Source organism: Stieleria sedimenti, from assembly GCF_025060895.1.
Taxonomy (GTDB): domain Bacteria; phylum Planctomycetota; class Planctomycetia; order Pirellulales; family Pirellulaceae; genus Stieleria; species Stieleria sedimenti.
In genome coordinates, this window is the sequence record NZ_JANZKV010000079.1 from 1 (window position 1) to 57,671 (window position 57,671).

Consider the following 57,671-nt stretch of genomic DNA (forward strand, 5'->3'; position numbering starts at 1 on the left):
AACGACGCCCTGTCTGCTTCGTCCTCTGGGCATCGAGATGGTCCGGTCGGCCCGCAATGGCTGAAAACAGGCTGCCGAAGTTTGCGACCAGCGACAACCAAAGCGTCGGCGATAAACCAAGACGCTCCAGGATTGGCGGATACCCTTTCGGGGTACTGCCTCGCTTGCCCGCAGCCAAATGACGAGCGCTCCAGTCCAACACTTCCAAGTAGTTCTCTTCGCTCATCGAAAGGAAACCCTTATCGCTACAGCGGGCGTTCGTTTTGCTCGGCTGCGGTCCAACTGGAGCGTTTGCCTCGTGAAGATTCACGGGTGCAAGAAAGGCGTCCGCACGGCGAGCTTGCGGAACGGCGGTTGGTGTTTTGTCATCAACTGACGCCTTCGATTTGTCCTCTGGAACCTGCTGTGAAGCCTGGACGGATTCGACCCGCCGTTGCGCCGACGTGTGGTCACTCAGCTCAACCGTCTCCGCGAGGCACGCTCGGATTAGATTCAGATCGACATAGACAGAACAAGCCAAAACAGCCTCTTCATCGACCAGCGGAACGGCTTTGAAGCGTCCCTCGAAAAAATGCCCCCTCATGTCGTCTTCCATGTGGGCACGCTGAGCGATTCGCTGATTCAACAGACGCATCCACCAGGAGATGTTGCTCAGCCGCTCGCGGATCTCGGCTAGCTTCTTGGGACATTTCCGAATGCGATCCAGTTCCGACGCTGACGGCGCCATCGGATTGCCCTGGTCGTCTCGTCGCTCGGGGCAAATCGTCAGCCAACGCCGGGCCACTTCGGTGTCGTCCCACGTCTCAACGATGTCAGCCCGAGATCGCAGCATTAGGTGGAAGTGGTTGGAAAGAATGGCGAAGGACAGTAAGTCGATCGCGAAGCACGCTGCGAAGCGTTGGAGGTACTCTTCGATCCAGACTTTGCGGTGGTCGTAGTTCTTGCCAGAGATCGAATCCTCGCCGAAGAGCCAGCAACCGCGCGTGGTTCGGCTGATGACGTGAAAGACTTGAACTTCGCTCGGATCCAGCACTTCGGAACGATTGGATCTTGCCATCGCAGAGTCTCCCCAACTCGTTTCTGGAAACTGCCGCGGGATTGAGGATCTTTCTCAACCATTCGCAGCGACGAAAAACGAGTAATCGTAATACTCTGACTAACTAACACCATTCCACCCGAATGGAGCCGTCACGTCAAGTATTTTTTGGGCACATTTTCCGCAGACGGGGTCTGTCCCCAATCAGTTCGTTTGCTTGCATCCATTCTGTGCTGCGACACCGCGAGGGTCTGTCCCCAAAGATCAAACGGGGAAAGATCAAACGGGGACAGACCCCGGGCAGGCACGGTCGGTTGGGGTCTGTCCCCGGTGGTTGTTGCGCCGACGGGTAGGGTCAGGTAGGGTCTGTCCCCGGTGGGGGGCTGGGGTTAGTTTGGGGGGCGTGTTTGGTGGATGTGTCGCAGGTCGTCGACGAGTTGTTGTTGCATTTCGGTTCGTCGGTGCTGGTCGGGCATGCGGAGGATTGCGGCGGGATGCCACGTGGCCATCGTGCAATGGCACCAATCGGTCGCGCGGATCTCGCCGCGGTGCTTGGAGACTTGAAAGTCACGTCCGAACAGTGCTTGCGATGGCGTTGCTCCTAAACAGAGAATCGCAACGGGCTGGATCAGCGTCAGTTCCGCTTCCAACCAAGGCCGACAGGCGAACACTTCGCGTGCGTTGGGCTTTTGGTGCAATCGACGTTTGCCGCGGGATGTCGGCGGTTCGGTGAATTTGAAATGCTTGACCACGTTGGTCAGATAAACGTCACTGCGGCGGATTCCGGCACGTCTCAAGGCCTCATCAAGCAGTTTGCCGGCCGGACCGACGAACGGGCGTCCGTCCACATCTTCTCGATCCCCCGGTTGCTCGCCTACCAAAACGATTCTGGCATCCGGTGGCCCCTCGCCGAACACGGGTTGTGTCGCGTGTTGGTGCAAGTCACACGCCTGACAACCGACCACCGCAGCGCGCAACGATTGCAAGTCGATTCGCTCGGGCATGTAATGCGTGGCCGTTTCCGCAAAGCCCTCGTTTTGATCCACCATCGCAGCGACCCGCTCGGGAGCAGTATGCAACAGATCGGCGATCAGCGACGTTTCCGGTAGTGTCGGCCAATGACGCACCGGCATCTCTCGTTTCATCGTGTCGACTTTCACGCGAGCCGGGTTGAAGATCGATGCATAGTACGTTTTCCAAAGCTCTTCCAACGCGTCCTCGTCGGGGGCGTCGCTGACCGGGACACCGGGGCCGTACTGCAGGGACGTCTGGTCCCAGGTCACCGATTCATCAGGCGTGAGGATCGACCAATGCATGCCGCGGAACCTGCGGCTGAAGAACGGAGCGGCTAAGCGGACGATGCGATGATCAGGGCGGTGCCACGCAACATAAACCTCTCGTCCGTCCGAATCGACCACTTTGCGAAACCGCACGAACGCCTTCATTTTGTGAACGTCTCGCGTGACCGCTTTTCGCATCGTCATCAACGCGTCAACGTCCTCGTCGGTCGGGATCTGCAACAGATGACGTTCGCCGTGCATCAGACGCCACAAGGTTCGGTAGAGCAACGACCAGCGAGTCCCGGCGCGATGACAGGCGACGGTCTTGGCCAATTCCAAAAACGCTTTGGGGACGGTGAAGGCAGCTTGTGTCGCGGGAAGTTCCGCATCCCCATTGGAGTCGAACAAGGAAAGTTGCTCGTCGTCGGCCATCCAAGCCACCTGCTCCGGCGGCACGTCGGAGAGGAGCAACCGCCGCGCTTCGGTTCGCCACTGGTCGAACGTCTGGACCTTCACAAACCGCATGACGTGAACCTAGACCTCGCCGCTCAGGGCAGACTGGCGGGTGTCGAACAACATCAGCTGCTTCGGTTTCGGTTGTGCCCGCCTACGGAGATCGGCCTTGTCCAAATTGGCGAGCTCGGGATTGTGGTCCGCGGTTAACACAAAGTATTTGGCGCGGTTCCAGGCGACGCGCAGTTTCTTCAGGTCTTCGACGCGCACGTGCTTGTGCCGGCGAATGCCCAAGATCCGTTTGACGCTGCGGGCGCCGATGCCGGGGATCCGCAACAGTTCTTCGCGGCTGGCACGATTGACATCCACCGGAAAGAAATGCCGATTGGCGAGAGCCCAGGCCAGTTTCGGATCGATCTCGAGCGAAAGATTCTGATCGGCCTCGGCGACAATTTCACTGGCGTCGAAACCGTAAAACCGCATCAGCCAATCGGCTTGATAAAGACGATGTTCGCGGACCAGCGGGGGTGATTGGCCGGGCAAGCGGGCGTCGGCGTGCGGGATGGGGCTGTAGGCCGAGTAATAGACACGTCGGAGGTTCTGGCCGTCGTAGAGCTGTGACGCCGTCTTCAGGATCTCGACGTCGGGCGTGTCCGTCGCGCCGACGATCATCTGGGTGCTTTGCCCGGCCGGTGCAAAGTTCGGGGGGTGAAGCCCCGCATTCTGATCGTCTTTGGTTTCGTCGATCTTTTGTCGAATCCCCTGCATGGCATCGACGATTTGAGGTTTCTTCTTCTCCGGGGCAAGTTTTTGAAGGTCGCCTTCGGTCGGCAGTTCGATGTTGACGCTCAATCGATCGGCCCAAAGGCCGGCTTCTTGAATCAGTGCCTGCGACGCGTTGGGGATGGTTTTCAGATGGATGTATCCGCCGTAATGTTCATCCGTACGCAACTTCTTCGCGACGGAAATCAGTTGCTCCATCGTATAATCTGACGTCTGAATGATGCCGGAACTGAGGAACAGCCCTTCGATGTAGTTGCGTTTGTAAAACTCGATCGTCAACGAGACGACTTCGTCGACGGAGAATCGAGCCCGCGGGGTGTCGCTGGAGATTCGATTGACGCAGTATTGGCAGTCGTAGATGCAATAGTTCGTCAGCAGGACTTTCAGCAACGAGATGCATCGACCGTCCGGCGTGTAGCTGTGGCAGATGCCCATCCCCTCGGTGCTGCCGATCTTGCTGCCAGCCCGAGTGGCCTTGGAACCGCTGCTGGCGCAGGAGGCATCGTATTTGGCCGCGTCGGCGAGAATCGCAAGTTTGTCACGAACGTCCATTTCCGCCACAGCAGAACCAGAGAGATGAGTTGGAAGAGGGAATGTCAGGGTAAGGATAGGTGTTTGGCAAGCCGGTCAGAAGCGAGTTGGATGCAGCATCACCTGAGCAGCTCGACCAACCGTTCCATGGGCAGGTGTTCTTGTTCGATCCTTCGGTTGGTTCGGCAAACCCGTTCGTAGCACGCCCGCTCGTCGTCGTTGAGGCGGGGCAGTTCTTTCGGCTGCGAACCATTGCCGGCTGTGGCCAAGTCCAGAAATTGATCGAACACGCTTCCGTCCATCAACAGGCTTAGCACGCCGGGCAACGCTTGCCGCAATCGGTCCAAGATGACAAATCCGTCGGCGTCAATGTCTCCCCAGTAAAACACAGGGTTCTCATGCAGCCATCGGATGTCTGCCAACTGAGTCACTCCGTTGCCCAGGCCACCTAACGCCAAGCCGCGTTGCATCTTCGGCAATGACAACAGATTGATTTTGTTTTCGACGATCAAGATTCTCGCGTCGGTCACCGCTAATTGCGACAGCGACTCCGCGGGCAGCGACAGTTCATCAAACGGCAGGCCGAGATCGGATTGCAAGGCGTCATCGAGAATTCGCAGCAAGAAATGCGGACGGGCATAACGCAATCCGTAACGAGGCTCAAACGCGTCGTAACCGTAGCGATGGTCGATGGTGTGCGGTGGCAAGACCACGTCCAGCCAGGTTGCCAGTCGACGCCGATGTGTTTCCAAGAGTTTGGTGGACACCGCCAGCGGCAATTCGCGGGCGAAACAATCCGGACGTGGATGCGCTTGAAAATAGTCCACAATGTCGAGCAACCCGTCCAGAACGTCGACGACCTCCAACAACTGCTTCCAATGACTGCGTTGCATCAGCCAACGCTCGAGTTCTGGCTTGCGGCGACGAAGCGTTTCGGTCGCCCGGCGGAGCACCGTCCACTGCGGCGAACATCCGGCCAAGCGGACCAAGTCCTGCATCGAATCAATCACGATCGCGGTGGGAAAATGATTCAGTCCATGCATCCGGCTGCGACGCGATTCGTATTGGACGGTGTAACCCTCGCCGGTGATCTCTTTGGATGCTTGCCGCAGTCGGTCGACTTGTTCGATTGCGGCGGCATGATCCTTTGGCAGAGCAAGGTTGGCCGGCACACGATGCGGAAAGAACGCGTCCAGCTGACCCGACAACCACGCCTTGACCGCCTTGGGGTAAATCCGTTTCGCTTTTTCGGCGATCGCTTCCGGCGTGATCATCCGTTTGTCTTTTCCTCGCCCTGAACGGCCCGGTATTGTTCGGCGGTCAAACTGATCAGTTCGCTGCGGTTGGAATCGGGATCTTTGATGATGTGTCCGTACATCCCGACATAGCTTTCGGTGATCTTGGCCTTGGCATCCAACGGTGCGACGATTGCCAATTGCAACCCGAAGCGGGCGAACAAATTCAGCGCGTACTTCGCCCGCGTGTCGTCGCTGCGAGAGAACATTTCGTCGACCATGACAAAATGAAAACGATCGCTGTCGGTATCATCGGGCCGCAAGTCATATTGGTAGGCGATCGCCGCGACCAACACCAAGAACGCCAGCTTGCCTTTTTCACCACCGGATTGGCCGGTGCCGCCGTCGTAGTAACTGCCGGGGTCTCCGGTGGCGGCATCGTACTCGCGGGCGGCGAATTTGAACCAGTTTCGCACGTCGATGACCTTTTCGCGCCAGCGCAGGTTCGCATCGTCTCGCAATCGTCCGACGAGTTTTTCGATGCGATTGAACGTGGCTTCGTTGGCGTCGTCGGTTCCGCCCAGAGTGCCTTCCAAGCAGCCGGCCAAATCGCGGCGGAAGTCACGGATTTCCGCGTCGGTGGTTTCACTCGGTTCCAGCCGCATGTAGGTTCCCGGTCGCCAATCGAGTCGCCGCAGGGCTTCGTTGAGGACCTCGATCTTGCTGCGAATCTCTTCGCGTTCGTCTTCGAGTGAACCGTGCAGCAAGCCGATTTCCTGCAACACTTTTTCTTTCAAACGTTGGCGAAAGCGGCGTTCATGTCTGGGCAAATCGTCTTGAATGATGCGTTGTTGCAGCGTCTCGAAATCGGGCAGGGACTGCGGTGTCGGACTCAATTCGGACTCAAAGACTGGGAACTTCGTCAGCAATCGCCCCATCGCCCGGGTCAAATCGTCGCGAATGGGGCTGACACGTTTTTCTCGATCGCTGACCAGCGCGGAAAGCTGATGAGTGACTTCGGTCGGCAACCGCCCCATGTTTTCGACGGTCAGCGTTCGGTCGCCGAGTTGCGCGTTGATTCCGGCGAAGTGTTGTTGAGCGTGATCAAGGCTGCCGTCGTCACGGGCCGCGACCAGTCCCGCCTCGACCGATTGCAGCGTGCGGTTTCCGTTGTCGAGCTGATGCTGCGTTTTAGATCGTTCGTCGAAGTTGCGATCACGGTCTGACTCCAGCCCCTCGATCTCGGCTTTCACATCAGCCAGCTTGGCTTTCAGTTCTTTGACGCGATCGTTGGACGCTTCCAATTTTTCTTTTTCCAGCCGCAACTGCGAGGCATCGAATTCATGGCGGTGATCGTCCATGGCGTCGAAGTCCGTCATCGCGGCCAGTTCGTCGAGAACAGTGAGTAGCGACGTGGCTTGATCGCTGGTTCGGCGGAGCGACGCGATCTGTGACTGCAACGTTGCGATTTGTGTCTGCTGGTCGCGAATGGATTGTTCCAAAGCTTGCCGTTTGGGACGGTTGTCCCAGCCGAGGACGAAGTGTCGGCGATCGTCTTGGCGGCTGCGATCGTCTTTGGCGTGTTGGCGATGGTTCTGCTTGACGTGTCGATGGATGGTCATCGCCCGTCGGTTGGCCATTTGAAATTCCGCGATCGTTTCACAAGCGAGGTGATCGAAGCGATGCAGAACTTCACCGCGGACGTAGGATGCCAGTGGATGGTCATCGCGGTAGTGCAACATTTCCGGCAATGACAATTCATCGGAAACCGGGTTGGTGGGCGATACCGTCAGTGCGACACGGTCGTAGGTCAATCGCAGTCCGCGACCGCGGCCATCGATCAGTCGTTCGGCGTCGACGTAACCGGAAACTTTGGCGTACAGATCATCCGGCACCAAGAGTGTGCGTGCGAACGAATGCAGGACCTGTTCGATCGACGCTTCCCAGCGGGCGTGCTCGGGGTTTACGGTGACGAGCTCGGCCGCGAAGGGAAGATCCGAGGGCGACAATTTGAAGGCGGCACAAATCGCCGCTCGGACTTCGATGAACGCGTCCGGCAAGTTGCCCTTGCGGCGCCGCAGCGATTCCAGCTCCGAGGCATCTTCATCCAGTTGGTTCCGGAGGACACCCAGTTCGTAATCACAGCGACTGAGCTGTTCGGTGGCCGCCTGCCGACGTTCCACCAGCGTTTCTCGGGTTTGCGAAATGTGCCGGTGCGCTTTTTCAAGCTGCTGGGCGCTGTTGATGACGATCTGAATCCCGGCTTGTTTCAGTTTGGCTTCGAAGATCAGGCGTTTTTCTCGTTTCGATTTCGCCTGCTGTTCCTCCGCGGCGATCAAGTCCGGCAGCCGTTGCAACCGGGCTCCGCCGCTGTGGGCGATCTCGTGTTCCAGCCGCGCCGAATCGCTGCGTCTGGCATGCAGCGACGCGTCGAGCAGTTCGATCTCTTGATCCAGATGTTCGATCCGCAGTTTCCATTGTTCACACAGCGGCCGCAGCAGGTCGGCGATTGCAGTGTCGAAAAACAACGGCGCGGACTGATGTTGGTCACGAGCTTGTTGCAGCTGATCGTTGGCGGTTCGATAACGACGGCCGGTCTTGATGATGGGTGCCAGCAACTCAGATTGTTGACGCACTTGAACGAGGGCGCGGTGTGCTTCACTGAGTTCGGCGAAATGCTGCAACAGACTGGAAACCTTGTCGTTCCAAGGTTTTTTTTCCAGCATGTGGTCACGAATGAACTGATCGAGGCGCTGGACATCTTTGACCGCGACGGTCTGATTGAAGATGTCCATCGCCTTGGGGCGAAACTTGACCTGTCGTTGGAACCAGCCGTGGTACTGTTTGTAGCTTTCGGTGACTTGGAATCCACGATCGGTCAGGGCGGACTTGATCTCGCTGCCGGACTTCAATCCGCCCAGATCGCCGGCGATGCTGCGGGCGCAGGTGTCGAATGCGTAATAGATTTTGCGATCACCCGAGGCGGTCAGGTACATGACCTGGCAGAGTGTGAACTGTTTGCCCGAGGTGCCGCTGGCGAAGGTCGCCAGCAGCGCGGTGTAAAACCCGCTGCCGTCGCGAAGGTATTGGATTTGAGGTTTCTCGTCGCGGCCGGCGGTACGGTCGTAGGCGCCTCGAATGTAGGTCCGTTCGTCGCGTTCTTTTTTCGTGGCCCCCGCGGCGACGTTGTAATTGCGAACACCGGGACGAACCAGCAGCGTCAGCATCGCGTCGACGAGTGTCGATTTGCCGGCGCCGTTTTCACCGACCAGCAGCGAGGTGGCACCGTGGGGCTTGAAGGAATGAACTTGGCCATCGAAGGTCCCCCAGTTGAAGACTTCGAAGGTGGATAGCCGAAAGCCACTGGGTCGAGGCGTTTCGGCGGCGTCTTCGCTGATGTCAAAGAGCGACAGGGGGCGTGACCGCGACGTGGATTCAGTCATCCGTTGTCTCCGAGGCGTCTTCGGGTTGCGTGTCCGCAGTCTGTTCGTCGCGACGTTTCAGTTCCGCGGTCAGATCCGTCCGCAGCCGTTCCAGTTCCGCCAGCGGCAACCTCGCTTTGAGGATGCGGCGAATTTCCCAACTGGGCGGTTGTTTCTCGAAACGCCTGACATACTTCAGTTCCTCCAGTTTGCGGAGCTGGCCGCCCAGGTTGCGATTGGCGCGAACCGCATCGTCGTTACCGGGGACAAGCGATTGCCAGATTTCTAACAGCGAAGCCTGGGGGATGACACAGCGGTCGTCGCGATGGATTTCTTCTTCAAAGCGGCGCAGCTCGTCGCGCAGCAGAACGCACAGCAACGAGGCCTCGAAGCTCAAGCGGATGCTGCGGAACAGTTTTGGGATCGGCGGATAATCCGGCGGCAAGACTTCGGGTTCGATCTGCCGCAGGTACGCCATGCCGTCTTCTTCGTTGACGATCAGCATCAATCCGATCCGGGCGAAGTAATCGCTCAGCGGCGTCACACCAGCCAGGATCCGTTCCCAGGTGTCGCCGGCGTCATCGTGATAAACGATGCCCTGCAGCAATCGGACGGCGGCGGAAGCCCAGGGGACCGGAGGCGGCAGCGCATCGGGGTCCAAGGAATCGTGTTTGGATTCGTTCATCATCGCGGTCGTTTCGTTCGAATCGGCACCGTGGCTTTCTCACGTGTGCGGTGAAATGTGACCCGCGGGACGACCACGCACAACGGGTGTTCTGTCCCCGTGACGGGGTCTTTCGTGGTCACGTGGATGGTTTCGGTTGCGTCGCGATCGATGCGATGCCCATCTTCGTGCGCGATCTGGATCCAGCCGACCAGTTCGATGATGCCGACTTGCAACGGGCGAATGTTCAGCAGTTCGGAGAGCCGGATCGAGGGCGCTTTTCCGGTGGCATGGGCGATCGTGTCGCGCATGCGGTCCCATTCCAGTCGCTGCAGATGGGCCAGTTTTTTGGCTTCGCGCCGGGCCGTTTCGAAATCGACGACATGCGTTTCGGGGGCGACGTCAAAGACTTGGGGCGGGGTCCAGAACGGGCGTGTCAGGGGAGAGGTTAATCCGATCGACGTTTCGACGGACAGGGCGAGTGTGTCCGGTGGTTCCTGGCCGGACTGGGCGAGGTCGTGTTTCAACCGCGACGCCAGCGTGCGAATGTCCCGCAATACTTCGGCGGTCCGCTTGCGGTGTCCCGCCGATTGGTCGTCCAGCAATCGGCGCAGGGTTTGAGACAGGCGTCCGGTTTGCCGCAGCACGTTGTCGGCTTCGGCCAACAGCGACGGCACCATGGCGCGAACGTGCTGGAGCGCCGCCCGCTGGTCGGCGATGGCGTCCAGACGGGTGACTTCGGCGATCGTTTCGCGTAGTTTCGCTTGGGCTTGCGGAGCGAACAGGAACGCGACGAAGGCGTCAAAGCTGACCCCTTCGTCCTGCTGTTTGATCAGCTCTTCGGCATCGAGTGCGGTGGCCAAGATCTCTCCGCGACGACGATCGTCTTTCATCGCCTCGCGCTGCACTTGGCGGCCGATCGCTTCGAATCGATCTTCGACGGCACGAAAATCACTTTGCAGCGTCTTGAGCAGATCGACGGCGGTGTAGAACCGTTCGCGGATCTGAGCCGGGTGATAGGTTTCCACTTCGCCGCCGCCCCGAATCGAAGCGATCTCGTCGTCAATCCGCTGACGCCGGGCGAGCAGGTCGTTCAACCGCCGATCGGGGTCCGGCGAGGCGCCGCGAACCAGATCGACCAAGGTGTCGATGACCAGTCGCAACCGGCTCTCGGTGCCCACCAACCGGGTGTCACGATGGAGCATGGAATCGAGAAATCGGATGGCGTCTTCGCTGTAGCGGGTGAGTTGGTAGTGGGGGCCGGTGGAGTCGGCGGGCAAGAAGCGTCGCAGCCAGCCGGCATCGGACCACTCGCGCAGGTACCGATCGGGCGAGCCGAGCAAGACGGGGCGTTCCTCGTCGCGAAGTTCGTCTTGGAAGACCTGCAATCGGCTGGCCAGTTCGTCGTGAGAAAACGAGATCGCGGAATCTTGCGTGTTCGATTTGAACGCTCGCCGCAGAAAGTAAACGACGAACGCCCCGAGATCCGCCTTGAGCAATCGGGCGGTGGGGGAAGACTCCAGAAAGGTGGTGAGGGCGTCGAGATGCATGGCCCGATTTTAATCACAACGGGAGCACAGGGTCAGAGCGGCGATCGACGTCCGGATTCGCTGCCTCAACGGCTGTCGGAATCCGCCTTGAGCCGTTTTTCGAAGGTCAGTCCCAGATCGGTGATCTTGGTTCGCAGGGTGCTGCGGGCGATGCCCAGCAGTTCGCTGGCGTGGGCCTGATTTCCGTCGGCGTGGTTGAGCACCTCGGGAAGCAGGATGCGGTCGATTTCACTGTGCAATTCTTGATAGACGTTTGGTTGGTCGTGGGACAGCAGGTCGTGGATGAAGTTGCGAATGTTTTCGGCATCCAGCTCCGACCGGTGTTTTTCCGAGCCGGCCGGTTGAATGTCGCGGCAGGTATCCGGCAGGGAGGAGACCGTTAGCACTTCGCCGACGTTTCGCACCAAGGCGTGCTTCATCGCGCTTTGCAGTTCACGGACGTTGCCCGGCCAGCGGTAGTGTTTCAGCCGCTGCATCGCGTCGGGTGCGATGGAACGAATCTGTTTTTGCATGTCTCGGTTGAGCAGGTGGATGAAGTGTTCGGCGAGCACGGGGATGTCTTCGGGCCGTTCGCGCAGCGGCGGCAGTTGGATCATGAAGACACTCATTCGGTAGTACAGGTCTTCGCGAAACGTGCCGTCTTTGACCATCTGGAGCAAGTTGCGGTTGGTCGCCGCGATGATTCGGACGTCGACGCGGATCGTTTCGTTATTTCCGACACGTTCAAAGCTGCCGTCTTGCAGCAACCGCAGCACCTTGGCTTGGGTCGCCGGAGTCATGTCGCCGATTTCGTCCAAGAAGATGGTTCCGCCGTTGACCTGTTCGAACTTCCCGATGCGGCGTTTGTCGGCGCCGGTGAAGGAACCGCGTTCGTGTCCGAACAGTTCGCTTTCGAGTAAGTTCTCGGGCAGGGCGGCGCAGTTGATAGCCAGGAACGGTCGTTCGGCTCGGCGGCTGTGTTGGTAAATCGCGCGGGCGACCATTTCTTTGCCGGTTCCGCTTTCACCCAAAATCAGAGCGTTGACGTCTTGCGGGGCGACCTGGCCGATCAACTTGTAGACCTCTTGCATGGCCTGAGACCGACCGACAATTTGGTCGGCGGAGGTATCGCCGTCTGAATCGATACCGAACTGGGCCGGGGTGCGACTCATCAAGCTGACGTCGATGGCGTTTTGGACGGTGGTCAGTAACTTTTCGAACTCAACGGGTTTGAGTAGATATTCGAAGGCGCCCCGCTTCATCGCATCGATCGCGGTCTCGGTCGTCGAATACGCCGTGATGATGATCACGGGGACTCGGGCATCGAGTTCGTGGATGATGCTGAAGGCGTCCAACCCGGACATATCGGGCAACCGCACGTCCAAAATGACCGCATCGGGTTGATGTTCGCGGACGGCCGCGATGCCGCTTTCGGCGGTCGCAGCGGTCACCACTTCCAAGCTATCGGTTTCGAGACTTTTCTTGAGCGAGTAGCGGAGATTAGGTTCGTCATCAATGATGATTAATTTCGGCACCTTCGATTCCAATGCGGGAAAGGGTTAGCGATGTCCGTTGAAGCGGGGTTGCGAGACGGAGGATGGGAGCGGCAGGATCACCTTGACGACCGTGCCGCCTTCGGGGCGATCTTCGGCCAGCAACTGGCCGTCGTGTGCGTCGATGATGCGTTGGGAGATCGCCAAACCGAGCCCCAGACCTGGATCTTTGGTGCTGAAAAATGGTTCGAATATGCGGTCTCGGTCACGCTGGTCGGCGGGCATTCCGCAACCATCGTCGGCGACGCTCAAGCATACCCACTCGGTCAGCCGATTCGGCGGTGCGTGCGGAACATCGTCGCGGCCGATCCGTTCGACCGTAACGGTAATTCGGCCCTCTGTGGGCACCGCATCCAAGGCGTTGAGCAGCAAATTGAGTAATACCTGTCGCAACTGCATGGCGTCGCCGCGGACCTGAGCGGATGAGCAGGGAAGGTGACAGTCGATCTGAATGTCTCGTGTTTCGGCGCGGCTTGCGACCAGGTCCACGGTTTGACGCACGATCGGAGAAAGCTCGACGAGACAGAATTGTGGTTCCGAGGGCCGAGCGAAATCGAGGAACGTTTGCAGCAGACTATCGACCCGCGTGATCTCCTCATCGAGGACGGCGATGTCGGTGGCATTCAAGCCGCCCGAATCCGGGTTGCGTCTGGCGGATTGCACCAGGGTCTTCATGCACATCAACGGGTTGCGCAATTCGTGTGCCAGACCGGCCGCCAGTTTTCCGACCGCCGCCAACTGATCCGCCCGGACGATTTCTTGATGCCGTTGATGCAACTGTTCAACGACCGAACCGACGCGCGAGGAAACGGTCTCGAGCACCCGTTGCAGATCGCGCAGGCTGGGGTCCGCGGAGACTTCGACGGGTCCGACGACGGTTTCGAGCTTGCCCGCCACGTCACGGATCGGGACCGACAGCATGAACATCGTTCGGTTGATGGCTTGGGCGACACCGTAGCCGGCTTCCAGTCCGGCGATGGCACCACAGATACCCAAAAACACCATCACCATGGCCAGCTTCTGGGCCAGACGTTGGTTTTCTTGATTGCTCTGTTCCAGCTCCGACTCGTTGAACTTCAGGTAGTTGTGGGCGGCGACCAAGATTTGCTCGGAAAGCGTTTTCTCTTCCAACCGATCGACCACCTCGGACGAAATCGCCCTGTCCGGGTCATCGATCAACTGATGCAGTTGTTCAAAGTACTTTTCCAATCGTTGCTCAAGATCGGCGACGAATGCTCGCTCCTGGTCGGTCGCGGAAAGTTGACGCGCCTTGGACAGCCACGCGTTGGCCTTGTCCTGCTTTTCCGCCGCCCTGACGAGGTAGTTGCGATCCATCGTCAACAGAAAGCGATCCAGCTCATGTCGCATCTCACGAGCGATCAATTCCAATTCCTCGGCGCAGCGGATGCTGGCAACGTTGATGTCCAGCAGGCGTGAATTCTGTTTCTGGATTTCAATGACGTACCACGCACCCGAAATGCCCAAACACAACAGGATGCATCCGGTGATGGGCAGAAAGCAACCAATCTTGTCGCGCAACTTCATGGAATCGGTCTCGTGAGGTGCATGGAATTCAGCCAGATCATCGGGAATTCGAGCGCAGTCGGTTGGCTGTGTGACGTCGATGGAGTGGCTGAAGAAAAACCCGCAAGGGTTGTTCCTGCTGTACGCGCGACACGTCCGATCGCCTGTTGGCAAACGCTGTGCCCGGGAAGCGCTGGATCGTTTGTTTGCGACGCTTTTTTGGTGCCGAATCGTTTGGGGCAACGCTGTGAAGCATTTTTCCTGTGGTTCTTAAGGTGTTAGCGGCAGGGCGCCAGCCCTCCGGTTCCGCATCTATGCCCAAACACCGGAGGGCTCGCGCCCTACCGCTAAAAAATGCCTCACAACGTTGCGGTTGGGGGTTTCCGAGCCATGGGTCTCCGAGCACCCACCGCGACCCGATTGCGTTTCCTGGCTCGTCTTGTCTGGCGAGCGGTTCAGCGAGCAGTTCAGCGAGCAGTGCAACCGGCCGGTGTATCCAGCCCGTGCAGCCGGCCGGTGGCGAAAACCAGTCAGCGCGACTGAAATTCGACAGTCTGAACAAACATTAGACCGATTCCGCGCTGCGATCGGCTCGGAAATCGACGATCGGTCTGCACGTGGGACGGAATTCCAGTAGGATTGCAAGGGTATTCCAGGGTGCCTTCGGACCGGCCCGAGCGAGTCGGCCCGACCTTTGCTTTGCGAAGGTCCGCTTGGCCGTGCGCACGTCGCACGATTGCGCGAAGGATTCGTTTCAAGATCGATGGAGAACAACTGGACGATGGATGACTCATCCAATTCGATACTCGCACCGACCAATCTTCTCCGTGACTTCACGGCGTCCATTGTGGTGTTTCTGGTGGCACTTCCGTTGTGCCTGGGGATCGCGCTGGCGTCCGGTGCACCGTTGTTTTCCGGTCTGATCGCTGGGATCGTTGGCGGGATCGTGGTCGGATCGCTGAGCGGATCGCACACCAGCGTCAGCGGGCCGGCGGCCGGTTTGACGGCGGTGGTGTCGACGCAGATCGCGAATCTGGGCAGCTTCGATGCGTTCTTGCTCGCGGTCGTCGTCGGCGGCTTGATCCAAATCGGGTTGGGCATCGCCAAGGCGGGGGCACTCTCCGCGTTTTTCCCCTCGAGCGTGATCAAGGGGCTATTGGCTGCGATCGGGGTGATCCTGATCTTGAAACAGATCCCCCACCTGTTCGGTCACGATACTGATCCGGAAGGGGAAATGTCATTCTCGCAGCCGGATGAGCAAAACACGTTCTCAGAACTTTACACGCTGATCACCGGCGATTTGCACTTCGGTGCCGCCGTGGTCGGACTCCTCTCGCTCGGCCTGCTGTTGTTTTGGGATCGGACGAAACCGCTGAAGAACTCAATCATCCCGGGTCCGTTGGTGGTGGTGTTGGTCGGCGTCGCACTCCAAGCTCTGTTTGCCGGGTTCGGCGACGCCTGGGCGATCGGCGTGACGCACTTGGTCCAAATTCCGGTGGCGGAAAGCTTCACGGAGTTCGGCAGTTTTTTGCGGATGCCCGATTTCTCCCAATGGGCCAACCCCGCGGTCTACATCGGCGGGATCACGATCGCCATCGTCGCCTCACTGGAATCGTTGCTGAACTTAGAAGCAACCGACAAGCTCGACACGCAACGCCGTAGTTCTCCGCCCAGTCGCGAGCTTCTGGCGCAAGGGGTCGGCAACGTCGCGGCCGGGTTGATCGGTGGGATTCCGGTGACGTCGGTGATCATCCGCAGTAGCGTGAACGTCAACTCGGGAGCCAAATCGAAGTTGTCGACGATTTTCCACGGCGTCTTGCTGTTGGTTTGCGTCGGTCTGTTCCCGGTCTATCTGAACATGATCCCGCTGAGCGCGTTGGCGGCGATTCTGTTGGTGACGGGATTCAAACTCGCCAGCCCGCAATTGTTCGCGCAGATGTGGAAGGAGGGTCGTTATCAATTCATCCCGTTCATCTCGACGGTCTTGGCCATCGTGTTGACGGACTTGCTGATCGGCATTCTGATCGGATTGATGATCAGTGTGTTATTCATCCTCAACAGCAACCTGCGTCGCCCGATCCGCCGGGTGGTCGAGACCCATCTCGATGGCGACATCATTCACATCGAATTGGCCGATCAAGTCAGCTTTTTAAACCGTGCCGCGTTGGACAAATTGTTTACCAGTTCGGCCCGCGGGACCAAGCTGTTGATCGACGCTTCGGGTTCGGATTACATCGACCCCGATATTCTGAGTCTGATTCGTGATTTCAAAAACGACATCGGACCCGCCCGCGGTGTCAGCGTCAGCCTGCGCGGATTTCGAGAGAAGTATGAACTTCACGATGACATCCAGTTCGCGGACTATTCGACACGAGAGCTTCAAAGTCGCATCACGCCGGATCAGGTGCTAAAGATTTTGCGTGACGGCAACGAGCGTTTCCGCAGTGGACACCGCATCACTCGCGATTTCGGTCGTCAGGTGGGGGCGACGGCGACGGGTCAAAGCCCGCTGGCCGTGGTGCTCAGCTGCATCGACTCGCGCGTTCCCGCCGAACTGGTGTTTGATCTCGGCATCGGCGACATCTTTAGCGTGCGGGTGGCCGGCAACATCATCGGCACCAAGTCTTTGGGGAGCATGGAATATGGCGTCGCGGTCGCCGGCGCGAAACTGGTCGTCGTGCTCGGCCATACCCGCTGCGGCGCGGTCACGTCGTCGGTGGAGCTGTTTGAAGATGGAACGGATGTCGAGCAGGCCAGTGGTTGCGGCCACCTGCACTCCATCGTGTCGGAGATCCAGCAAGTGATCGATCCCGACGAGTGTCGTGGCATCAGCAGCATGACGCCGGAGGCCAAGGACGCCTGTATCGACTCGGTTGCGCGGAAAAACGTGCAACGCACGGTCCGCGAGATCATGGACCGCAGCCAGGCCATCCGCCAAGCGGTCGAAACCGGCGAAGCGATGGTCGTCGGTGCGCTTTATGATGTAAAAACGGGCGAAATTGATTTCATGACGGATCATACGGTCAACTCGCAAGCCTCACATCAAGCAAACGTGTAGCGGCAATATCGACGCCTCATCCCGGGCTGTCGTCTCGCCCTGAAGTGGTTTTGAGCAGTTGCGTCGCAATCGAGATCATGGTGGGGCGCAGGAGGCTGGATGCATACCAACGAAATCTTGACGAGCTTCACGCTGGCCGCTGCGCTGGGCGTGTGCCTGTTCACGGTGGCGTCCTACTTGCGGACCTCCCCGATCGTGCTGTTGCTCCTCGGCGGGATCATGGCCGGTCCCGAAGTGTTGGGGCTGGTCGATCCCAGTGCACTCGGTGACGGACTTCGGACGATCGTGTCACTGGCCGTGGCGATCATCCTATTCGAAGGCGGTTTGACGCTCGACTTGCGCGGGTACCGGACCGTCAGTCAGGAAATCTGCCGCGTCTTGACGATCGGTGTGCTGGTCACCTGGATCGGAACGGCGGTCCTGTTGCGATTGATCTTTGGATTTGACATCGCCTTCTGCGTGCTCGCGGCCAGCCTGGTGATCGTGACCGGGCCCACCGTGATCGGCCCGCTGCTGCATCGGATCCGGGTGCAGTCCAAACTGCATCACATCCTTCACTGGGAGGGCGTTCTGATCGATCCGATCGGCGTGTTCCTGGCGTTGTTGAGTTTCGAATTCTATGTGAGTACCGATGGCACGCAGCAATTGGTCGTCAAAGACTTTGTGTTGCGGTTTGCCGTCGGAGTGGTGTTCGGGGTTGCGTTCGGTTTCCTGATGGACTTTCTGCTGCGACGCCAATGGATCGGCAAAGGGCAAACCAACATCTTCGTCCTCGCGATGGCGATGTTGAACTTTGCCATGGCCGATCTGGCGATCGGTGAAAGCGGATTGCTGAGCGTGACGGTCGCCGGTCTGGTCCTCGGCAGCCGCAAGACGCCACAGTTGCGTGAGATCGTCAGTTACAAGATCGAGCTGAAAGACTTTGCGATCGGGCTGTTGTTCGTTTTGTTGGCGGCCAATTTGGAACTGCGTGCGTTCGTCGCATTCGGCTGGAATCTGATACTCGCCGTCGTCGGGATCATGCTACTCGTCAGGCCGCTCAACATCTTTCTGTCGACGAGTCAAAGCGTGCTGACGTTGAAAGAGAAACTGTTTCTGTGTTGGATCGCCCCCCGCGGGATCGTGGCCGCCTCGATGGCGTCGCTCTTCGCGCTGGAATTGCGTCGGCGGGGGATCGAAAACGCGGTCTTTCTCGAGTCCTTTACGTATTCGGTCATCGCCGGAACCGTCGTGGTGCAAGGGTTCACGGCCGGATCGGTCGGACGTTGGCTGGGTGTTGTCCGTCCGGTGCCGACCGGGTGGATCATCGTCGGGGCGCATGCACTGGGGCGTGAAGTCGCAAAGTTCTTTACCCGACACGGCGTGGATGTCGTGTTGATCGACACCAACGCCCGTGAGGTGCGGGCGGCCGAACGCGACGGATTGGTCGCCATCAACGAAGACGCGATGCAAGTGACACCGGAAAAGTATGCCGCGTTCTATCGATGCGGGAATCTGCTGGCACTGACCGCCAACGCAGATCTCAACCGGATGTTGTGTCGCCGCTGGTCCGAATTACTGGAAGAGGCAACGTTGTTTCGCTGGGAGAAGTCCGGCTATCAAACCGCGAACAACGAACACCTGTTGGTCGGCCAACGGGTTTGGACTGAATTGCCACTGAACCATTGGATGCACCCCAACAGCGAACCACCACCGCTGGATATTCGGCTGCGCGCGACGGATGCGTTGCCGGAACCCGAGAACGTCTTGATGACGGTGCGTGATGGCAGGGTGGTGCCCGGAGACGCTCGCGAGCTGGATGACGACGACGTCGAATGGCTGGTGTACGATCCCCGAGGGGAACAAGAAACGAGTGTCCTGCCACTCACCCGGGAGAACGTCATCTTCTCCGCGCAAACCGATCTCCGCGAACTCTATCGTGAGATGCTGTACCACCTGCGAAATCAGCTTCCCGGCATCGACCCGGAGCAGATGCTGGTCGAGATCTGGCGCCGCGAGGAGGACTACACCAGCCTGCTCGGCCATGGGATCGCGTTGCCGCACACCTGGTCCACTGCCGTGGATCATGCGACGTTGATGGTCGCGCGTCCGACGAGTCCATTGTTCTGTCCGCTGACCGAGTTGCCGATCGAAATCGTGTTCATGTTGCTCAGTCCCGCCGGCCAGCCCGACGAACACCTGGCCAGTCTCTCCTACATCGCGCGGCTGATTGGTACCGAATCGCAGCGGGAACGCATTCTGGCCGCCGGCGACCCCGCCGAGTTGCATCGGCTGATCGTCCGCAGCTGAGTCAATGCTTGACTCACCCTGTCGCGAACGGCTGTGCTAATCCACCCAGCCCAAGACGTCGCGATTAATACACCAACGGGGCGGCGATGCTTTTGGGTCAACACCCAGAATCCAATAATCGTAGAGTTGCTGTACCGTTCCGTTGAGTTTTTTTAGTTTCAGCCAACCGCTCATGAATTCTTCGAATCGAGATTCTTCGGGAACAAAGTATGTCAAAGACGAGCGGGCGTCCCATCCTTCCGGTTTAGCGACCGAATAGTGCGGGTACTTCAGGGTCCAAGCGGAACCTTGCTCGGCGCTGGTCATCAAGATATCGGCGACCGGTGGCCGGCTCTCGAAGAACTCGCTCTCGTTGACGAGCGTGACGATTTTTACGTTGCCCATCAGTCCCAGCCGCTTGACAGCTCCCGCCCCCGTTCCCAAACCCTGATCGATACTGGTCAACTCGGATTGGATACTCCCAGCGACGATGCCGACCCGCAGTGGGTCGCGGCCCGAAAGTTCCTTCGCCATCCGGCGCAGGGAACTGAATTGCCCGCGGCGACTATCAGGAACAATCATGGCGCGAGTGACCTCCATGTAAGATTCCATGTCGGGCAACTCTCTGGCCCGCTTGATTGTTCCTTCCAGCCCCGACATCGCGACGTCAAAGTGGTCGCCGCGTAGAGGCTCGATGATGTCTCCGGAAAACGGAACGAATTCGATGCTCACCTCCAAGTCGCGCGCCAGTTGATGTGCCATATCGATATCGAATCCGACCAGTCGACGGTCTTCGTTGAAGTAGGCAAACGGCATTCTGTCCGTGTCGACGCCGATCCGAATCAGGCCGCGACGGGAGATGCGATCCATGCGATCCTCACCCTCGAGGAGCGGAACCGGAGCGGGTTCCGAGCGTTCCAGGATCTTCGCCGGCACGGGCGTCCCCAACAGCTGGCGCGCGGTCACCAACCTCTCACGACTGTATCTGTCTTGGAACGAACGGATCAGATAAGTTCGAATTGACACCACGGTCACGGCGAGGACGATCGCCGTCGTCAATCCACGTGTCAGCGATCGCGTCAGGTCGAGCCTTGCCGTGCCTGACAGGTAGCATGCCGTCAGGATCGCGAAGGTGAACAAATGCATGACTTTCATGAGATCGCCGAAACGACCAGCGATCGCTCCGACGGCTAGAAACAGATTAAAAACATCAGCCGGTATCTCTGCCAGGTCCAACAACAACGGGATTGTCACGATCGGTTTCGCGAACGCACCGACAAATCCCGTGCCAAGTAACTGCGGCACGACGGAGTAATCGATTTGCATCCCGTAGAACCAAGCCGCGAAAGGCAGAAAGACGATACTCACGATGCGTCCGATGTCTGGAAATGGATACGCCAGCTGGACGCTGAAGTCCGGCGTGTGAGAAGTGTCTGCCAAAGCCAGTCGATGCTTCTCCATCAACTGCTTCACCGATTCGATAATCATCGGCAGCACGACAAACGTATTTCCGATCACGAACGCCGTGAGCATTGCGTCACGCGAGGCGGCCAAGACCTCACGCTGTGAGAACGGAGTCAGACATGCGATCAGTGCTGGCAGAATCCAGAGGCTCAGCAAAAGCGCCGCCGCGCCGTAGACCAAGAGGTATCCCTGCAGCAGCGCGAATTGTTCCAAGGAAATTGTGCCGGCCGTGTGTCCGACAACGGCGAAAATCCCGATCGGCGTCGTGCGCACGATTAACTTGTTCAGTCGACTGAATCCCTCGATCAGTACATCCACTTTCTCCAACAATACTTCCTTGTTGCTGATCGGGACGATCGCAATGCCCAATCCGATCGAGAACACCACGACCGCGGGCACAAGATTATGGGTCAGCGACCAAAAGGGGTTCGAGGGAATGAATAGCCGCAGCCAATCAGGATTTGCCGGCTTTTCCACGATGCTTGCCGTGTAAAAAGAGCCGCCATCCCACGCCGGAAATGAGAAACGCATCACGATCAGCGTCAACAATCCAACGACCCAAAGCAGAGCCATCGTGAGAAACGAGACCCGGACAAGCCGGCCGCCTTGGCCGGCAGAGAGGCGGCCGATGTTGCAGGTCAGGGCAAGCCCGATGTACGGCAGAACCGTCATTTGAAGAAGCCCGACGTAGACGTCGCCAATCCACTTGATTCCGGCGCCGTCCTCGCCAAAAAACAATCCCCAGGCCAGCCCGAGCACCAGTCCGGCCGAAATCAGCACGGTCAGACTCGGCCGTTTCATTGCGCGTTGATAATTTGTCTCGTTCACCTTTTCTCCAATCTTCACGTCACGAACCGCTAATGCGTTTCGTCAGGGTGCTGCATTTTGCCACAGGCCCCCGTTTTCATGGATTCCTGATCAATCGGATTCACGATCGGGGGAACCTCCAAACGCACGGTTGCCCATTGGTTATAATCCGTCTCTCTTCGCGTCAGGCGAAAATGATTGTGTGATGCACGATCTACTCGTAATTGACAATCTATTCCTAATTGACAAGGTCCACCGATGCTGCAGGCTTCCAGGTTGATCATGACTTCCGTCATGGTTGCGATACTGTCGTTCACGAGTTTCACCCACGCCGCCGACAAACCGAATATCTTGGTGATTTGGGGCGACGATGTCGGCTGGAACAATCCCAGTTGCTACAACAGCGGCATGATGGGTTACCAAACGCCCAACATCGATCGGATCGCCCGAGAAGGCGTGCGGATGACCGACTGGTATGGACAAAACAGTTGCACCGCCGGCCGTTCGACGTTCATCACCGGGCAAAGTGGATTCCGGACCGGATTGTTAAAGGTCGGTTTGCCGGGTGCCAAGGAAGGGATGTCGACATTGGATCCGACCATCGCCGGCTTGCTGAAGAACCACGGCTACATGACCGCGCAGTACGGCAAGAACCACTTGGGTGACCGCGATGAGCACCTGCCGTCCAATCATGGGTTCGACGAGTTTTATGGAAACCTGTATCACTTGAACGCCGAACAAGAACCGGAACATCCGGATTATCCAAAGGATCCCGAGTTTAAAAAGAAGTTCGGTCCACGCGGCGTGATCAAGTCCAGTGCCGACGGCAGGATCGAAGACACCGGTCCGTTGACCATCAAACGGATGGAAACGGTCGACGAAGAAGTCACTGCGGGTGCACTGGATTTCATGGAACGCGCCAAGAAAGCAGACAAGCCATTCTTTCTGTGGTGGAATTCAACCCGGATGCACGTCTGGACGCACCTGAAGAAGGAATCCGAGGGAAAAACGGGACTGGGCGTCTATGCCGACGGTATGGTGGAACATGACGGTCACGTCGGGCAAGTGCTCGACAAGCTTGACGAACTCGGGTTAACCGAAAACACGCTGGTGATGTATTCGACCGACAACGGTGCGGAGTGTTTTACCTGGCCGGATGGTGGCACCACACCGTTTCGCAATGAAAAGAATTCCAACTGGGAAGGCGCCTACCGCGTCCCCTGTGTGATGCGATGGCCCGGCAAAATCAAGCCGGGGACGATCAACAACAACATCTGTTCGCATGAAGACATGCTGCCGACCATTCTGGCTGCCGCCGGCGAGCCGGATGTCAAAGAAAAACTGTTGAAGGGTCACCAAGCAATCGGCCGAACCTACAAGGTTCACCTGGACGGTTACAACCTGTTGCCCGGACTGACCGGCGAGGTCGAAGAGTGGCCGCGGAAAGAGTTCTTCTACTGGACCGATGGTGGCAGTCTGTGTGCGCTGCGGTACGGTCGATGGAAGATGGTCTTCCAAGAACAGCGGGCGCACGGTTTTGACGTCTGGCAAGAACCCTTCGTCACGCTGCGATTGCCGAAATTGTTTTGCCTCCGCACCGACCCGTTTGAGCGGGCCGACCACGAGGCGTACCAGTACGATGGCTGGCGATTCGATCGCGCTTTCGCTTTCGTCCCGGCACAAACCTTTGTCGCCAAACACTTGGAATCGTACAAGGAATTCCCGCCGCGTCAAAAGCCCGGCAGCTTCGCTCTCGATGACGTGCTGAACGCCTTGCAAGAAGGCTCAGGGCCAAACAACTGAGTGCGGATCCCTTGAAGCGATGCCAAATGACATGACGACAAGAGAAGCGTTTCTTCAAGTCTCTGAATCAATGAAGGCTGCGATCATCGGGCAGGAGACGGTCGTGCAACGGTTGATCATCGCACTGTTGGCCAACGGCAACGTGCTGATGGAAGGGTTGCCGGGCACCGCCAAGACACGGTCGATCAAAACGTTGTCGACGCTGATTCAAAGCGACTTTCGTCGCGTCCAATTCACGCCTGATCTGCTGCCGTCGGACGTCACCGGATCGGAAATTTATCGCGAGCAGAACGGTACCTTTGAATTTCAACCGGGTCCCATTTTCGGAAACCTGATTTTGGCCGACGAAATCAATCGAGCGCCGGCAAAGGTTCAAGCCGCTCTCCTTGAAGCGATGGAAGAACGTCAAGTCACGGTGGCCGGAACGACCCATCCCTTGCCCCCGCTGTTCTTGGTGCTCGCTACCCAAAATCCGATCGAACAGGAGGGGACCTATCCGCTGCCGGAAGCCCAGATGGATCGATTCCTGATGTACGTGAAAGTACCGTACCCGCCTGCCGCCAACGAATTGGCGATTTTGAAATTGGTTCGATCGGAAAATGTCGGTGATTCACCAGCGACGCCCGAATCCATTTCACAAGACACGGTGTTTGCAGCTCGCCGCGAAGTCAACGCGGTGCACGTGTCCGAGACGGCGGCCCGTTACATCGTCGATCTTGTGATCGCAACTCGCCAGCCGGAGCAATACGACCAACAGCTCGCCGATTGGATTGACGTCGGCGCCAGTCCACGCGGAACGATCGCACTCGATGCCGCGGCGCGCGCCCACGCGTGGCTCCGCGGTCAGGATTATGTGTCACCCGAAGACGTCCAGTCGGTCGCGCCGGCCTGCTTATCCCATCGTGTTCATCTGTCCTACGAAGCCGAAGCCGAAGGCAAGTCACGCGAGGAGATCATCGACGCAATCTTGGAACGAGTCGCCGTGGGGTAACGTGGAGCACGAGGACATGATTCACCCCACACTCGAACAACTGGTACGTCTGCAATTTGACGCACGCGAGTTTTCCTTGCTGCCCCGGCAACCGGTGCACAGTCTGCTGAGCGGGCGGCATGCATCGCGGTTACGGGGCCGTGGGCTGACCTTCGAGGAACTGCGTGATTACCGCCCCGGTGATGACATCCGCACGATGGATTGGAAAGCGACCGCCCGACTGCGAAAACCGCACGTGCGAGTGTACACCGAAGAACGCGAGCGGCCGGTGTTGCTGGTCGTGGACCAACGCGTGAGCATGTTTTTTGGCAGCGCGCGAACGACCAAAGCGACGACCGCGGCCGAGCTGGTTGCGTTGTCCGCCTGGAGGACACTTGACGCCGGCGATCGCGTCGGCGCCATCGTCTTTGACGACGACGAGATCGTCGAAATCAAACCGCAGCGCAGTCGTCAAAACGTATTGCGAATCCTCCACGAAATCGTACGGATCAACGGCCAACTCACCGCGGAGCGTGTTTCAAATCCGTCGATGCTCAATGAAGCGCTGCGGCGTGCATCGAACGTTGCCAAGCACGACCATTTAGTGGTGCTGGTCACAGACTATGAAGGTGACGATCCATCCACACATCGATTCGCGACGCGATTGGCGGCTCACAACGACGTACTCGCCGCGCTCGTCTATGACCCTCTCGGTGCTGACCTAAACGCCGGTTCTGGTTTTCCGGCGAGCGACGGCCGGCGGCGACTATCGATAGCGCCCGGCAATCGCTTTGCCGAGCGTTATCGTGACCAGTTTCAACGTCGCTGTGACCACTTGCGGGAGCGATTGGCATCGATTCGCATACCGATCCTTCCGATCTGCACGCATGACGCAGTGGTCGACCAGGTGTTGGCCGCGTTTGGGAGGCGGCGATGAACTCAGACGCGACGAGCCTGGATCACTTGCGTGACATTGCCGAGCCGGTCGCCGTCTCGTGGTGGCCGCCGGCGGTCGGGTGGTGGGTGTTGCTGGGGGCGGCGTTGATCGGCGTAGCGATCTACACGATTGACGCGATCCGCGACTGGCGATCGAACGTGTATCGCCGAATTGCCATCAAGGAAGTCGAAGCGGCGGTCGACAGCGCCGCGATTTCACAAGTTTTGAAACGCACGGCACTGGTGGCGTTCCCACGCACCGAAGTGGCTCGCCTGTCGGGCGCCCGCTGGTGTCAATGGCTCGCCGACACGTCGGGGCTCTCGCTGACACGGGAAATATCGGAGTGCCTGACGACCGGTGTTTTCCGATCGCAGCGGTCCGACGGCGAATCAGAACTCCGACCGTTTGCGATCGCGTGGATCAAACGCCACGGGCGGCCCCTGGAACAACGCGACGGATCAGCATGATGTTGGGATTCGCCCATCCATGGCTCTTGCTTTTGCTGCCGTTGCCGTTGGCGGTGCGTTGGTTTGTCCCTCCGCGCAGCAGATCGAGTCCGGCGGTGCGTGTTCCGTTTTTGACGCGACTCGCTGCTGCACAGGGTCAGTCAGGTGAGAGTTCGAAACCGGAACAGCGAGCAAGTTACCTGTTGAAAGGATCTGTCTGGACTCTGATCGTCGTCGCGTCGGCCAGGCCTCAGGTGTTGGAACCACCGATCGAGCGATCCATTGCGACGCGGGATCTGTTGATGCTGGTCGATCTGTCCGGTTCGATGCAGCAGCAGGACTTTACGAATGCCGACGACGAAACGGTGGATCGACTCACGGCGGTGAAAGAGGTGCTCGGTGATTTCTTGGTGCGTCGCCAAGGCGATCGGGTCGCGTTGGTTGTGTTCGGGAACTCGCCGTTTCTGCAGGTGCCATTTAGCACGGACCTGGAATTGTCCAGACGACTGTTAGAGGAAACCGATGTCGGGATGGCGGGTCCGAGAACCGCGCTCGGGGATGCAATCGGTTTGGGGATCGAATTGTTCAAACACAGCGACGCTCCCGCCAAGACGATGATCGCGTTGACCGACGGCAACGACAATGCCAGCTCGGTGCCGCCGACTGAAGCCGCCCGCATCGCTCGTGATCGCAAGATCACGATCCACACCATTGCGATGGGTGACCCCTCCACCGTCGGTGAAGAGAAAATCGACGAAGACGAATTGCGTTCGGTTGCCGAAACGACGAACGGCGAGATGTTCTTGGCACTCAATCGTGCCGAACTTTCAACTGTCTATCAGCGACTCGATGAGATCGAAACGCGTGAGGTGAAAACGGCGCGGCATCAACCCCGACGTGACGTGTATTACGTGTTCGTCGCCGCCGCGCTGCTGTTGTCGTTGTCGACGTGTGCGTGGGGAATACTGGTCGGTCGAATCAAACATGCGGCGACCCACTCGGCGACTCGGCTGCGGGTCAATCCACGCACCTTTGAGCTGGAGGTGATCGAGACATGATCGAATTCAGCCATTTCCACTTCATTCGGCCGGCCTGGTTGGTGTTGATACCCGTCGCCCTCGCGCTGTGGTCGGTCCGGCGGGCCGCGGGTGATCCGCTCCGCGGTTGGCGCGGGATCATGCAACCCGAACTGCTCGACGCCCTGACGGTGGGACAGGGAAATCGGTCTCAAAGGCTCTCTCGCGAAACGACCGTGCTGGTCGCCTGGTTGCTGGCAGTGATTGCGGTCGCGGGGCCAACCTGGAAGCCGGAGCCGTCCCCGTTCGTCGATGAACCGCTGCCGGTGATGGTTGTGTTGAAGGCCAGTGAATCGATGAACCAGACGGATCTGATGCCGACCCGAATGGAACGGGCCCGGTTGAAGGTCGCTGACTTTGGAAGACGGCGAACGGCACAACCACTCGGTCTGATCGCCTACGCCGGATCGCCGCATCTGGTGCTTCCGCCCACCCGCGACACCACGGTTGTTGCGGGCATGGCTGCCGAGATCGGGCCGGAGATCATGCCCAAGCCGGGTGACGATCTGGCGGCGGCGTTGACGCTTGCCGACAACACGCTCGGCGCGGGTCGCGGAGTGGTCCTTGTGTTCGCCGATACGGTGGCGGAAAACTCATCGACGATCGCCGACTTTCGCGAGCAATGTAAGCGGCCGGTTTTCATCTTGGCGATTGCTCGCAGCGACTCGCCAGAGTGGGACGCATTGAACGAAGCCGCCAGATCACTCGATGCGGCGATCAGCCTGATCACGTCCGATTCCAGCGATATTGATCGACTTGTTCGTCAAACCACGAGCGCGTCCGGTTCCCTCGCAACCCTGGAGGACGGAGCCCGCTGGGAAGAAGCAGGCTGGTGGCTGGTGCCGGTTTTGGCGGCGATCGTCTTAGGAACGTTTCGTCGCGAGATCGGAAGTTCCCCGCAGGAGCAAGCGTGATGAAGTTCTTGACTGTTGTTGCCGTTGTCGGCACGCTCACCTGGACCGGCCTCTGGTTCACGGCGGACCAACAAGGGCAACGATTGATGAATCGTGGTCAGTTCGAAGCGGCAGCGCGGACGTTTCGCGATCCGATGCGAATCGGTGTGGCTTGGTATCGTGCCGGAGAGTTTGAAAAGGCCGAACAGGCTTTTGCCCGAGTCGGTTCGGCGGAGTCGGAATTCAACCGCGGTAATTGTCTGATCCTGCGAGGCAAATACGACGCCGCGGTTGAACGATTTGATCGTGCCTTGGAACATCGCCCCGGCTGGTCCGACGCAACGATCAATCGTGATCTCGCGGTCGCCCGAGCGGACAGGATCCGCCAGGAAGGTGGTGAGATGGGAGACCAAAAGCTGGGCGCCGACGAAATCGTCTTCGACAAAAATAAATCGTCGGAAGGTGAAAACACGGAAAGTAAAGCAGCGCAGCCGCTCAGTGATTCGGCGATGCAAGAATTGTGGTTGCGACGTGTGCAAACAAAACCACGAGACTTCCTCAAGGCAAAGTTCGCGTACCAACTTGCCCAGGAGGAGCGATGAGTCAGTGCAGAACGGATCGGCAACTCCCGGGCGACCCCAGTAGGACGAATCTGCAATCCGTCCTGCTTGCGTGCTTATTTTGGTGGTGTTCGGCTTCGGCAAGCGTCGCAGCCGCCGAGCCGGTCATGGCACAACTCGCGGAGGATTCGGCGTGGACGGGCGAAGCGGTTTCCCTGGTCATCACACTCTATTCACCCGGACCATTCTCGGGGACGGCGGCATTCGATCTGCCCGAGCTGCCGCAGACGGTGTTGATGCGGGGCGGAAGCCCGTTGGTCGGCAGCGAGTCGATCGATGGCGAAACGCTCTTCACCCAGCGACATGAGCTGACCGTCTACACCCAGCGCAGCGGCACGATCGAGATTCCTGCGTTCCGGGTCCGGTTCTCGGGAAAGAAAACCTTCACCTCATCGGCCGAACCGATCGAAGGGGTCACGCCCCGGTTGACCTTTGAATCCAAGCGGCCTCCCGGCACCGACCGGCTGGGCTTCGTTTTGACCGCATCGAGTATGCAAGTCACTCAGAGCTGGTCGCCCGACGCGGTCGACACGTTGTCTGCCGGTGACGTGATCGAGCGCCGGATCAAGCGAATCGCAACCGGCACGACGGCGATGATGATCGCGCCGATCTCAAGCGTCGCGCCAGAAGGCGTCCGCGTTTACGACGCCGACCCGGTGGTGCAAGATCGCAGCGAACGAGGCGATTCCTCGGCCGAACGGAGCGACACCGTGAAATACCAGTTTGAACGCCCCGGTACCTTTACCCTCGCCGACACGACGATCGTGTGGTGGGATGCCGACGCTGGCGAACTGAAGCGAGAGATTTTGGACGGAAAGACAATCCGCGTCGTGGGAAATCATGACGCGTCGCAAGCGCGTCTCGAACCGGGACGCCAATCGAATCTGACAGGTTTGTACATGACGTCTGCGGTCACGCTTTGCATCGGCATCGCGCTGATGTGGAAATGGATTCCGACTTGGACCGTACCGCGCGGGCATCCCGAGGCGGTTGCGGCGGAACGACTGTTGGCAGCCTGTCGCGACAACGATGCGAACCGAGCGTACGCGGCGCTCTTGCGGTGGAAACGCATGGTATCTTCCGGAGCAATCGACCAGCATCAGCAGGAAGTGATCGACGGCACATCATTTTCTCGTGAACAGGAGCGTTTAGCGCGGCGACTGTTTGGTGAAGACGAGTCAGCGGACCCCTGGACGGGCAAGCAGCTGGCGTCGGCTTTCACCCAAACCCGTCGCGCACTTGTGGATCAACGGCACGGAGGGATTCCGTTGCGTTCGCCACTTCCAGCACTCAATCCATTCGACTCAAATCAACGACAGTTACGATGACTTATTTTCGATCAGGTGTCAGTATCAGCATGAACAAGCGACGTCGTCTCACGGCAATCGTTCCGGTAACCGCCCTGTTGATCGGGTGGATGACACCGGTCGGGGCTCAGGATCTAACATCTTGGAACGACACGGAGACGAAATCCGCGATCGTTGCCTTCGTCGATCGTGTGACCAGCGAAGGCGGCGCGGACTTTGTTCCGCCAGACGAACGGATCGCGGTCTTCGACAACGATGGGACGCTGTGGAGTGAAAAGCCCTACTATTTCCAGTTGGCGTTTGCGTTTGACCGGATCAAATCGCAAGCAGCAGAGCATCCTGAATGGAACGACAACCCCATTTTAAAAGCTGCGATCGACGGTGATTTGAAAACCGTGATGGCCGGTGGCGAACACGCACTGCTGGAAATCGTGATGGCCACCCACGCCGGCATGACGACCGACCAATTCGAACGCACGGTGGAACAGTGGATCGACACCGCTCGGCACCCACAGACCGGGATGCGATACACAGACATGGTGTTTCAGCCGATGTTGGAGCTGATGCAATACTTGCGGGCACACCAATTCGAAACCTGGATTGTTTCCGGAGGCGGGATCGAATTCATGCGGCCCTGGTCCCAACGCGTTTATGGTGTTCCGCCCCAGCAAGTGATCGGATCGAGCATTGAACTCACCTATGAAGTGCGCGAGGGTGTTCCGGTGCTCGTGCGTCTTCCCGAGATCAACTTCATCGATGACAAAGCGGGCAAGCCGGTCGGCATTCACCGATTCATCGGACGTCGTCCGATCGCGGCCTTTGGCAACTCCGATGGAGACTTACAGATGCTGCAGTGGACGACTGCGGGAAAGGGCGCGAGGTTTGGATTGATCGTTCACCACACCGATCAGCAGCGCGAGTACGCTTATGACCGCGAATCGTCTGTAGGGCGTCTGGACAAGGGATTCGCCGAAGCCGCCGATCGCGGTTGGACCATCGTGGATATCAAAAAAGATTGGTCGCAGGTCTATCCGCAACCGAATGCCGAGGCCACATCGTCGCGGTCATCGGCCCCGCACCATTACTTTGCCAAAGATCAGCACGACCATCGAGCCGATTGGGGCTACAGCGGTGCCCTTGGCCCCCGGTTTTGGGGCCAGCTGGACCCGAGTTATCGGCTCGCTGAAACGGGTCAGAAACAATCGCCCATCGATATCGATTCGCGACGCGCCCAAACCGCTGACCTGCCGGAACTCCTGTTCGACTACCAGACCGAGCGGATTGTTTCCTGGAACAACGGTCATACGATTCAACACAACGAATCACCGGGCAGCTTCCTCAATGTGGGCGACAAACGATACGCCCTGGAACAATTTCATGTGCACGTCCCCAGCGAGCATACGATCGATGGAAAGCGATTCGACATGGAAATCCATTTCGTTCACAAATCCGAATCCGGCGACGTGGCGGTGGTTGCCGTGTTGGCACGGGGTGACAAGCAGAGTGAGGCGTCGATTCCTGTTTATGAAGTCCCCAGTCAAACGGGTGAGATGGTGGCCTATCGAGGACGCAGGAATCCGACCGAGTTTCTGCCCACGTCTCGTGAGTTTTTCTCTTACGACGGTTCGTTTACCACACCGCCTTGCACCGAAGGGGTCAAATGGTTCGTCATGAAGAATCCGATTCACGTGCGACCGAAATTGATTCATACGTTTCAGTCGATTTTGCAGTCGAACAATCGCCCGGTGCAAGCTCAACACGGTCGTGAGATCCAGCGTTCGTTTTGAGAGGCTGGCAGGCCCACAATCAGTGTTTCCGGCAAACTGGCTGGTAATCCGCAAACTCTGCCGGTTCCGGTCAGGTCGAACCTCTTTCGCCATGTTGCGGATTCTGACGATTGTGGTCGATATCCGAAAAAGTCGTTTTGTTCTGTTTTCGAGCATGAGTCTGCTATGCGATTCCTCGCCGCAATCACGATCCACATCGCGTTGGGTCTGTTCGTCCAGCAAAGCGGCGCTCAATCCAGCAACGCCCAATCCAGCAACGCCACGGCGATTGATCCGTCGCTCGGGCTGATTGAAGCGAAACCCGTCTCATGCCGATGTGAATCCGATCCCTGCCGCTGTGGTGTCGACGCGTCGGTGCCCTTTGCCATGGACCAGATCGATTTCTCTTGGTTGGATCGCGTCAAGGTGGGTTACGATCGCGGGTTTGTAATCGCGAGTGAAAGTGATCTGGATCTGAACACCGCGCGTTATCCCTACCGCTTGAAAATCAACGGCTGGGGTCAACTGCGACACACCATCACGAATTTATCCTCCGCTGATCGAGACCTGAATCAACTGCAGCTCAAACGTGGGCGTCTCGTTTTTTCCGGCAGCGCCTTCAACCCGAACTTCAGCTACTTCGTCCAGCTTGATGCCCGCAGCACGAGCGGTGACGATGTTCGATTGCTGGACTACTATCTCGACTACGACATCGGCAACGATCAGTTCGGCTTCAAGCCCGGAACGCTTGCGTTTCGCGCCGGAAAATACAAAGTGCCGTTCACCCTGTCACGATGGTTGTCGGGCCGAAACTTTGAATTTGCCGACCGCAGCGTGGCCAGTCTTTTCTTCGATGTCAATCGTAGCTTCGCCTGGGGACTTCACGGCAAGAGCGATCGATTTGAAATGCCGATCGTCTGGGATCTGGCCTTGTTCAATGGGCTGGTCACCGGTGGTGCCGAGACGGGAAGCAGCGGGACGCTGGATGACAATTTTGCCTACTCGGGACGTGTCCGGGCCTACCCGATCGGCGAATGGGGGGACGACAATCTGGCCGATTTCGAATGTCATGATCGCTTGGCGGCGCGCGTCGGAGCCGGCTTTGCCGCATCGACGATTGAACGTTTCGGGACGACCGAATTCAACCGTCTTCGCGTCGTGGACTCGGGTGAGACATTCTCTGATCTTTTGCCCGCGACAGCCTCGGGCTACGACGTTTCACTGTATGCAGTCGATGCATCCATGAAGTATCGCGGTTGGTCTTCGAGTTTCGAGTATTATTTTCGAACCATCGGCGACATTCGTGGGGCCGCGATCCCTGAACTGTTCGACCATGGATTTTGGTTCCAATTGGGCAAGTTTGTCGTGCCCGGAAAACTGGAATTCGTCACCAGGTGGTCGCGCGTGCAAGGCGATTCGGGAACGCTCGGCAGCAACGATCAAAGCGCCGAAGAAATCGCCGCGGCAGTTGCCTGGTACTTTCGCCAGAACCAAGCCAAGTTGGTCATCGATATGACTTACCTTGACGGTGCACCGATCAATGCGGCGTCACTCGATATCACGCGCGGCAATCGGGGCTGGCTGTTCCGATCCCAAATCCAGTTTAGCTTTTAGGCAACTGAAAGCGATGCCGGCGCTGACGGTGTGGATTCGACGAGATGCCCGTCGTCATCGTTGTTGCGACAGTCGCATAAAATGAAAGCCCCGGAACGTGCAACGCGGCTTGGGGCGACAGAAGTATTTCCACGAGCGTTCGACATGAACTATTTTGAAAACACGAAAATCCTGGCACCCTACGATTTTTCCGAGTTCTCTCGGGCGGCCGTGGAAACGGCGATCAAGATCGCGGGAAAGAACGAGAACGTCACCGTCTTACACGTCGTCGATCCGTCGCCCCTGTACGGGTATTCCGGCGACATGGGGCTAGAACTGGGCGCCGGTCGCGTGTTGGGGGTACCCGATGTCGATTTGGCCAGCGAGATCGACGATCAACATGAAAAGAAGGCGCTCCAGTCGCTGAAGAACGAGTTCAGTGACGGCCGCCATCAAGGATTGAATTTCGACACCGCGGTCAACGAAGCCGCTCACGGAATCACGGAGTACGCCGAACACCACGCGTTCGGTTTGATCGTCCTGCCCTCACATGGCCGCACCGGTGTGAAACGTCTGCTGATCGGTTCGACCGCCGAACGCGTCGTGCGGCTGGCGCACTGTCCGGTCCTCGTGCTGCGGGAGTGAATCGAAGGATTTCAGCGAACCACCACCACGTAACCCAGAACTCGTCAAGCGTTTCACTGCTGCCAAATCACTCATTCCGGATCTGGAGATTGCGCTAGGACGCCTGTGCGCTCAGATCACCGCATGCGGGCGTCGGCTGGTGCAACGGCGCTGCGACGGGATCGATCAAGGGACGCAGTTCGCCCCGTTGGATGGCCACGTCGCGGGGTGCTTCGATGCCGATCCGCACCCGACCGCCGGAGAGGCTTGATACCTTGATGATGATGTCGGATCCGATTTGGATCGTTTCGCCGACCTTGCGAGATAGAACTAACATGGGGCCATCCTTGCAATAAACGTGGGAGGTCGCCGAGTGCGAGGGGCACTGGCCGATTCGAAATCTCTATCTTTGCAAATGTTGAGCCAATTTTTCTATTTTTGAAAAAGTTTTTGCGAACAACCCGAATTAGCGTTGCGGAGGTGCTAGTTCAATGCCACGGCGCGTCGATTGCAAATGCAAGCAATCAGTGAACGGCTGCATCCGCATGCTGGGGCTGGAAAAAATTTGCCGGCTTGGCAGGTTTCTTACCACTGCTTTCTTACCACTGCGCAACAATTCGGACTGCTTTGGTCGGGTGGTGGAGAAGAGCTCTTAGGATCGCACAGGCGGCGAGGCCGCCGCCGCTGCGTCGCGCATTACCGAGTCTTTCGCCGTATCCATGTGGGCGAAGAGCGATTCAACATGAAACGCCCCATCGTACTTGTTCCCTGCGTTTTACGATTGGTTAGTAACGGTCGGTTCATTACTGGCGTAGTGGACGAGGTTACGAGTCCCGGCGCGAGGGACTCGTAACCTCGTCCACTACGAAATCCGACAATGATTGATCGTGCGTTGCTTAGCGGCAGGGCGCAAGCCCTCCGGTCCGTCATCATTCCCGAAACACCGGAGGGCTTGCGCCCTACCGCTAAAAAATTCCTGACAGCGCTGCGAGCCAGAGTCCGGCCCCTTCGCTGACGTCTCGACGCGGATCGCCGCGGTGACGTTATACTGCTGGATGGTTCGCACCCACTTTCGGGGTGTGTTCGACAAAACCCAATGAGGCATCTCGTGCAATTTCGGATTTTGCTGACGCTGGCATCCCTGGCGTTCGTCGCGCCCGTCGCTCTTGCCGTCGAGCGCGTCGAGCGTGGCTTGCTGGTTCGATACGACTTCAGTGAAGACGACGGGCAGACGATTGCCGATCGCAGCAACGTCGGAAAGCCATTGAATTTGGTCATCGATCGATCCAGTCGCGTGCGAAGGTCCGGCGGAGCACTGGTGGTCGAATCATCGTCGTCGATCGCGTCAACGCAACCCGCCACGAAGATCATCGCTGCCGTCAAAAAGTCCAATGCGATCAGCGTCGAAGCCTGGCTCAAGCCCGCCAATCGATCGCAATCCGGTCCGGCCCGAATCGTTTCCATATCGTCGAACACCAGTAATCGCAATCTGACGCTGGGACAAGACAAGGATTTCTACGACGTTCGGCTGCGAGCGACCGGCAGTGATCACAATGGACTTCCCTCGACGAGCAGTCCCAAGCGATCCTTGCAAACCAAGTTGACCCATGTCGTGTTCACCCGCGACGCCGGCGGCAAGACAACGGTTTATCTCGACGGGAAACGCGTGGCCGGCAAGACCGTCAAAGGCAACTTCCGCAACTGGGACGACCGGCAGCGATTGTTTCTGGCCAATGAAGCGACGAAGGACCGACCGTGGCTGGGCGAGCTGCACCTGGTGGCGCTCTATGATCGGGCCCTCTCGGACAAGGACGTGCGGCAGAATTTCGCGGCGGGAAGTCGTGCCGGGCGTGCACCGCCCTCCGCTGACAATGTGGTCAAAGCCGACACGCTTCTGTTCGATCGACACGTCGCGCCGCTGTTTGCAAAACACTGTCTCGAATGCCATGACGCGGCGATCAAGAAAGGCGAACTGGATCTGTCCCACAAGACGTCCGCCGTGGCCGGCGGCGAAAGTGGTAAGGTGGTTGTGCCGGGAAAAGCGTCGCAAAGTCTGCTTTGGGAATTGGTCTCATCAGATGACATGCCGAAGGATCGTCCACCCCTGTCACCTGAAGAAAAAGATTCGCTGCGCACGTGGATCGACTCCGGTGCGGCGTGGCCGGTCGAGGCAATTGATCCGGCGGTCTATCTGAACGAAGGCCACGCGGGCGAAGTTTGGTTGCAGCGGCTGACCGTCAGCGAATACATCGCCACGGTGCGCAGCGCGGTCGGCGTCGACATTGCAAACGAAGCCCGCCAGATTCTGCCGCCCGACTTGCGTGCCGATGGCTTCAACAACACCGCCTACAACTTGAACATCGACCTGAAACACGTCGAGGCCTACAACAAGTTAGCGGAAATCATTGTCAGCCGGATGGACATCCTGGAGTTCGCCGGGCGATTCTCCAAGAGTCGAAAACTTTCCACCGACGACACGATGCGCGATCACGTCGCCGCGATGGGGAAATGGTTGCTGCGTGGACCGCTGGATTCCAACGAGATCAACAAGTACAGCGGCATCGCGACGACGGTCGCCAGCGCCGGCGGTGATTTCAAAGAAGCGATCGGCTACATCGTCCAAGCCATGCTGCAGTCGCCCCGATTCGTGTACCGCATCGAATACCAGCACGGCGATGGAACTTCGCGGCTAGTCGATGACTATGAACTCGCGTCCCGAATGAGCTACATCCTGTGGGGAGCGCCGCCGGACGAGGACTTGCTGCGCGCGGCCGAGAGGGGCGAATTGACCGACCGCAACGTGGTCGAAGCCCAGGTCAAACGGATGCTCAAGGATCCGCGTACAATCGAGCGTTCCGAGGAGTTTGTTTCGCAGTGGTTGAACCTGGGACGCTTGGCCAACTTGCGCCCCAATGCGAAGAAGTTTCCGAACTGGAATGCCCAGCTAGCTGCGGACATGCAGCAGGAAACACTCGCCTATTTCAAAGAGGTGGTTTGGACCCGGAATCGGCCGCTATCGGATTTGTTGAACACTCAAGTCACCTTCGCAACACCGCCGCTTGCGCGGCACTACGGGCTCAAACCGACTGGCAACAACACAGACAACAAGATCGCTCGATACGATCTGACGAAGGTGCCCAGTCGCGGCGGCTTGCTGACTCAAGCGAGCGTGTTGACGATCGGCGGTGATGAAGCCTCGATGGTCGCACGCGGTTTGTTTGTGTTGAACGATTTGCTGCGAGGCACGATCAATGCGCCCCCGCCGTGCGTCAACACCGTGCCACCGCCGACCAAAACGGGTCTGACCCAACGAGGGATCGCGGAATCTCGAATCGCGGACAACAAGTGCGGTGTTTGCCACACGCGTTTCGAACCGCTGGCGTTCGGGTTAGAAAAATTCGACGGCATCGGTGCGTACCACGACAAAGACGAGCATGGGAACACGCTGCGCGACGACGGTGAAGTGCTGTTTCCTGGCACGGCGAAACCGGTCGCGTATCAAACATCGAACGAATTAATGGATCTGCTGGCGACCAGCGAGCGGGTGCAGCAAAGTTTGACCTGGAAGGTGACCCAGTTCGCGCTCGGCAGACCGCTGGTCGCCGCTGATGCCGCGACCGTCGCCAAGATTCACCAGACGGCACAACAAGCCGGCGGAACCTATTCCGACTTGATCACCGCGATTGTCATGAGCGATCTGGTTCAGCGGGCCAGAACCGAAGCGACCGAGTAGAAACCAAACAAACCCATTTCGGGAGAACAGGCTGATGCACAGGAAACGAATCGACCGCCGCACCATGCTCAAGGGCGTCGCGGTCAAAGGCGCCGGGGCGGTCACGATCGGGTTGCCGTTGTTGGAGGAGATGACGGCGTCGAGCGCGATGGCTGCCGAGCAGGCTGATGTTCCGGTCCGGGCGTTCAATGTGTTCTTCGGACTCGGCATCCCGGCCCCGCTGCAGAAAGAAGGTTTCGACGGAGTGCTGGAACCACTGAAACCGTTGAGCAAGAAATTGTTGATCATGCGCGGCGTCGATCAGTTGCGTGCCGACGAGAAAGGCATCAACGCGCACTACGACGGCGCGACCGCGGCGTTCACCGCCGAACCGCCCGATGGTGAAGCGAAGGCGGGCGGCGCGTCGATCGATCAAGTGATCCGTCGCAACCACTATCGCGACGGCATGCCGGCCGGCATGGTGCCCACGCTGGTCGCCGGAACGTTCTTTCGCCGCAGCCGCATCGGTCGGTACGTTCACAGCTACAACGCCGACGGGACGGTTGCCGCGACGATGCAGGAAAAACCGCGTGACCTGTTCGAACGCGTGTTCGGCACCATCGGCGCCGTCGACGAGGATCCCGACAAACGCCGCGCCCGTTTGAAACGGAGCGTGCTGGATACGGTCGTCGACCAATACAAGTTCTACACCGGCGCCAACTCGCCGCTGGGTTCCACTTCCAAAGCACGCATCGCCGAGCACTTGGACCGAATTCGTGAATTTGAACAGCGGGCGTATGCGATGAAGGGCAAAGTCGCCGGGGCGCCCCCGTTGCCGCCCCGGTCGCAGTTGCTGCACGGCGGGTCGGCCGATCCGGGTGGCGAAGGCATCGATATCACACTGCAGGAATTGTCGTCGGAATGGCGTCTGATGGCCGATCTGTACGCCTTGGCCATCCAAACCGATCGCACCCGCTTCGGCGCGTTGACCTTTTTAGCCGCCGGCGAACGCATTCGTTTGAAAGGCGACTACGAATACGACGGCCGCACAGTCTTCCAATTCGACGACGAAGGGCAACACAAGAAGTCCGGTTCGGCGGGCTGTAGCCACGAGTGGTGGCATCAGTTCAATGAAAACAAGAAGAACGAAGCGCTGCGTGCCCACGCCCACCTGAAGATGCGCGAGATCGCCTACTTCCTCAGCCGACTCGATACCGAGGATTCTGTGGACGCCAACGGCAAGACGATTCTGGAGAACTCGCTGATCACGATTTCCACCGAGTCCGGCGATGGGCGTCACAACGACGTCAAACGCGAACTGTCCGGGGTGTTCCATGCGATCAGCGGAGCCGGGGGACGTTTCAAAACCGGCCGAATCCTGGACGTCGGTGCCGAGGGTGTCGACGTCTACAACACGATGCTGACCGCGATGGGCTGCAACGATCGCCTCGGACCCCAGAAACGCGACGCCAGAGCCGTGGACGCGATTCGCGCCTAGGGTTGTGTTGGTCGAGCGAAAGTAGACCAGGCTACAACTTGCGGAACAATGAAATGATGACTGGGCCCACCGATGGCAGCGCGAACCCACGGATTTTTTGCAGCCTGTCATCCGTGGGTTCGCGCTGCTATCGGCAGGTCTTATTTTCCATGGTTAGCCCGCTGGAATCGCTGCCGCATTCGAGGATGAAACCGGCGCTAGGGCATGGCAGCGTGGGTTCAACCGCGATAGCCGATTGGCCGGCTTGACTGATCGGTCTCCGCCCGGTCTGTTGCTCGGTGTCTGCGGCGAGTGTGTTGCCGCAACAGAACGCACGCCTCAACCCACGGGCCGGCCCCCGACCCATCGTCGGCCTCGTTCGGCTCGTCCACGTGATGATGACGGCCAATCAAAGGGACCCGCATGACCGACGAGAGCCAGCCAAAGCCCGTGTTTTCTCTCCATGATCGTGCCGCGGGCGTCTTGTTGCACGTCACGTCGCTGCCATCACGCTACGGCATCGGCGACCTGGGGCCGCAGTCGCGGGCTTGGATCGACTGGCTTCACGACGCCGGGCAATCTTGTTGGCAAGTCTTGCCGCTGGGACCGATCGGGTGTGGTTACTCCCCGTATTCGTCGCTGTCGTCGTTCGCCGGAAACTGGCTGATGATCAGTCCCGACGATCTGGTCGCCGAAGGTCTGTTGGGGGCTGATGAGCTGGCCGACGAGTCCCATTCCGCCGCGAGTGACTCCGAAACGTGCGTCGACTACGCTTCCGTCATCGCGTTCAAGCAGCGATTGCTGACGACGGTCTGGACCAACTTTCGCGGCGGCGGCGGCGACGCCGAGTTGCGGCCGGCTTACGAGCAATTCTGTCTGGCTGCGTCGCACTGGCTGGACGATTTCGCGATGTTCTGCGCGCTGCGTGATCGGCACGGCGAACACTACCTGCAATGGCCGCGCGAACTGGTCGATCGTGACGCCGACGCGTTGGCCAAAGCCGGCCGCGATCTGGCGGACGAAATCGATCAGGTTCGATTCAGCCAGTTCCTGGTATTCCGTCAAATCGCCCGATTGAAAGCCTATGCCCATGCCAAGGGTGTGCGATTGATCGGCGACCTGCCGTTCTTTGTGTCGGCCGATTCGAGCGACGTCTGGGCCAATCCCGAAATGTTCCTGCTGGACGAGGAGCGTCGGCCGCACTTCGTCGCCGGAGTCCCGCCGGATTACTTCAGCGCCGATGGTCAACTGTGGGGGAACCCGGTCTATGACTGGGCGGCGCTGCGAGCCACCGGTTACCGCTGGTACATCCAACGGATCCGCGCGTTGTTGACTCAAGTGGATCTGGTTCGCCTGGATCATTTCCGCGGATTCGCGGCTGCCTGGCACGTGCCCGCCGGCGCGGCGACGGCGCTCAGCGGCGAGTGGGAACCTGGTCCGGGTGCCGATTTCTTTCGCGCCCTGCAAACGGATCTGGGGGCACTGCCGTTCCTCGCCGAGGATTTGGGGTTGATCACGCCGGACGTGAACGAACTGCGTGACCAGTTTGATCTGCCGGGAACACGTGTGTTGCAGTTCGCGTTTGACGGCACGCCGGACAATCCCTATCTGCCGGAAAACCACGTGCCCAACACCGTGGTGTACACCGGAACGCACGACAACAACACGACGCGGGGATGGTTCGAATCGCTCACCGAGGAGGAGCAGGAAACGGTTTGCAGCGTCCTGGAGAAACCCGGTCTGGACGGTGAGGCCGCTGCCGCCGAACTGCTGCGTCTGACTTGGTCCTCGACAGCGAACCTGGCGATCGCTCCGCTGCAGGATCTGCTGGGCTTGGGCGCGGAAGCTCGCATGAACGTTCCGGGAACGACGCAGGGGAATTGGAGCTGGCGCGCGACCCCATCGATGCTGTCCGCGTCGGCCTGCCAGCGGTTGCGGGATTTGACGGAAGCCTGCGATCGATTGCGTTAACGGTGTTTTCGCGGTCGGCGACCCTTGGCGGTCCGCTGGCGCGGTTCACTATTATGGGATTTGGAAGCGAGCGCGTGCATCGTGTGAACGTGCTGCGAGCCGTCAGATCACCGATCCGTCACGCAAGCCTGGAACACCGACTGCATGAACGCACTTCTACCGCGCGACCAGCACAACGAACAACTTGAAGCAAACGTTCATCCGCCGACCTGGGTCAATCCGGCACCCGAGACTCCTTATCACTTGGTCGTCATTGGTGCCGGGACCGCCGGTCTGGTGACCGCCGCCGGCGCCGCGGGTTTGGGTGCCCGCGTGGCACTGATCGAACGCGACCTGATGGGCGGCGATTGTTTGAACGTCGGTTGCGTTCCATCCAAGGGCGTGATCAGTTCGGCGCGGATTGCCGCCACGGTGAAGCGGGCCTCGAAGTACGGCGTCAACGTGCCCGATGGCGCGAAAGCCGATTTTGCGGGGGTGATGCAGCGGATGCGTCGACTGCGCGCCGGCATCAGCCGTAACGATGCGGCGGACCGTTTTCGCGATCTGGGAGTTGATGTCTATTTCGGCCAAGCCAGTTTCGTCGACTCCGAGACCATCGACGTCGCCGGCACCAAGCTGCAGTACAAGCGGGCGGTCATCGCGACCGGTGCCAGAGCCGCGGCGCCGCCGATCGACGGACTCGATCAAATCGACTACCTGACCAACGAGTCGGTGTTCTCGCTGACCGAGCTTCCGCGACGATTGGGAGTCATCGGTGCCGGCCCGATCGGGTGCGAGATGGCGCAGTCATTCGCCCAGCTCGGCTCGGAGGTGTTGTTGGTCGAATCCGAGCATGGCATCCTGACCAAAGAAGACCGTGACGCCGCCGAGATCGTTCAACAAGCGATACTGCGTGACGGGGTAAAACTCTTGTGTTGTGGTCGTCAGTTAAAGCTCCGGCAAGATGAAACGATCCGGCTGACGGTCGATTCCCACGACCAGCACTACGACGAGCCGATCGATCAGCTGCTGGTCGCCGTCGGTCGCGCACCGAACGTGGAGCATTTGAACCTGGACGCGGTCGGTGTTGATTTTGACTCCAAAGGCGTCCGCGTGAACGATCGGCTACAGACAACCCATCCGAAGATTTACGCCGCGGGCGATGTGTGTTCGAAGTATCAATTCACGCACGCGGCCGATTTCATGGCACGGATCGTGATCCAGAATGCCCTGTTTGCCGTCGGGCCATTTGGCAAGAAGAAGGCCAGCGACTTGATCATTCCCTGGGCCACCTACACGTCACCTGAAATCGCCCACGTCGGCCTGTACGGCCACGAGGCCGAGCGAGCAGGAATGGAAATCGACACCTACGTCCAGCACTTCCGTGACGTCGATCGCGCGATCCTGGAAGGCGAAGAAGAAGGTTTTGTGAAGGTCCATACCAAGAAAGGCACGGGTCGAATTGTCGGTGCAACGATCGTCGCCAAAAACGCGGGAGACATGATCTCCGAGATCACGCTGGCGATGGTCAACGCGGTGGGACTGGGAAAGATTGCCAGCGTCATCCACCCCTATCCGACTCAAGCGGAAGCGATTCGCAAGCTGGGCGATCAGTACAATCGAACGCGATTGACCCCGACCAGCAAAACGGTGTTGGGGTTGTTGCGACGGTGGAACGTGGGGCAGTAGCACGAAAAAAGGGTCAGGAGCCTTTTTGGCAATCTGGGTTGCCTCGGCTTACCTATTCTACCTTAAATGCTCCTGACCCTTTTTTACGCGGCGCGGGCCGTGGTCGTTTGGCGTTGGGGGAAATCGTTTCGAGATTCACAGACGAGCCATTGCATCGGGCCGCCGCGGCGTTCGCCGATCACTTGGGCTTGCCGCGGTTCGCTCAAGTTGGCCAACTCGGGAAGCGACCAATGTTGGGGACGCTGCTCGTCCAACACCGCATCGATCACGGTCACGTGATGGGTGCTGGCAAACTGATCGTACAATCGTTCGCAGATCCCCGCTCGAAACATCTCGTGCGTTTCGATGATGAAATCGCAATCGGCGAAGGCTTCCGCGGCAAGATCGTTGACCAACAAGTCCGCTTCGCCGCCTTCGATGTCACAGATCACCAAGCCGCGTTTTCCATACAGGTCGCCGAACATGCACTCGGCTTGGATTGCCACGCGATCGGCCACACCGTTGGCGGCTGCCATCTCGGCGATCGCGGCACGGGCTTCGCGTTGCAATTCATAGGCGACCACTCGGGCATCCGGCCAACGCAGCGCACAACCGATCGCATAGTAGCCTTCGGCGCCGCCGACATCGACGATCACCGGGTAGTCTTTGCCGAGCAAGCGTTCGAAAATCGGTTGCAATTCAGCTTCATAGGTCCCCAACAACTTTGGCGCGAGCGTGCTGCCGTGTGAATAGGCTTCGGGATAACACAGCCCGGCAAACGGGCCACGTCGAACCGTCATTTCACTGGCGAATTGCAGCACCATTTCACGGTCGCGCGCTTGGAGCATCGCGCGTCGCGAATGCCGCTCGGCTTCCGCCCGTTGACGACGCTGCTGGCGCACCCCGCGACGGTGGATTCCATAAGCCGCGATCGGACCGCGTTGATACCAGCGACGTTTCTTTTGCGGACGATCGGGAAGTTCGAATCCGGCATCGCGAACGACTTCCGCGACCGCCCAAAACTCATCGGCATACGGATGAGGCCGCGATGTCTGCCAAGGCTTCAGTCCCTGGCCGGTGAAATGAACGATGTGCGGATCCGAAGTCGGCAGCGGCAACGACGAGGGACCGGCAAAGAAGCGGTGCGTGACGTTGTATTCTGGTGCCAATCGGGTCCAGCCGTCGGCAAACTGGACCGCCAAGATGTCTTGGTCCGGATAGACCCAGCGATCGGGATCTTGCATCACCCTGTCCAGCATCGTTTGGCTGGTCCGGTTGCTGCGCCACGTGGACAGGTCGATGGCCAACACGCCGCTGTTGAGGTAGGCCGAATCGAGTGGCAAACCGAGTCGCTGGACGGCCGGATGGGCTTCGGGAACCGCAGCCAAACCGGATTGCCCCAAGTCGAGTTGGAAGAGTTCGTCCAGGGGCCGGCGAACCAGCGTGTCGCCGTCCAGGTAGAGGACGCGATCGATGTCTACCGGCAGAATCTGGGGCAGTGCGAGACGAAACAGGACGGAGACGTCCCAGCTAGAGTGTTCGCCGAACTGGCGGGGAAAGTCGTCGCCGACGCGATGAAAGTCCACCGTTGCACCCTTCGCGTCGATCAATCTTCGCATCTTGGCTTGATCGATGTCGTTTAAATCGCCGTCATGAACGATGTGAAACGCACTGGGACGAGTCTGGGAGTTGATCACCGACTGGATGCTCACCAAGGCGAACGGGATGTAGTCACGGTTGATCGTGTAAACAAACCGGAGCGATTCGCTTGGGGTCCGCTGGCAATCCATTGGCGGGCTTTGTGTCGGGGTGATTTGGTGTGGGTGCGATTTGTCAGCGCTTGATCTTGGGACGCAGAACTCGAATTCGCCCTCCCTGTGGGAGTCGCGGAAGAGTATGCGAGGACGCGAGGGAGGGTTTTCGCGGCGGAAGGGTTGTTGTCGATGGATCGTCCATCTTGGGAACCCTCCCCTCGCTTCGCTCGACCCTCCCTGAGGGAGGGTTATTTCTGCAACGCGTTATCGGTGGGTTGCGGATAACAAATGCACCTTGCGGGCGGCAAGGTCACTTCAAGTTTGCTTTCAAGAATGCCCACAAGTCGGCGTACTGGTCGATCTGTTTGCTAACCGGCGTGCCCGCCCCGTGTCCGGCTCGGGTTTCGATGCGGATCAACGTCGGATGATCACAACCCTGAGCGGCTTGCAGTGCCGCTGCGAACTTGAAACTGTGGCCCGGGACGACGCGATCGTCGCGATCGGCGGTGGTGATCAACGTTGCCGGATAACAGGTGCCCGGTTTCAAATTGTGGAGCGGTGAATAAGACAACAGGTTCTCGATCTGGTCCGCTTCGTCGCTGCTGCCATACTCGGTGACCCAGGCCCATCCGATCGTGAACTTGTGGTAGCGAAGCATGTCCAGCACGCCGACGGCCGGCAAGCAGGCGCCGAACAAGTCTGGCCGCTGAGTCATCACGGCGCCGACCAACAAACCGCCGTTGCTGCCGCCGCGAATGCCCAATCGACTGTTGGACGTGTATCCGGCATCGATCAGATGTTCGGCCGACGCGATGAAGTCATCGAAGACGTTTTGCTTGTTCAGCCGCATGCCGGACTCGTGCCACTCGCGTCCGTATTCTCCACCGCCGCGCAGGTTCGCCACCGCGTAGATGCCTCCGGCGTCGACCCAGGCGGCATTGGCCGGCGAGAACAGTGGCGTCAGTGACACATTGAATCCGCCGTAGGCGTACAGCAACGTCTGATTGGTTCCGTCCAGTTTGCTGTCTTTGCGGCGGGTGATGATGATCGGGATCTTCGTGCCGTCTTTGCTTTCGCAGAACACCTGCTCGGTGAGGAACGCATCCAAGTCCATGTCGATTTCGCTTTGCCGCCATAGTGAAGTCGCTTTGTCGGGCGACGTTTCGGTCAAGTCGACTCGATAGATCGCACCCGGTGTGACGTAATTGGTGAAGCGAAAGAAGGTTTCGGTGGCGTCTTGGCGACCGCCGAACCCGCTGACGGTACCGACACCGGGCAGATCGAAATCGCCGATCGGTGATCCGTCGATCGCGTAACGACTGACGTGGCTGCGGGCATCACGGAGGGCATCGACGTAGAACGTTTCGCCGAACAAACTCACCGATTCGATCACGTCACTCGACTCGCCGATCACCTGTTTCCAGTGCTCGCGCTCCGGCGACGTGACGTCGACGGCGATCAAGCGTCGCCGCGGGGCTTGGTGATCGGTCAAGAAATACATCGTGTCCTCGACCGAGGCGATGAAGTCGTATTCGAAGTCGAATCCGGTGATCAGCGGGGTGACTTCTGAATCGGGGTCGCGGAGATCTTTGACGAAAATTTGCGCCTTCGGCTCGCTGCCTTTCCAGTTCTGGATCACCAGGTAGCGCCCGTCATCGGTGACGACGGGAGAAAAACCCCATTTGGGATGATCGGGCCGCTGCAGGATCAACGGGTCTTCGCTCTGGTCGGTCCCCAGGCGATGAAAGTGCAGTCGTTGGTTTTCGTTCGTGCCGGTCAGTTCGGATCCGGCATCGGGTTCGTCGTAGCGGGCGTAGAAGAAACCACTGTTGTCGGGCAACCAGGCGACCGAGCTGAACTTGACCCAATCGATCACATCCTGCAGGTCGTTGCCGGTCGCGACATCACGGACTTTCCAGGTCCGCCAATCGCTGCCCCCGTCGGCCAATCCATACGCGACCAGGGATCCGTCACGGGTGATCACCGTTCCCGCCAGCGCGACCGTGCCGTCGTCACTGAGTTTGTTCGGGTCGATCAGCACCTGACGCTCAGCCGAGAGCGAATCGGACTTGTAGAGAACGCTTTGGTTTTGCAGACCGTCGTTGTGGGAATAGAAGTAGCGATCCCCGCGACGACGGGGAATGGTGTAGCGTTCGTAGTTCCACAATTTCTCCAGCCGCTGCCGCATCGGTTCGCGTTGCGGCAGCGATTTCAGGTACGCCTGCGTGACTTCGTTTTGTGCCGTGACCCAGGCTTCCGTTTCGGCACTCTCGGTGTCTTCGAGCCAGCGATAGGGATCGGCAACCTCGATGCCGTGGTACGAATCGCGAACATCGGTCTGTTTGGTGAGGGGGTATTTCAGCGTGGTGGGTGTGACTTGTGCGTTCAAAGCGGAAACAGCAGCTAACAGCAAGGTGATGGACGTGATCGCTCGCGTGGGATGATTCATGGCGGTGGATTGCCCGAGTGGCGTGGCGTGGCGACGTAAAGTTTTTCACGGGGGGGTGTCGGACTACTTCATTACTAGTCGCGACTTGCCTATTCTAACGGTTTTGGCAAGCACGCTAATGGGAGCGAATCGGGGTGGACGCGGCTTGGAGGCGACGATTGCTGCGGGGACGATTGCTGCTGCGACAGCGGTTGGACCGGGACTTGTTCGAGCCCCGCGGGCGTGTGGCGTCGAGCCTTCATCGGTTTCCGTTTGTCTTCGCCAGCTTCTTCGCAACACTCGGTGTGATCTGCGATGCGTGGTGGTACGAATCGTTTTGGACCAGCGTGACACGTTGGTTGTTGATCGGCGTGGTCGCGGGGTTGCTGCCGGAACTGCTTCATCGCGGATTCCGACCGTCGCGGCCCGGTGTCAAGGGTTTGGCGAGGGTCATCACCTGGGCCTGCAACGCGGTTTTGTGGACGTGCTGCTTTGGAGCCTTGCACGCGTGGAGCGAAGCCTCGTTTCGCAGCGCGTCGATCCTTCCCCTGGTCGATCAATCCGCCCAGCCGATCGTGGTTCGGGGAACGTTGGATCGGACGGTCTCGTTGCGGCGAAACCCCGTTTCCTTTGGCCGCCGTGGCGCGGACGAATCTCCCTGGCAAAGTCAACTGACCGTCGACCTGCAACAGCGGCGTGTCGAAGACGGGTTTGAGCCCACTGACGGCAAGGTGTTGGTTTACGTTGACGGGGACTTGAGCCAGTTGCGGCCCGGCGACCGGATGGAGATTTATGGATGGTTGCATCCCTTTGAAGGTCCGACCAATCCCGGCGAGCCTGATCTTCGACCTGCCTATCGACGACGCGGGCTTCATGCCCGAATCGAGACCAAGAACGCCGGAGCGATCACGCTGTTGGAGACGTCGTCCAATCCGATCGCGTCGGCGGTCGCATCGATCGCGACACGGGGGCGTGAGTCGTTGCTCAGCCACACCGACGATCAAACCGGACCGCTGGCGGTCGCGTTGGTGATCGGGCAGCGGGAATTTGTGGATCCGAAAACACGTGACGCCTTGTTGGCGACCGGCACGGCCCATTTGCTTTCGGTCAGCGGCATGCACCTGGCGATCCTGGTGCTGGTGGCGACTTGGATCGTTTCGGCGCTGGGGCTGCAACCGGTCAGTCGCTTCGTGGTGATTGTGGCGATCAGTGCGCTGTACGTCGCGGTGACCGGCGGGAGGCCGCCGGTGATGCGCGCGGCGATCCTGATTTCAATGTTGCTCTTGTCGACCTGTGTCCGGCGGACGTCCCAACCGCTCAACACCTTGGGCGTGGCGGCGTTGGTGTTGATCTTGGTGAATCCGATGAACGTCTTTTCGGTCGGGGTTCATCTGTCGTTCTTGGCGGTGATCACGTTGATGTTGGCCGGTCGACCGATCGCGCCGGGATCCATGCGTTCGGAATTGGAATTACAGCGTGAGGTCGGGTTTCAATCGATGGTTGATGCGTCATCGAGTTCATGGGTGCGAAATCTGAAAACGGTGGCGCGGTTCTTTGGACAGATGGCTTGGTTGAGCGGATGTGTGACGGCTGTCAGTTTGCCGTTGGTGTGGTCGCAATTCCATTTGGTCTCGATGGTCAGCGTGTTGACCAACGTGTTGGTTTGGGCGGGATTGATGGTGGCGCTACCGGCTGGCGTGTTGACGGTGATCGTCGATCCGGTCCATTCGTGGTTGGGCGCGGTCCCCGGTACAGTTTGTCACCTCGCACTGCGTTACATGTGGTGGATCATCGAGTGGACCGCGGGTTGGCCGCGCGGTCATGCCTGGCTGCCGTCGCCGCCGGGGATCGGCGTGGCGTTGTTTTACGCCGTGATGGCGGCATCGTTGATCTGGCGATCGCGTCGGGCGAGATGGTTTCGTTGCGGCTGGGTGCTGGTCTGGGGCGTGGTGATGTTTTGGATTTCGACGCGGGTGGCGGCGTTGCCACCGGGCACCTTGGAAGCCACGTTCATCGACGTGGGGCACGGAACGAGTGTGATCGTGCGGACGCCCGATAAGAAAATCTGGTTGTACGATTGCGGCCGGATGGGCAACCGTTTGGGCACCAGTCGCGACATCGACACCGCGCTTTGGGCGCTGGGCGTGACGGAGTTGGACGGTGTGTTTCTGTCCCACGCCGACGCCGATCATTACAACGCGCTGCCGGCGATCCTGGACCGGTTTTCGGTGGATGTCTTGATCACGCCACCGGGGATGCTCGACGGCAGCGACACGGCGCTGGCGGACGTCCGCTGGGCGGTCCAGCGACACCGGATCGCGGTGCGCGAAGTTTCCGCCGACGATCGCGACGCATGGGTCAACCGAATGGGCATGTCCGTGTTGCATCCTCCGCGGGCGGGGATCGCCGGCAGCGACAACGCGAACAGTTTGGTGTTGCGGATCGATCATGGCGGCAGGGCGTTGATTCTGCCGGGTGATTTGGAGCCACCGGGAACCGAGTCGCTCGTTTCACGTCCCCGGCCGCCGGCGGGCGGTGTCTTGATGGCGCCGCACCATGGCAGTTTGTCGATGGACGCGGACGTGGTGTTGGCCTGGGCTCGCCCGCGAGAGACGATCGTCAGCGGCAGCCGTCGGGCGGCGCGGACCGAGGTGGAAGCGATGTTGTCGGTGACCGGAAGCGGCGTTCACATCACGGCCCGCGAGGGTGCCGTTCGGGTGCGACTGGATGGCTCCGGTCAGCTGGACATCCGCAAGTGGCTGGTCCGCCCCTGGTAGCGCCGCCGCTTTGAATGCTTGTCTGCCGGCGGGAAGCTTACCGGCCTGTCGATTTAGTGAGCCGTGACGCGTTAGCGGCCGGGCATTCTATCGCCCGCCCGAGGCCTGACGGCCAGCGGCTCACCATTGACTCAGCTGATCCCGAATGAATCAACAGCCCGTCACGCTTCCCGCCGGGATGGATCTGCTCTTGGGCGAATCGCAAGGCGTACCCGAGGGATCCTTCGGTCGGCGGTTGACTCTGGCCATTTTCACGGCGATGTGTACCATGACAGGCTGAGCCGTTGTATTGCCGGACCGCTTTTGGAGCCACTTCGCCCGTGTTGGGAATCCTTCACCAGATTTCTATCACCTGTTTTTTCACCAGTTACTTGGTGGCGTTGCTGCTGGAGTTGACACGATTTTTCGGTCAATTCCGCTTTCGGATGCCGGCGGTGCTGACGATGATGGGTTTGGGGTTGTTCACCCATGTCAGCTACCTGTTCTTGCGGGCGATCGACATGCCGGTCGAGGACGGTCGCGGGTTGCTGTCCAGTTGGGCGGAATGGTCATTGTTGTTGGCCCTGGGGCTGGCGATTTGTTTTCTCATCGCGTACATCCGCCGCAGCGACACGATCATCAGTTTCTTTTTTTTGCCGCTGATTTTGCTGACGATCGGGCTGGGGATCAGGGTCGGCGGTTGGGAGCGTTTTTCGCGGACGGAAACGGCAAACGCGTGGCGTTCGATCCATGGGGTGGCGATGATGGTCGGGACCGGTGCGGTGCTGGTCGGTTTTTTGGCCGGCGTGATGTATCTGGTGCAATCCTGGCGGCTGAAACACAAACGCGCCGGGTCGCGGATGTTTCGATTGCCGACGCTGGAGACGCTCGATCGGGCCAACCGGCGAACGCTGCTGATCAGCACCGCCGCGGTGGCGATCGGAGTCGTGGCCGGGGCGATCATGAATTTGAACCAGAACGAACAATTCGATTGGACCGACAGCGGCATTTTGCTGTCGCTGGTGCTGTTCCTGTGGTTATTGGCCGCCACGGCGATCGAGTATCTCTATTCGCCGGCCAGTCGGGGGCGGAAAGCGTTTTACATGACCTTGGCCAGTCTGGGCTTTCTTGTCCTGGCACTCGTCGGCGTCATCCTCAGTTCCCACGGGGTGAGCTGATGAAGCTGCAGATGATTGGCTGTAGCCATCATGACGCGGCCGTCGAATTTCGCGAACGGGTCGCGTTTTCCGGCAATCAAATCGATTCGGCCCTGAATGAGTTTCGCCGGCGTTATCCCAAGGGCGAACTGGTGCTGTTGAGCACCTGCAATCGGACCGAGCTGTACACGACGACCGACGAAGAGTTCGAGCTGGACCGGGACGCCGTGATCCGTTTTCTCGCCGAACAACATCAGCTGCCCACCGACGAAGTGGTCGAGCAGATGATCTATCGCAGCGGGCACGACGCGGTCGAGCACCTGTTCACGGTGGCGTCGAGTTTGGACAGCATGGTGATCGGCGAATCGCAAATCCTTTCGCAGGTCAAACAGGCTTACGATTTGGCCTGCCAATCGGGGTCGGCCGGACCGCTCACCCACGCGGTGTTTCAAGCGGCCAACCACGCGGCCAAACGAGTGCAAACGGAGACGGAGATTCACCGCCGACGGGTGAGTGTGCCCAGCGTGGCGGTCGGCGAAGTGGTTCCCGAGGTGTTCGATTCGCTGGTCGGCAAGCGGGTGTTGATTTGCGGTGCCGGCGAGATGGGTGAAGAGACGCTGCGGTACCTGATCCAAGCCGGGGCCGACGACATCGTCGTGTTGAACCGCTCACTGCAACGTGCCGAGACGTTGGCCGAGACGTTCTCGATTCGGTATGCCCCCTGGGAGACCTTGTTGGATCAAATCGTGCAAGCCGACTTGTTGGTGGGCACGACGGCGGCCACCGAACCGATTCTGACCTACCAACAATACGACAAGATTCGTCCGCAGCGACGTGACCGCGTGTTGCTGGTATTGGATTTGGCCGTCCCACGCGATTTCGACCCCGCACTGGATGAGTTCCCCAACCTGTACCTGTACCAAATCGACGATCTACAGGCGGCCTGTCAGCGGAATCGGCACGAGCGGGAAAAGGAATGGCCCAAGGCGCAGCGGATCATCACCGAGGAGACGCAGCGGTTATTGGTCGATTTGAATCATCGTGCGACCGGCCCGGTGATCAAACGATTGCGAGAGCACGCGCAGCAGATCAAGCAGGACGAGCTGGAGCGATTGTTGCCCAAATTGCGCGCGTTGGGTGGTGAGCCGGCGATGCAGAAAGAGATCGAAAAATCGCTCGATCGTTTGATCAACAAGCTACTGCATCCACCACTGTCATCGCTGAAAGAGGATGCCGCCGAGGGGCATCAAAAGGGATTGGTCAAAGCCCTCCGAGAGTTGTTCCGGCTGGGCGACTGAGCGTCACCGCTCAATCCCACTCCTCGTCGTCGTCGTCTCCGCCCTCGTCCCAATCGTCGTCGTCTTCGTCGTCGTCCCAGTCATCGGCTTCGTCGTCGAAGTCGTCGGCGTCTTCTTCGTCATCGGCGAAGTCCTCCTCGTCGTCCTCATCATCATCGTCGTCGTCGTCGACTTCCTCCCAGTCATCGTCTTCCTCGTCGTCTTCGTCGTCATCCTCCTCGTCGTCGTCCTCATCATCGTCGAGTTCGTCCCAATCATCGTCCTCGTCGTCGAAGTCATGGTCGCCTTCGTACAGATCGTCTTCTTCATCCTCGATCACGGCGAGCGGGCCATCGATATCGGCGAGCGGGCCATCGATATCGGCGAGCGGGCCATCGATGACTGGATCGAAGGCGAACAACAGCGACAGATCATCGGCCTGATGACTTGTCGGTAACACAGGGGATGGCACGGAACGGTTGGTTGGGGTGACCGATGCGAAAGCAACAAGGCTCACGACTGACTCCTTCGTAGATGTCGAAACTGCTTAGGTCGAGTGTTCTGGATCAATGGATTCTGGGTCAAATTCTTCATCTTCTTGTAACGGTTCCCAGTTGATCGGCGGCAGCGCGTCGCCGGAGGGAAGTCCAAAAAGTTGTAAAAATTGCTTTGTTGTGTCGTAAAGGTAGGGACGTCCGAGCTCTTCGCTTCGGCCGGAGATTCGAATTAAATCGCGTTCCATCAGCTGCCGCAACAACTCACCACAGGCCACACCGCGAATTGCTTCGATATCGGCGCGTGAAACTGGACCGCGATACGCGACAACGGCCAGCGTCTCCATCATCGGCGATGATAACCGAACCGCTGAAGGTAAATGTCCCAGTCGAGCCAACCAAGGGGCATAAGCGGCGCGGGTTAACATTCGAAAACCCCCGGCCACCTGCTCGATCCGTATCGATCGCCCCAGGTTGTCGTAGATTTGATTCAGGCGGCGGACAAGTGTACGAGTCTCGGTACCATCCGCCAAGTGAGCCAATTGGGCCAGCTTGCGACTGGTCAAGGGCGTTTTGGCGAGCAACAAAACGGCTTCCAACCGCATCCGGCGAATCGTGGGGTCAGCCTCCTCGGCCGGGTCGTCGTCGCTTCGCTCCCCCGGCGGCCCGGATGGCGGGGTTGGTGAAGTCGGCAAAAGCACCGCGTAGGGGCGTCGCACCGCCTTGGGCGGCCCCTGATAGGCTGACAGCGAGCCGGTGTCGGGGCGACCGTCGCCGCCGCCAGCGGAGACCTTTCGCAGTGAATGGTGGAGGGACGTGGGTCGAGACATGGCATAAAATGGCGGATGCGGTACTTTGATGGTTTGTCCAAACATCCCCAATGGTCGGCATCGTGTCCACGTCGGTCTCTTCATCCTATTCGCCACGCCCTTCGAGCCGTGCTCGCAAGGGCTCCCGTCGCTCGCTGATCATCGTGTGCACGATTCTCAGCCTATTCTTGGTCGGCGCCGTCGTCGCAATCAAGGGCAATGTTTCGGGGACCGAATTTGCACCCAGCCACTTCCAGACGCGCGACTTTGCGTTCTACGAGATCCCGTTTTTCCACATCCAAATCACGCCCATCACCCGAAAAAACACGACTGGAGCCGTCCAGCGGCAGCTTCGTGCCAAGGGTTGGATCACCGTTCCCAGGGGCAAAAAGCCGACCCGGTGGCACCTGGTCAGCCTCAGTCGTGGCCCCTCGGCGACTCCCGCCGTCGCCGGTCTGCTGACCGATGAAATGCAGATTCAGGATTCCGGCAGCCCGTTTTGGGTCGGCTGGAACAACGACCATCCCAGTCGGGCATCGGTGCTTTGGCCGACCGTTCAGCAGCTCGCCGAGCGGGAACTGTATGTGCTGATTCCCGAACTGTTCCAACTGGCCCGCACCTTGCCTGGCAAGGACAACGCCGCCGAGATGACCGCGGCGATCGATCGCTGGCTGATCGGCCAGTACGCGGGCCTGGTGAAGGACCTTCGCGATGCCGACCGCGGTGCATTGGCCGACGAATTGTTGGCCGAAGCGATCCGCGATTATCCCTCCTCCCCTGAACTGGCTGACCTTCGCAGCAGCGGCGGGTGAATGATTTATCTTGATAACAACGCGACCACGGCGATCGACCCGCAAGTCGCCGATGTGATCGCCGCTGAATTCCAGCGTGGCCCGGCCAACCCGTCCAGCCAACATGCCATCGGGCGTTCCAGCAGCGATCGGCTGGACGATGCCATCCTACGGATCGGAGCCTGCTTGGGAAGCGATCTGTCGCTGCCCGGCGGAGCGCGACTGATCACCACCAGCGGCGGCACCGAGTCCAACAACTTGGCGTTGGCCGGTTTGGCCGCTGCCGATTCGCCGCTGATCGTCAGCAGCATCGAGCACGCCAGCGTGATCGCGTTTGCCCAGCAGGCGAAAAAGCAAGGGCGTCCGGTTCATGTTCTGCCGGTGACCCCCAATGGGGTCGTCCGCTTGGACGCCTTGCAGCAGACCCTCGACAGCCTGGACGCCGACCAAGCGGTCGTGTCGGTGATGTCGGCCAACAACGAAACCGGCGTGGTCCAACCGATCGCCGAGGTTGCCGAGATCTGTCGCCAGGCGGGTGCATTGTTGCACGTCGACGCAACCCAATCGATCGGCAAACTCCCCGCCACCGTCAACGAAATCCCTGCCGCCGCGATCACCATCACCCCGCACAAATTCCACGGTCCGGCGGGTGTGGGTGCGCTTTGGATCGATGCCGGAATCAAGCTCCGACCCCTGCTGTTCGGTGGGGAGCAACAGCTCGTCAGCCGGCCGGGCACCGAGCCGGTCGCGCTGATTTTGGGGATGGCCAAAGCGCTCGAAATGGCTGTGGAAAAACTGTCGGCGGTGTGTCAGCGGATGGTCAGTCAGCGCGATCAGTTCGAAGCGACGTTGCGTCGCGAGTGCGCCGGATTGCTGATCCACGGGGAGAACGAAAAGCGTTTGCCGGGAACGAGTTGCGTTTCCTTTGCCGGGACCGATCGGCAGTCGATGTTGATGGCATTGGACTTCGCCGGGGTGGCCTGCAGCAGCGGATCGGCATGCAGCAGCGGAAGCAGCCCTCCGAGCCACGTTTTGTTGGCGATGGGGTGCCCCGATTGGGCGGTCGAGAGTGCGATCCGGTTTAGCCTGAGTCGGTTTTCCACCGATGATGAAATGGCGGATGCAACCGATCGTATCTGCCGTGTTTACAATAGGTTAAGATCTTAAGACTTTGTGGAAAACTAAGTGGAAAACTGACTTGAAAAAGTCTCGTTTGGGGTAAAATAGGGGTGGAAGTGAACTCGATACCGCCATCCGATTTGTTCCCGTGAACCTGTCTCCCGCCACCCCGAAGATCGAAACGTTTCCGTTGGAGCGGCCGCTGCTGCGACAACGGTCGCGTGATGCGAAACTGGCGCGGAGCCGTGCGGCGGCGTCGTTGTCGTTCTTCATCAGCGGTGATGAGAATCGATTGGCGACCTATGTGGCTCAGTCGGAACCGACGATCGCGATGTCGCAACCGGTCCTGTTGATCGGTCCGTCGGGATGCGGCAAGACGACGTTGGCGTTGCATTTGGCCGCTCGCATCGCCGCCTCGCTTTCACTCGGCGGTGACGCCACGGCTGTCAAATATTTCTTGGCGTCGGACTTTGCCCGCGAATATGCCGAAGCGGTTGCGGCCGACGATTTGCCACCGCTTCGTGAGTCGCTTGATGACGCCGCGATCTTGGTGATCGATGATCTCGATTCGATCGCCGGAAAGATGGCCGCTCAAGATGAATTGTCGATTCGCATCGAACGGCGGATTGCGGCGGGAAAGCCGACGATTTTCACCAGCAAACGGCTGCCTTCGGAAACGCGAGCGATCCGCCCCCAACTGGCCAGTCGATGCGTGATCGGGTTGACGATCCCGGTCGCTTACCCAACCGGGCAATCGCGTTTGACGATCCTTCGCGAACTCGCCTTGCTGCGCGGTTTGGAACTGTCCGACGACTTGATCGGATTGCTCGATGCCGGCCTGCGGACCGACATTTCCGTGTTGGCACTCGACTCGGCCATCAAGCAAGTCGATTTGTATTGTCGTATGAATCAATCCGCGGCCGATGTCGTGGCGGTTCAATCGGCGATCAACGCGGCAGGCCAACGCAGCGAAATCGATTTGGGAAAGATCACCCGTATCGTGGCCCGTATCTGGGGACATCGCACCAAAGACCTGCGAAGCGGTTCGCGAAAGCAATCCGTCGTCCGTGCCCGATCGTTGGCGATGTTGCTGGCCCGCCAATTCACCTCGTCCAGTTTGGACAAGATCGGCGAGTACTTCGGCGGCCGAGATCATTCGACGGTTTTGCACGCGATCCGCAAGACCGAGACCTTGCTCCAGCAGGACGCCGACCTGAGTCGCATGATGGTCGAAGCCACAGAGAAGCTGGCTGCCTAGGGCTGGTTGGATCGCGGCCGATAGCCGGATATGAATGAGCCCACCGATGGCAGCGCGAACCCACGGATCACAGGCTGCTTTCCATCCGTGGGTTCGCGCTGCCATCGGTGGGTGTGATCCGTTTCACTGTAACCCTGGAACATCGGATCGCACGCTCGACGCCAATGCAAACGTCCGACGCCCCTGATTCTTGCTTTTTTTCCAGCCCTTTGGACGTGGAAAACGCGTCAGCACGTCGTCGGTGTCCGGACGACTGAATCGTCAGTCGAACCGGTCCCGTCCCACCATGCCGTCGGCCACTGTCAGCAACCGGGCTGGTTTCCGACCGTTCCTCGACACTAGACCGACGACTTTTCCACTTCGGTCTAATTCGCGTAAGTGGTTTTAGGGATGCTACTTATCGCCAGCAAATGGGATCCGCTGACCGCATCTTCGGAAAGATTACGATAACGACGATAAATAAATACATCTAACCAGAATAGAAACCCATCGGATGAAACCGATCGCTCTGCCTCAGCCATGCTGCCGAAACCGACGGATTGCGTTAAAACATGGAGCCCGTGAATCGCTCCTCCAGCCGATTGCTTTGCATCCATGAAGATATCTTGCTCGCGTGAACCCCTCACGAATGCCTTTTCACTGGCGGCCAGTGTCGCCCCGGCTCGGTCTCCCAAGGAGATCTTGCAGAACGTGAAAATCACCGCGTCGGGCGGCAAGCTCACGCTGACCGCGACCGATATGGAAGTTGGGATCCGATTGGAAGTCGAGGAAGGGGTGGAGATCGAAACCGAAGGCACCGCGTTGCTGCCGGTCCAACGCATGATGGCGATCTTGCGGGAAAGCAACGATGAGACGTTGACGTTGCAGACCGATGATTCGGGGATTCAGGTCAGCGGGGCGCGCAGCAAGTTTCGGTTGCCCGGCAGCAACCCGGACGAGTTTCCGCCGGTGGTGTCGTTCGAGGAAGAGAAATACCACGTGATCTCGACGCGTTTTTTCCGTTCGATGGTGCGTCGAACCGTCTTCGCCACCGACACCGACAACAGTCGATTCGCCCTCGGGGGTGTGCTGTTGGAAATGAGTGGCAATTCGGTCACGGCGGTAGGAACCGACGGACGGCGGCTGGCCAGCATGCAGGGCGAAGGCGAATCGATCGGTGGGCACGAGACCAGCGGCACCAGCACGATCGTGCCGACGCGGGCGATCCAATTGATGGAACGGGCGGTCGACGAAAACGAAGACACCGTGGATGTCGCGGCGCGGCAAAGCGATTTGTTGCTGCGAACCAAAACGGCGGTGATCTATTCACGGCTCGTGGAAGGCCGTTATCCGACGTGGCGGCAAGTGATCCCCAAACGCGACGACGCGGTTCAATTGGA

General features: G+C 59.1%; 41 protein-coding genes (1 of these 41 running past the window's edge). 25 read left to right on the forward strand and 16 right to left on the reverse strand.

The genetic code is table 11. The features are described from left to right. The 9 genes from NZK35_RS11870 to NZK35_RS11910 form a co-directional block, all read right to left on the reverse strand. Nucleotides 1–1,057 (reverse strand): hypothetical protein (locus NZK35_RS11870; protein ID WP_259632748.1); only part of this gene is annotated, 1,057 nt, incomplete at its 3' end. Nucleotides 1,058–1,425: 368 nt separating this feature from the next. Beyond that, on the reverse strand, nucleotides 1,426–2,841 hold the full coding sequence (locus NZK35_RS11875; RefSeq protein WP_259632749.1) for a UdgX family uracil-DNA binding protein: 1,416 nt from the start codon (nucleotides 2,839–2,841) through the stop codon (nucleotides 1,426–1,428). Between the two features lie 9 nt (nucleotides 2,842–2,850). Next, on the reverse strand, nucleotides 2,851–4,104 hold the full coding sequence (locus tag NZK35_RS11880; protein ID WP_259632750.1) for a putative DNA modification/repair radical SAM protein: 1,254 nt from the start codon (nucleotides 4,102–4,104) through the stop codon (nucleotides 2,851–2,853). Nucleotides 4,105–4,202: 98 nt separating this feature from the next. Beyond that, nucleotides 4,203–5,357 (reverse strand): DUF3322 and DUF2220 domain-containing protein, encoded by a 1,155-nt coding sequence (locus tag NZK35_RS11885; RefSeq protein ID WP_259632751.1) that lies wholly within the window; start codon nucleotides 5,355–5,357, stop codon nucleotides 4,203–4,205. Continuing rightward, nucleotides 5,354–8,761 carry an ATP-binding protein gene (locus NZK35_RS11890; protein ID WP_259632752.1) on the reverse strand — a complete coding sequence of 1,136 codons (3,408 nt, stop codon included), beginning with the start codon at nucleotides 8,759–8,761 and terminating at the stop codon, nucleotides 5,354–5,356. The genes NZK35_RS11885 and NZK35_RS11890 overlap by 4 nt, the downstream gene beginning before the upstream one ends. Next, nucleotides 8,754–9,428, reverse strand: a complete 675-nt coding sequence (locus NZK35_RS11895; RefSeq protein ID WP_259632753.1) for a DUF4194 domain-containing protein — start codon at nucleotides 9,426–9,428, stop codon at nucleotides 8,754–8,756. Before NZK35_RS11895 ends, NZK35_RS11890 begins: the two co-directional genes overlap by 8 nt. After that, nucleotides 9,425–10,954, reverse strand: a complete 1,530-nt coding sequence (locus tag NZK35_RS11900; RefSeq protein WP_259632754.1) for a DUF3375 domain-containing protein — start codon at nucleotides 10,952–10,954, stop codon at nucleotides 9,425–9,427. The genes NZK35_RS11895 and NZK35_RS11900 overlap by 4 nt, the downstream gene beginning before the upstream one ends. A gap of 65 nt (nucleotides 10,955–11,019) precedes the next feature. Beyond that, on the reverse strand, nucleotides 11,020–12,468 hold the full coding sequence (locus NZK35_RS11905; protein WP_259632755.1) for a sigma-54-dependent transcriptional regulator: 1,449 nt from the start codon (nucleotides 12,466–12,468) through the stop codon (nucleotides 11,020–11,022). Between the two features lie 24 nt (nucleotides 12,469–12,492). Then, nucleotides 12,493–14,031 carry an ATP-binding protein gene (locus NZK35_RS11910; RefSeq protein ID WP_259632756.1) on the reverse strand — a complete coding sequence of 513 codons (1,539 nt, stop codon included), beginning with the start codon at nucleotides 14,029–14,031 and terminating at the stop codon, nucleotides 12,493–12,495. 760 nt (nucleotides 14,032–14,791) lie between these two features. Between NZK35_RS11910 and NZK35_RS11915 the strand changes: the two genes are divergently transcribed. After that, on the forward strand, nucleotides 14,792–17,068 hold the full coding sequence (locus tag NZK35_RS11915) for a SulP family inorganic anion transporter (RefSeq protein ID WP_259632757.1): 2,277 nt from the start codon (nucleotides 14,792–14,794) through the stop codon (nucleotides 17,066–17,068). 99 nt (nucleotides 17,069–17,167) lie between these two features. Continuing rightward, the gene (locus NZK35_RS11920; protein ID WP_259632758.1) at nucleotides 17,168–19,357 is read left to right on the forward strand and encodes a cation:proton antiporter domain-containing protein; all 2,190 of its coding nucleotides are present in this window, start codon (nucleotides 17,168–17,170) and stop codon (nucleotides 19,355–19,357) included. A gap of 36 nt (nucleotides 19,358–19,393) precedes the next feature. Here NZK35_RS11920 and NZK35_RS11925 read toward each other — a convergent pair whose 3' ends face one another. Further along, entirely contained in the window at nucleotides 19,394–21,601 is a 2,208-nt protein-coding gene (locus NZK35_RS11925) for a cation:dicarboxylate symporter family transporter (protein WP_259632759.1), read from the reverse strand. Between the two features lie 288 nt (nucleotides 21,602–21,889). Here NZK35_RS11925 and NZK35_RS11930 point away from each other — a divergent pair, with 288 nt between their 5' ends. From NZK35_RS11930 to NZK35_RS11980, 11 genes are all read left to right on the forward strand, one after another. Beyond that, nucleotides 21,890–23,410, forward strand: a complete 1,521-nt coding sequence (locus NZK35_RS11930) for an arylsulfatase (protein ID WP_259632760.1) — start codon at nucleotides 21,890–21,892, stop codon at nucleotides 23,408–23,410. A 31-nt stretch (nucleotides 23,411–23,441) separates the two neighbouring features. Continuing rightward, nucleotides 23,442–24,401 carry an AAA family ATPase gene (locus NZK35_RS11935; RefSeq protein WP_259632796.1) on the forward strand — a complete coding sequence of 320 codons (960 nt, stop codon included), beginning with the start codon at nucleotides 23,442–23,444 and terminating at the stop codon, nucleotides 24,399–24,401. Between the two features lie 16 nt (nucleotides 24,402–24,417). Beyond that, complete coding sequence (locus NZK35_RS11940; protein ID WP_259632761.1) at nucleotides 24,418–25,317, forward strand: DUF58 domain-containing protein; 900 nt, start codon at nucleotides 24,418–24,420, stop codon at nucleotides 25,315–25,317. Next, nucleotides 25,314–25,784 (forward strand): DUF4381 domain-containing protein, encoded by a 471-nt coding sequence (locus tag NZK35_RS11945; protein ID WP_259632762.1) that lies wholly within the window; start codon nucleotides 25,314–25,316, stop codon nucleotides 25,782–25,784. The genes NZK35_RS11940 and NZK35_RS11945 overlap by 4 nt, the downstream gene beginning before the upstream one ends. A 95-nt stretch (nucleotides 25,785–25,879) precedes the next feature. Continuing rightward, the gene (locus NZK35_RS11950; protein WP_259632763.1) at nucleotides 25,880–26,821 is read left to right on the forward strand and encodes a VWA domain-containing protein; all 942 of its coding nucleotides are present in this window, start codon (nucleotides 25,880–25,882) and stop codon (nucleotides 26,819–26,821) included. After that, a complete protein-coding gene (locus NZK35_RS11955; protein ID WP_259632764.1) occupies nucleotides 26,818–27,753 on the forward strand; it encodes a VWA domain-containing protein in 936 nt (311 codons plus the stop codon). The genes NZK35_RS11950 and NZK35_RS11955 overlap by 4 nt, the downstream gene beginning before the upstream one ends. Continuing rightward, nucleotides 27,753–28,334 (forward strand): tetratricopeptide repeat protein, encoded by a 582-nt coding sequence (locus tag NZK35_RS11960; protein ID WP_259632765.1) that lies wholly within the window; start codon nucleotides 27,753–27,755, stop codon nucleotides 28,332–28,334. Before NZK35_RS11955 ends, NZK35_RS11960 begins: the two co-directional genes overlap by 1 nt. A 125-nt stretch (nucleotides 28,335–28,459) precedes the next feature. Beyond that, entirely contained in the window at nucleotides 28,460–29,680 is a 1,221-nt protein-coding gene (locus NZK35_RS11965) for a BatD family protein (RefSeq protein WP_259632766.1), read from the forward strand. After that, nucleotides 29,677–31,446: a carbonic anhydrase family protein gene (locus tag NZK35_RS11970; RefSeq protein ID WP_259632767.1), complete on the forward strand. Its 1,770-nt coding sequence runs from the start codon at nucleotides 29,677–29,679 to the stop codon at nucleotides 31,444–31,446. The genes NZK35_RS11965 and NZK35_RS11970 overlap by 4 nt, the downstream gene beginning before the upstream one ends. Before the next feature lie 165 nt (nucleotides 31,447–31,611). Further along, entirely contained in the window at nucleotides 31,612–33,039 is a 1,428-nt protein-coding gene (locus NZK35_RS11975; protein ID WP_259632768.1) for an OprO/OprP family phosphate-selective porin, read from the forward strand. A gap of 144 nt (nucleotides 33,040–33,183) precedes the next feature. Beyond that, nucleotides 33,184–33,663 (forward strand): universal stress protein, encoded by a 480-nt coding sequence (locus tag NZK35_RS11980; RefSeq protein ID WP_259632769.1) that lies wholly within the window; start codon nucleotides 33,184–33,186, stop codon nucleotides 33,661–33,663. 94 nt (nucleotides 33,664–33,757) lie between these two features. On the opposite strand, the gene NZK35_RS11985 is transcribed toward NZK35_RS11980, so the two are convergent. After that, nucleotides 33,758–33,979: a carbon storage regulator gene (locus NZK35_RS11985; protein ID WP_259632770.1), complete on the reverse strand. Its 222-nt coding sequence runs from the start codon at nucleotides 33,977–33,979 to the stop codon at nucleotides 33,758–33,760. 771 nt (nucleotides 33,980–34,750) lie between these two features. Between NZK35_RS11985 and NZK35_RS11990 the strand changes: the two genes are divergently transcribed. The 4 genes from NZK35_RS11990 to NZK35_RS12005 all read left to right on the forward strand — a co-directional run bounded on the left by NZK35_RS11990 (nucleotide 34,751) and on the right by NZK35_RS12005 (nucleotide 42,470). Beyond that, complete coding sequence (locus tag NZK35_RS11990) at nucleotides 34,751–37,375, forward strand: DUF1592 domain-containing protein (protein ID WP_259632771.1); 2,625 nt, start codon at nucleotides 34,751–34,753, stop codon at nucleotides 37,373–37,375. A gap of 34 nt (nucleotides 37,376–37,409) precedes the next feature. Then, complete coding sequence (locus tag NZK35_RS11995; protein WP_259632772.1) at nucleotides 37,410–38,852, forward strand: DUF1552 domain-containing protein; 1,443 nt, start codon at nucleotides 37,410–37,412, stop codon at nucleotides 38,850–38,852. Between the two features lie 402 nt (nucleotides 38,853–39,254). After that, nucleotides 39,255–40,802, forward strand: a complete 1,548-nt coding sequence (gene malQ, locus NZK35_RS12000) for a 4-alpha-glucanotransferase (RefSeq protein WP_259632773.1) — start codon at nucleotides 39,255–39,257, stop codon at nucleotides 40,800–40,802. A 144-nt stretch (nucleotides 40,803–40,946) separates the two neighbouring features. Then, entirely contained in the window at nucleotides 40,947–42,470 is a 1,524-nt protein-coding gene (locus NZK35_RS12005; protein ID WP_259632774.1) for a mercuric reductase, read from the forward strand. Between the two features lie 83 nt (nucleotides 42,471–42,553). Here the strand turns inward: NZK35_RS12005 and NZK35_RS12010 are convergent, their stop codons facing one another. Both NZK35_RS12010 and NZK35_RS12015 read right to left on the reverse strand, forming a co-directional pair. Next, nucleotides 42,554–44,239 (reverse strand): glycosyltransferase family 8 protein, encoded by a 1,686-nt coding sequence (locus tag NZK35_RS12010; protein ID WP_259632775.1) that lies wholly within the window; start codon nucleotides 44,237–44,239, stop codon nucleotides 42,554–42,556. A gap of 274 nt (nucleotides 44,240–44,513) precedes the next feature. After that, the gene (locus tag NZK35_RS12015) at nucleotides 44,514–46,652 is read right to left on the reverse strand and encodes a prolyl oligopeptidase family serine peptidase (protein ID WP_259632776.1); all 2,139 of its coding nucleotides are present in this window, start codon (nucleotides 46,650–46,652) and stop codon (nucleotides 44,514–44,516) included. Between the two features lie 134 nt (nucleotides 46,653–46,786). On the opposite strand from NZK35_RS12015, the gene NZK35_RS12020 reads away from it, so the two are divergent. From NZK35_RS12020 to hemA, 4 genes are all read left to right on the forward strand, one after another. Continuing rightward, the gene (locus NZK35_RS12020) at nucleotides 46,787–49,408 is read left to right on the forward strand and encodes a ComEC/Rec2 family competence protein (RefSeq protein ID WP_259632777.1); all 2,622 of its coding nucleotides are present in this window, start codon (nucleotides 46,787–46,789) and stop codon (nucleotides 49,406–49,408) included. A 145-nt stretch (nucleotides 49,409–49,553) separates the two neighbouring features. Beyond that, nucleotides 49,554–49,688 (forward strand): hypothetical protein, encoded by a 135-nt coding sequence (locus NZK35_RS12025; protein WP_259632778.1) that lies wholly within the window; start codon nucleotides 49,554–49,556, stop codon nucleotides 49,686–49,688. 40 nt (nucleotides 49,689–49,728) lie between these two features. Continuing rightward, nucleotides 49,729–50,565 carry a cytochrome c biogenesis protein CcsA gene (gene ccsA / locus NZK35_RS12030; protein ID WP_259632779.1) on the forward strand — a complete coding sequence of 279 codons (837 nt, stop codon included), beginning with the start codon at nucleotides 49,729–49,731 and terminating at the stop codon, nucleotides 50,563–50,565. Between the two features lie 11 nt (nucleotides 50,566–50,576). Next, a complete protein-coding gene (gene hemA, locus NZK35_RS12035; RefSeq protein ID WP_323379635.1) occupies nucleotides 50,577–51,842 on the forward strand; it encodes a glutamyl-tRNA reductase in 1,266 nt (421 codons plus the stop codon). 10 nt (nucleotides 51,843–51,852) lie between these two features. On the opposite strand, the gene NZK35_RS12040 is transcribed toward hemA, so the two are convergent. Together NZK35_RS12040 and scpB are read right to left on the reverse strand one after the other, a co-directional pair. Next, on the reverse strand, nucleotides 51,853–52,338 hold the full coding sequence (locus NZK35_RS12040) for a hypothetical protein (protein ID WP_259632781.1): 486 nt from the start codon (nucleotides 52,336–52,338) through the stop codon (nucleotides 51,853–51,855). Nucleotides 52,339–52,368: 30 nt separating this feature from the next. Further along, complete coding sequence (gene scpB / locus NZK35_RS12045) at nucleotides 52,369–53,145, reverse strand: SMC-Scp complex subunit ScpB (protein ID WP_259632782.1); 777 nt, start codon at nucleotides 53,143–53,145, stop codon at nucleotides 52,369–52,371. Between the two features lie 143 nt (nucleotides 53,146–53,288). On the opposite strand from scpB, the gene NZK35_RS12050 reads away from it, so the two are divergent. From NZK35_RS12050 to NZK35_RS12060, 3 genes are all read left to right on the forward strand, one after another. Beyond that, the gene (locus NZK35_RS12050; RefSeq protein ID WP_259632783.1) at nucleotides 53,289–53,936 is read left to right on the forward strand and encodes a hypothetical protein; all 648 of its coding nucleotides are present in this window, start codon (nucleotides 53,289–53,291) and stop codon (nucleotides 53,934–53,936) included. Then, the gene (locus tag NZK35_RS12055; RefSeq protein WP_259632784.1) at nucleotides 53,937–55,082 is read left to right on the forward strand and encodes a cysteine desulfurase family protein; all 1,146 of its coding nucleotides are present in this window, start codon (nucleotides 53,937–53,939) and stop codon (nucleotides 55,080–55,082) included. It abuts the gene before it with no gap. Between the two features lie 100 nt (nucleotides 55,083–55,182). Next, nucleotides 55,183–56,292 carry a helix-turn-helix domain-containing protein gene (locus NZK35_RS12060; protein WP_259632785.1) on the forward strand — a complete coding sequence of 370 codons (1,110 nt, stop codon included), beginning with the start codon at nucleotides 55,183–55,185 and terminating at the stop codon, nucleotides 56,290–56,292. Between the two features lie 365 nt (nucleotides 56,293–56,657). On the opposite strand, the gene NZK35_RS12065 is transcribed toward NZK35_RS12060, so the two are convergent. Next, complete coding sequence (locus NZK35_RS12065) at nucleotides 56,658–56,888, reverse strand: hypothetical protein (protein ID WP_259632786.1); 231 nt, start codon at nucleotides 56,886–56,888, stop codon at nucleotides 56,658–56,660. On the opposite strand from NZK35_RS12065, the gene dnaN reads away from it, so the two are divergent. Next, nucleotides 56,887–57,671, forward strand: partial view of a DNA polymerase III subunit beta gene (gene dnaN, locus NZK35_RS12070; protein ID WP_259632787.1) — the 5' portion only. Its footprint extends 334 nt past the window's final position; the window shows 785 of its 1,119 coding nt (coding positions 1–785); it begins with the start codon at nucleotides 56,887–56,889; its stop codon lies beyond the right edge, outside the window. The two genes, NZK35_RS12065 and dnaN, sit on opposite strands and share 2 nt — an antisense overlap.

Coding starts and splice junctions, on each gene's coding strand:
- NZK35_RS11945 (WP_259632762.1), top strand. CDS start 25,314: ATGAACTCAGACGCGACGAGCCTGGATCACTTGCGTGACATTGCCGAG.
- NZK35_RS12055 (WP_259632784.1), top strand. CDS start 53,937: ATGATTTATCTTGATAACAACGCGACCACGGCGATCGACCCGCAAGTC.
- NZK35_RS11925 (WP_259632759.1), bottom strand. CDS start 21,601: ATGAAACGGCCGAGTCTGACCGTGCTGATTTCGGCCGGACTGGTGCTC.
- NZK35_RS11960 (WP_259632765.1), top strand. CDS start 27,753: ATGAAGTTCTTGACTGTTGTTGCCGTTGTCGGCACGCTCACCTGGACC.
- NZK35_RS11895 (WP_259632753.1), bottom strand. CDS start 9,428: ATGATGAACGAATCCAAACACGATTCCTTGGACCCCGATGCGCTGCCG.
- NZK35_RS11940 (WP_259632761.1), top strand. CDS start 24,418: ATGATTCACCCCACACTCGAACAACTGGTACGTCTGCAATTTGACGCA.
- NZK35_RS11935 (WP_259632796.1), top strand. CDS start 23,442: ATGACGACAAGAGAAGCGTTTCTTCAAGTCTCTGAATCAATGAAGGCT.
- NZK35_RS12010 (WP_259632775.1), bottom strand. CDS start 44,239: ATGGATTGCCAGCGGACCCCAAGCGAATCGCTCCGGTTTGTTTACACG.
- NZK35_RS11875 (WP_259632749.1), bottom strand. CDS start 2,841: ATGCGGTTTGTGAAGGTCCAGACGTTCGACCAGTGGCGAACCGAAGCG.
- NZK35_RS12025 (WP_259632778.1), top strand. CDS start 49,554: ATGAATCAACAGCCCGTCACGCTTCCCGCCGGGATGGATCTGCTCTTG.
- NZK35_RS11930 (WP_259632760.1), top strand. CDS start 21,890: ATGACTTCCGTCATGGTTGCGATACTGTCGTTCACGAGTTTCACCCAC.
- NZK35_RS12065 (WP_259632786.1), bottom strand. CDS start 56,888: ATGGATGCAAAGCAATCGGCTGGAGGAGCGATTCACGGGCTCCATGTT.
- NZK35_RS11965 (WP_259632766.1), top strand. CDS start 28,460: ATGGCACAACTCGCGGAGGATTCGGCGTGGACGGGCGAAGCGGTTTCC.
- NZK35_RS11975 (WP_259632768.1), top strand. CDS start 31,612: ATGCGATTCCTCGCCGCAATCACGATCCACATCGCGTTGGGTCTGTTC.
- NZK35_RS11920 (WP_259632758.1), top strand. CDS start 17,168: ATGCATACCAACGAAATCTTGACGAGCTTCACGCTGGCCGCTGCGCTG.
- NZK35_RS11985 (WP_259632770.1), bottom strand. CDS start 33,979: ATGTTAGTTCTATCTCGCAAGGTCGGCGAAACGATCCAAATCGGATCC.
- NZK35_RS11970 (WP_259632767.1), top strand. CDS start 29,677: ATGACTTATTTTCGATCAGGTGTCAGTATCAGCATGAACAAGCGACGT.
- malQ (WP_259632773.1), top strand. CDS start 39,255: ATGACCGACGAGAGCCAGCCAAAGCCCGTGTTTTCTCTCCATGATCGT.
- NZK35_RS11880 (WP_259632750.1), bottom strand. CDS start 4,104: ATGGACGTTCGTGACAAACTTGCGATTCTCGCCGACGCGGCCAAATAC.
- NZK35_RS11995 (WP_259632772.1), top strand. CDS start 37,410: ATGCACAGGAAACGAATCGACCGCCGCACCATGCTCAAGGGCGTCGCG.
- scpB (WP_259632782.1), bottom strand. CDS start 53,145: ATGTCTCGACCCACGTCCCTCCACCATTCACTGCGAAAGGTCTCCGCT.
- NZK35_RS11885 (WP_259632751.1), bottom strand. CDS start 5,357: ATGATCACGCCGGAAGCGATCGCCGAAAAAGCGAAACGGATTTACCCC.
- hemA (WP_323379635.1), top strand. CDS start 50,577: ATGATTGGCTGTAGCCATCATGACGCGGCCGTCGAATTTCGCGAACGG.
- NZK35_RS11900 (WP_259632754.1), bottom strand. CDS start 10,954: ATGCATCTCGACGCCCTCACCACCTTTCTGGAGTCTTCCCCCACCGCC.
- NZK35_RS11955 (WP_259632764.1), top strand. CDS start 26,818: ATGATCGAATTCAGCCATTTCCACTTCATTCGGCCGGCCTGGTTGGTG.
- NZK35_RS11915 (WP_259632757.1), top strand. CDS start 14,792: ATGGATGACTCATCCAATTCGATACTCGCACCGACCAATCTTCTCCGT.
- NZK35_RS12015 (WP_259632776.1), bottom strand. CDS start 46,652: ATGAATCATCCCACGCGAGCGATCACGTCCATCACCTTGCTGTTAGCT.
- NZK35_RS11890 (WP_259632752.1), bottom strand. CDS start 8,761: ATGACTGAATCCACGTCGCGGTCACGCCCCCTGTCGCTCTTTGACATC.
- NZK35_RS11980 (WP_259632769.1), top strand. CDS start 33,184: ATGAACTATTTTGAAAACACGAAAATCCTGGCACCCTACGATTTTTCC.
- NZK35_RS12005 (WP_259632774.1), top strand. CDS start 40,947: ATGAACGCACTTCTACCGCGCGACCAGCACAACGAACAACTTGAAGCA.
- NZK35_RS11910 (WP_259632756.1), bottom strand. CDS start 14,031: ATGAAGTTGCGCGACAAGATTGGTTGCTTTCTGCCCATCACCGGATGC.